Annotated in this window: 50 protein-coding genes and 11 pseudogenes (1 of these 61 running past the window's edge); 8 read left to right on the top strand and 53 right to left on the bottom strand. The window is 59.4% G+C overall.

Annotation, left to right across the window (positions count from 1 at the left end; all coding sequences use genetic code 11):
- The 4 genes and pseudogenes from JCM25143_RS04870 to JCM25143_RS04855 all read left to right on the top strand — a co-directional run.
- Positions 1–903, top strand: the 3' portion of a protein-coding gene (locus tag JCM25143_RS04870) for an efflux RND transporter periplasmic adaptor subunit (RefSeq protein WP_025860225.1). 321 nt of this gene lie to the left of the window's left edge; only the last 903 of its 1,224 coding nucleotides appear in the window; its start codon lies off the left edge, out of view; it ends in the stop codon at positions 901–903.
- Positions 900–4,083, top strand: a pseudogene (locus JCM25143_RS25135) (efflux RND transporter permease subunit). The gene JCM25143_RS04870 and the pseudogene JCM25143_RS25135 overlap by 4 nt, the downstream one beginning before the upstream one ends.
- Positions 4,080–7,394 (top strand): efflux RND transporter permease subunit, encoded by a 3,315-nt coding sequence (locus tag JCM25143_RS04860; protein WP_025860224.1) that lies wholly within the window; start codon positions 4,080–4,082, stop codon positions 7,392–7,394. The pseudogene JCM25143_RS25135 and the gene JCM25143_RS04860 overlap by 4 nt, the downstream one beginning before the upstream one ends.
- Positions 7,394–8,950, top strand: coding sequence for an efflux transporter outer membrane subunit (locus JCM25143_RS04855; RefSeq protein ID WP_025860223.1), 1,557 nt, complete (start codon positions 7,394–7,396; stop codon positions 8,948–8,950). The genes JCM25143_RS04860 and JCM25143_RS04855 overlap by 1 nt, the downstream gene beginning before the upstream one ends.
- Before the next feature lie 80 nt (positions 8,951–9,030).
- Here the strand turns inward: JCM25143_RS04855 and JCM25143_RS21350 are convergent, their stop codons facing one another.
- The 44 genes and pseudogenes from JCM25143_RS21350 to JCM25143_RS04630 all read right to left on the bottom strand — a co-directional run bounded on the left by JCM25143_RS21350 (position 9,031) and on the right by JCM25143_RS04630 (position 43,613).
- Positions 9,031–9,207, bottom strand: a complete 177-nt coding sequence (locus JCM25143_RS21350) for a DUF1328 domain-containing protein (protein WP_025860222.1) — start codon at positions 9,205–9,207, stop codon at positions 9,031–9,033.
- Between the two features lie 111 nt (positions 9,208–9,318).
- Entirely contained in the window at positions 9,319–9,471 is a 153-nt protein-coding gene (locus JCM25143_RS22260; RefSeq protein ID WP_159101588.1) for a hypothetical protein, read from the bottom strand.
- A gap of 103 nt (positions 9,472–9,574) precedes the next feature.
- Positions 9,575–10,342, bottom strand: a complete 768-nt coding sequence (locus JCM25143_RS04835; RefSeq protein WP_051542923.1) for an ABC transporter ATP-binding protein — start codon at positions 10,340–10,342, stop codon at positions 9,575–9,577.
- Positions 10,339–11,103, bottom strand: coding sequence for an ABC transporter permease (locus JCM25143_RS04830; protein ID WP_025860220.1), 765 nt, complete (start codon positions 11,101–11,103; stop codon positions 10,339–10,341). Before JCM25143_RS04830 ends, JCM25143_RS04835 begins: the two co-directional genes overlap by 4 nt.
- Positions 11,100–12,134 (bottom strand): ABC transporter substrate-binding protein, encoded by a 1,035-nt coding sequence (locus tag JCM25143_RS04825; RefSeq protein ID WP_025860219.1) that lies wholly within the window; start codon positions 12,132–12,134, stop codon positions 11,100–11,102. The genes JCM25143_RS04830 and JCM25143_RS04825 overlap by 4 nt, the downstream gene beginning before the upstream one ends.
- Positions 12,135–12,338: 204 nt before the next feature.
- Positions 12,339–12,764, bottom strand: coding sequence for a 50S ribosomal protein L17 (gene rplQ, locus JCM25143_RS04820; RefSeq protein ID WP_025860218.1), 426 nt, complete (start codon positions 12,762–12,764; stop codon positions 12,339–12,341).
- A 31-nt stretch (positions 12,765–12,795) separates the two neighbouring features.
- Positions 12,796–13,815, bottom strand: a complete 1,020-nt coding sequence (locus JCM25143_RS04815; protein WP_025860217.1) for a DNA-directed RNA polymerase subunit alpha — start codon at positions 13,813–13,815, stop codon at positions 12,796–12,798.
- A gap of 110 nt (positions 13,816–13,925) precedes the next feature.
- A complete protein-coding gene (gene rpsK, locus JCM25143_RS04810; RefSeq protein WP_003622750.1) occupies positions 13,926–14,318 on the bottom strand; it encodes a 30S ribosomal protein S11 in 393 nt (130 codons plus the stop codon).
- A 62-nt stretch (positions 14,319–14,380) separates the two neighbouring features.
- A pseudogene (gene rpsM, locus JCM25143_RS16950) lies at positions 14,381–14,757 on the bottom strand (30S ribosomal protein S13).
- Positions 14,758–14,879: 122 nt separating this feature from the next.
- Positions 14,880–15,548 (bottom strand): adenylate kinase, encoded by a 669-nt coding sequence (locus tag JCM25143_RS04800; RefSeq protein WP_025860215.1) that lies wholly within the window; start codon positions 15,546–15,548, stop codon positions 14,880–14,882.
- Positions 15,545–16,897, bottom strand: a complete 1,353-nt coding sequence (secY, locus tag JCM25143_RS04795; protein WP_025860214.1) for a preprotein translocase subunit SecY — start codon at positions 16,895–16,897, stop codon at positions 15,545–15,547. The genes JCM25143_RS04800 and secY overlap by 4 nt, the downstream gene beginning before the upstream one ends.
- Before the next feature lie 141 nt (positions 16,898–17,038).
- On the bottom strand, positions 17,039–17,527 hold the full coding sequence (rplO, locus tag JCM25143_RS04790) for a 50S ribosomal protein L15 (RefSeq protein ID WP_025860213.1): 489 nt from the start codon (positions 17,525–17,527) through the stop codon (positions 17,039–17,041).
- A 1-nt stretch (position 17,528) separates the two neighbouring features.
- On the bottom strand, positions 17,529–17,714 hold the full coding sequence (gene rpmD / locus JCM25143_RS04785; protein WP_025860212.1) for a 50S ribosomal protein L30: 186 nt from the start codon (positions 17,712–17,714) through the stop codon (positions 17,529–17,531).
- Complete coding sequence (gene rpsE, locus JCM25143_RS04780; RefSeq protein ID WP_025860211.1) at positions 17,707–18,282, bottom strand: 30S ribosomal protein S5; 576 nt, start codon at positions 18,280–18,282, stop codon at positions 17,707–17,709. The genes rpmD and rpsE overlap by 8 nt, the downstream gene beginning before the upstream one ends.
- Positions 18,283–18,297: 15 nt before the next feature.
- The gene (gene rplR, locus JCM25143_RS04775; protein WP_025860210.1) at positions 18,298–18,660 is read right to left on the bottom strand and encodes a 50S ribosomal protein L18; all 363 of its coding nucleotides are present in this window, start codon (positions 18,658–18,660) and stop codon (positions 18,298–18,300) included.
- Positions 18,660–19,192 (bottom strand): annotated as a pseudogene (gene rplF, locus JCM25143_RS04770) (50S ribosomal protein L6). Before rplF ends, rplR begins: the two are co-directional and overlap by 1 nt.
- Before the next feature lie 10 nt (positions 19,193–19,202).
- A complete protein-coding gene (gene rpsH / locus JCM25143_RS04765; protein ID WP_025860208.1) occupies positions 19,203–19,601 on the bottom strand; it encodes a 30S ribosomal protein S8 in 399 nt (132 codons plus the stop codon).
- A gap of 9 nt (positions 19,602–19,610) precedes the next feature.
- On the bottom strand, positions 19,611–19,916 hold the full coding sequence (rpsN, locus tag JCM25143_RS04760) for a 30S ribosomal protein S14 (protein ID WP_025860207.1): 306 nt from the start codon (positions 19,914–19,916) through the stop codon (positions 19,611–19,613).
- Between the two features lie 73 nt (positions 19,917–19,989).
- Positions 19,990–20,559, bottom strand: a complete 570-nt coding sequence (rplE, locus tag JCM25143_RS04755) for a 50S ribosomal protein L5 (protein WP_035370484.1) — start codon at positions 20,557–20,559, stop codon at positions 19,990–19,992.
- A gap of 10 nt (positions 20,560–20,569) precedes the next feature.
- Positions 20,570–20,890 (bottom strand): 50S ribosomal protein L24, encoded by a 321-nt coding sequence (gene rplX, locus JCM25143_RS04750; RefSeq protein WP_025860205.1) that lies wholly within the window; start codon positions 20,888–20,890, stop codon positions 20,570–20,572.
- Positions 20,890–21,258 (bottom strand): 50S ribosomal protein L14, encoded by a 369-nt coding sequence (rplN, locus tag JCM25143_RS04745; protein WP_025826951.1) that lies wholly within the window; start codon positions 21,256–21,258, stop codon positions 20,890–20,892. Before rplN ends, rplX begins: the two co-directional genes overlap by 1 nt.
- Before the next feature lie 17 nt (positions 21,259–21,275).
- On the bottom strand, positions 21,276–21,545 hold the full coding sequence (gene rpsQ, locus JCM25143_RS04740; protein WP_025860204.1) for a 30S ribosomal protein S17: 270 nt from the start codon (positions 21,543–21,545) through the stop codon (positions 21,276–21,278).
- A 13-nt stretch (positions 21,546–21,558) separates the two neighbouring features.
- Complete coding sequence (rpmC, locus tag JCM25143_RS04735; protein WP_025860203.1) at positions 21,559–21,795, bottom strand: 50S ribosomal protein L29; 237 nt, start codon at positions 21,793–21,795, stop codon at positions 21,559–21,561.
- A 1-nt stretch (position 21,796) separates the two neighbouring features.
- Positions 21,797–22,213 carry a 50S ribosomal protein L16 gene (gene rplP, locus JCM25143_RS04730; protein ID WP_025860202.1) on the bottom strand — a complete coding sequence of 139 codons (417 nt, stop codon included), beginning with the start codon at positions 22,211–22,213 and terminating at the stop codon, positions 21,797–21,799.
- Positions 22,214–22,230: 17 nt separating this feature from the next.
- Positions 22,231–22,908 (bottom strand): 30S ribosomal protein S3, encoded by a 678-nt coding sequence (rpsC, locus tag JCM25143_RS04725; protein WP_025860201.1) that lies wholly within the window; start codon positions 22,906–22,908, stop codon positions 22,231–22,233.
- A gap of 2 nt (positions 22,909–22,910) precedes the next feature.
- A complete protein-coding gene (rplV, locus tag JCM25143_RS04720; protein WP_025860200.1) occupies positions 22,911–23,321 on the bottom strand; it encodes a 50S ribosomal protein L22 in 411 nt (136 codons plus the stop codon).
- Positions 23,322–23,329: 8 nt separating this feature from the next.
- The gene (gene rpsS / locus JCM25143_RS04715; protein ID WP_025860199.1) at positions 23,330–23,608 is read right to left on the bottom strand and encodes a 30S ribosomal protein S19; all 279 of its coding nucleotides are present in this window, start codon (positions 23,606–23,608) and stop codon (positions 23,330–23,332) included.
- Between the two features lie 13 nt (positions 23,609–23,621).
- Positions 23,622–24,451 (bottom strand): annotated as a pseudogene (gene rplB / locus JCM25143_RS16945) (50S ribosomal protein L2).
- A 16-nt stretch (positions 24,452–24,467) separates the two neighbouring features.
- Entirely contained in the window at positions 24,468–24,764 is a 297-nt protein-coding gene (locus JCM25143_RS04705) for a 50S ribosomal protein L23 (RefSeq protein ID WP_199897828.1), read from the bottom strand.
- Positions 24,765–24,799: 35 nt separating this feature from the next.
- Positions 24,800–25,413 (bottom strand): annotated as a pseudogene (gene rplD, locus JCM25143_RS16940) (50S ribosomal protein L4).
- A 4-nt stretch (positions 25,414–25,417) separates the two neighbouring features.
- A complete protein-coding gene (gene rplC, locus JCM25143_RS04695) occupies positions 25,418–26,101 on the bottom strand; it encodes a 50S ribosomal protein L3 (protein WP_025860197.1) in 684 nt (227 codons plus the stop codon).
- Positions 26,102–26,111: 10 nt separating this feature from the next.
- The gene (gene rpsJ / locus JCM25143_RS04690; protein WP_007282720.1) at positions 26,112–26,420 is read right to left on the bottom strand and encodes a 30S ribosomal protein S10; all 309 of its coding nucleotides are present in this window, start codon (positions 26,418–26,420) and stop codon (positions 26,112–26,114) included.
- A gap of 109 nt (positions 26,421–26,529) precedes the next feature.
- Positions 26,530–27,720, bottom strand: coding sequence for an elongation factor Tu (gene tuf / locus JCM25143_RS04685; RefSeq protein ID WP_025860196.1), 1,191 nt, complete (start codon positions 27,718–27,720; stop codon positions 26,530–26,532).
- Between the two features lie 82 nt (positions 27,721–27,802).
- Complete coding sequence (gene rpsG, locus JCM25143_RS04680) at positions 27,803–28,279, bottom strand: 30S ribosomal protein S7 (RefSeq protein ID WP_025860195.1); 477 nt, start codon at positions 28,277–28,279, stop codon at positions 27,803–27,805.
- Positions 28,280–28,293: 14 nt separating this feature from the next.
- On the bottom strand, positions 28,294–28,665 hold the full coding sequence (rpsL, locus tag JCM25143_RS04675; protein WP_003622698.1) for a 30S ribosomal protein S12: 372 nt from the start codon (positions 28,663–28,665) through the stop codon (positions 28,294–28,296).
- Between the two features lie 341 nt (positions 28,666–29,006).
- Positions 29,007–33,182 carry a DNA-directed RNA polymerase subunit beta' gene (gene rpoC, locus JCM25143_RS04670; protein ID WP_025860194.1) on the bottom strand — a complete coding sequence of 1,392 codons (4,176 nt, stop codon included), beginning with the start codon at positions 33,180–33,182 and terminating at the stop codon, positions 29,007–29,009.
- A gap of 93 nt (positions 33,183–33,275) precedes the next feature.
- A pseudogene (gene rpoB, locus JCM25143_RS16935) lies at positions 33,276–37,446 on the bottom strand (DNA-directed RNA polymerase subunit beta).
- A 189-nt stretch (positions 37,447–37,635) separates the two neighbouring features.
- Complete coding sequence (gene rplL / locus JCM25143_RS04660; RefSeq protein WP_025860193.1) at positions 37,636–38,010, bottom strand: 50S ribosomal protein L7/L12; 375 nt, start codon at positions 38,008–38,010, stop codon at positions 37,636–37,638.
- Positions 38,011–38,109: 99 nt separating this feature from the next.
- Positions 38,110–38,628 (bottom strand): 50S ribosomal protein L10, encoded by a 519-nt coding sequence (gene rplJ / locus JCM25143_RS04655; RefSeq protein ID WP_025860192.1) that lies wholly within the window; start codon positions 38,626–38,628, stop codon positions 38,110–38,112.
- A gap of 277 nt (positions 38,629–38,905) precedes the next feature.
- Positions 38,906–39,598, bottom strand: coding sequence for a 50S ribosomal protein L1 (gene rplA / locus JCM25143_RS04650; protein ID WP_025860191.1), 693 nt, complete (start codon positions 39,596–39,598; stop codon positions 38,906–38,908).
- A 4-nt stretch (positions 39,599–39,602) separates the two neighbouring features.
- Positions 39,603–40,037, bottom strand: a complete 435-nt coding sequence (rplK, locus tag JCM25143_RS04645) for a 50S ribosomal protein L11 (RefSeq protein WP_025860190.1) — start codon at positions 40,035–40,037, stop codon at positions 39,603–39,605.
- A gap of 126 nt (positions 40,038–40,163) precedes the next feature.
- A pseudogene (locus JCM25143_RS25130) lies at positions 40,164–41,552 on the bottom strand (sensor histidine kinase).
- Positions 41,539–42,318: a response regulator transcription factor gene (locus JCM25143_RS04635; RefSeq protein WP_408735024.1), complete on the bottom strand. Its 780-nt coding sequence runs from the start codon at positions 42,316–42,318 to the stop codon at positions 41,539–41,541. Before JCM25143_RS04635 ends, JCM25143_RS25130 begins: the two are co-directional and overlap by 14 nt.
- Before the next feature lie 8 nt (positions 42,319–42,326).
- Positions 42,327–43,613, bottom strand: coding sequence for a DNA recombination protein RmuC (locus tag JCM25143_RS04630; RefSeq protein ID WP_025860188.1), 1,287 nt, complete (start codon positions 43,611–43,613; stop codon positions 42,327–42,329).
- A gap of 177 nt (positions 43,614–43,790) precedes the next feature.
- On the opposite strand from JCM25143_RS04630, the pseudogene JCM25143_RS16925 reads away from it, so the two are divergent.
- Positions 43,791–45,097, top strand: a pseudogene (locus tag JCM25143_RS16925) (MFS transporter).
- Between the two features lie 92 nt (positions 45,098–45,189).
- Positions 45,190–45,570, top strand: a complete 381-nt coding sequence (locus JCM25143_RS04620; RefSeq protein ID WP_025860187.1) for a hypothetical protein — start codon at positions 45,190–45,192, stop codon at positions 45,568–45,570.
- 65 nt (positions 45,571–45,635) lie between these two features.
- Here the strand turns inward: JCM25143_RS04620 and bcp are convergent, their stop codons facing one another.
- Positions 45,636–46,124, bottom strand: coding sequence for a thioredoxin-dependent thiol peroxidase (gene bcp, locus JCM25143_RS04615; protein ID WP_025860186.1), 489 nt, complete (start codon positions 46,122–46,124; stop codon positions 45,636–45,638).
- 56 nt (positions 46,125–46,180) lie between these two features.
- Positions 46,181–49,253, bottom strand: a pseudogene (locus JCM25143_RS25380) (bifunctional [glutamine synthetase] adenylyltransferase/[glutamine synthetase]-adenylyl-L-tyrosine phosphorylase).
- A 54-nt stretch (positions 49,254–49,307) separates the two neighbouring features.
- Here JCM25143_RS25380 and JCM25143_RS16915 point away from each other — a divergent pair.
- Both JCM25143_RS16915 and JCM25143_RS23455 read left to right on the top strand, forming a co-directional pair.
- Positions 49,308–52,337: a hypothetical protein gene (locus JCM25143_RS16915; RefSeq protein ID WP_234394974.1), complete on the top strand. Its 3,030-nt coding sequence runs from the start codon at positions 49,308–49,310 to the stop codon at positions 52,335–52,337.
- Entirely contained in the window at positions 52,334–52,654 is a 321-nt protein-coding gene (locus JCM25143_RS23455; protein ID WP_234394973.1) for an AsmA-like C-terminal region-containing protein, read from the top strand. The genes JCM25143_RS16915 and JCM25143_RS23455 overlap by 4 nt, the downstream gene beginning before the upstream one ends.
- A gap of 45 nt (positions 52,655–52,699) precedes the next feature.
- Here the strand turns inward: JCM25143_RS23455 and JCM25143_RS04600 are convergent, their stop codons facing one another.
- The 7 genes and pseudogenes from JCM25143_RS04600 to JCM25143_RS21345 all read right to left on the bottom strand — a co-directional run bounded on the left by JCM25143_RS04600 (position 52,700) and on the right by JCM25143_RS21345 (position 57,631).
- Complete coding sequence (locus JCM25143_RS04600; protein WP_025860185.1) at positions 52,700–53,941, bottom strand: ATP-grasp domain-containing protein; 1,242 nt, start codon at positions 53,939–53,941, stop codon at positions 52,700–52,702.
- Between the two features lie 107 nt (positions 53,942–54,048).
- A complete protein-coding gene (locus JCM25143_RS16910) occupies positions 54,049–54,789 on the bottom strand; it encodes a hypothetical protein (protein WP_051542920.1) in 741 nt (246 codons plus the stop codon).
- Between the two features lie 40 nt (positions 54,790–54,829).
- Positions 54,830–55,537, bottom strand: coding sequence for a hypothetical protein (locus JCM25143_RS04590; protein ID WP_051542918.1), 708 nt, complete (start codon positions 55,535–55,537; stop codon positions 54,830–54,832).
- Positions 55,534–56,229 (bottom strand): hypothetical protein, encoded by a 696-nt coding sequence (locus JCM25143_RS16905; protein WP_148300012.1) that lies wholly within the window; start codon positions 56,227–56,229, stop codon positions 55,534–55,536. Before JCM25143_RS16905 ends, JCM25143_RS04590 begins: the two co-directional genes overlap by 4 nt.
- Complete coding sequence (locus JCM25143_RS22255) at positions 56,166–56,327, bottom strand: hypothetical protein (protein WP_159101587.1); 162 nt, start codon at positions 56,325–56,327, stop codon at positions 56,166–56,168. Before JCM25143_RS22255 ends, JCM25143_RS16905 begins: the two co-directional genes overlap by 64 nt.
- A 242-nt stretch (positions 56,328–56,569) precedes the next feature.
- A pseudogene (locus tag JCM25143_RS25125) lies at positions 56,570–56,985 on the bottom strand (leucyl/phenylalanyl-tRNA--protein transferase); the annotation flags it as partial.
- A 32-nt stretch (positions 56,986–57,017) separates the two neighbouring features.
- A pseudogene (locus tag JCM25143_RS21345) lies at positions 57,018–57,631 on the bottom strand (DeoR/GlpR family DNA-binding transcription regulator).
- Between the last annotated feature and the right edge of the window lie 40 nt (positions 57,632–57,671).

Genomic DNA, 57,671 nt, shown 5'->3' with positions numbered 1-57,671 from the left:
GTTCTGTTCAAGGAAGGCCAGCATGTCCACAAGGGCGACCTGCTGGCCATCATTGACCCCCGCCCCTATCAGGTCCTGCTTGAACAGTACGAGGGCCAGTTGGAGCGCGATCAGGCCCAGCTTGATCAGGCCCGCGTGGACAATGCCCGCTACCAGAAGCTGATCCGTCAGGACAGTATCGACGCCAAAACCGCGCGAGACCAGCAGTTTACGGTCAAGCAGCTTGAAGGCACGGTCAAATCCGATCAAGCGCAGGTGGATAACGAAAAACTCCAGCTCATCTACTGCCATATTACCGCGCCGGTTGACGGGCGTATCGGAATCAGGGCCGTGGACAGAGGCAACTACGTCACAGCCGGACAGTCAGGCGGGCTGGCCGTACTGGCTCAGATGCAGCCCATCTCGGTTATTTTCACCCTGCCGCAAGACCAGCTCCCGCAGGTGGCGGACGAACTGCGTGCACACAAGGAGCTGTCGGTCGAAGCCTGGAACAGCACCAACACCAGCAAGATCGCGGATGGCACGGTCAGCGCGCTGGATAGCGAGATCGACACCGCCACCGGCACGGTGCGCCTGCGTGCCATATTCCCCAATGCGGATGAGCATCTCTTCCCCAACCAGTTCGTCAATGCCCGCCTGCTGGTGCGCACGCTCGACAACGTGCTGCTGCTGCCCGCCACCGCCATACAGACCGGGCCTTCTGGCCTGTTCGTTTATGTGGTGAAAGCCGATAACACCGTAACCGTCAAACCCGTGACCACCGGCATTTCGGACGGCACCAACACGGTGGTGACAACGGGCCTGAACGCGGGTGACAAGGTTGTAACCGACGGCACCGACCATCTGCGCGAAGGCATAGGGGTTTCCATTCCCGCCGCCCCTGCCAGCGGTAACGCGCCGTGAACCCTTCGGCCCTTTTCATCCGCAGGCCTGTCGCCACCACGCTGCTGATGCTGGCCATTTTTCTGGCCGGACTGCTGGGCTACCATTTCCTGCCCATATCAGCCCTACCGCAGGTCGATTACCCCACCATAACGGTTGAGACCTTCTACCCCGGTGCCGGGCCAGATGTAATGGAAACATCCATTACTGCACCGCTGGAAACCCAGTTCGGGCAGATGCCCGGTCTCGATCAGATGACATCGCGCTCATCGGGCGGGGCCTCGGTCATTACGCTGCGTTTCGACCTGTCCATGTCCATGGATGTGGCGGAGCAGGAAGTGCAGGCCGCCATCAATCAGGCCAACTCCCTGCTGCCAACCGACCTGCCCGCCCCTCCGGTCTATGCCAAGGTCAACCCGGCGGATACGCCCGTACTCACCTTGGGTATCAGTTCCTCCACCATTCCGCTGCCCGAGGTGGAAGACTATGTGGACACCCGGCTGGCACAGAAAATCAGCCAGATTTCAGGCGTGGGGCTTGTTACCCTTTCGGGGGGTAACCGCAAGGCTATCCGGGTTCAGGTCAACATTCCCAAGCTGACCTCCTACGGCATTGATCTCGACACCCTGCGCACCACCATTGGCAATGTGAACGTAAACTCGCCCACCGGCACGTTCGATGGCGCACACCGCGCGGCAACTCTGCGTGTTGACGGGCAGATTACCAACACGGACATGCTGCTCAATCAGGTTATCGCCTATCAGAACAGCGGGCCGGTGCGCATACGCGATGTGGCGCAGGTCATTATTGGCGCGGAAAACACCCAGCTTGCGGCATGGTCCAACCTCACGCCTGCACTGATCATGAATGTTCAGCGCCAGCCGGGCGCTAACGTGATTTCGGTGGTGGACAACATCAAGGCCACCCTGCCCGCGCTGCGCCAGACCCTGCCGCCGGGTATCGATATTGTTCCGCTGACCGACCGCACCACAACCATCCGCGCCTCCGTGGCCGATGTGCAGTTCGAACTGTTTCTGGCCCTTGTGCTGGTGGTTGCGGTTATTTTCGTATTCCTGCGCAATATCCCTGCCACCATCATTCCCAGCCTGTCGGTGCCGCTATCGATCATCGGCACGCTAGCCATCATGTATCTGCTGGATTTCTCGCTCGATAATCTTTCGCTCATGGCGCTCACCATCGCGACCGGCTTTGTGGTGGATGATGCCATTGTCATGATCGAGAATATCTCGCGCTATATCGAGGCGGGAGATGACCGCATGACCGCCGCCCTAAAAGGGGCTGGCGAAATCGGCTTTACCATTATCTCGCTCACCATCTCGCTCATAGCGGTGCTGATCCCGCTGCTGTTCATGAGCGATGTTGTGGGCCGACTGTTCCATGAATTTGCCCTGACACTGGCCACCACCATCGTTATTTCCGCCATTGTCTCGCTCACCCTTGTGCCGATGATGTGCGCACGCATTTTGTCTGAGCGCGAACACGACACCGAGGCCTCGGGCATGTTCGCGCGCTGGTCCGCGCAGATGGAAGTCGCCACCGAAAAGCTGATCGCGGCCTATGACCGCATGCTGGACGTAGTGCTTGTGCACCGGGGGCTGACCCTGCTGGTGGCCGCGGGCACCTTGTGCTGACGGGCGTTCTGGGCTGGATGATCCCCAAGGGGTTCTTTCCCGTGCAGGATACCGGGGTGCTACAGGGCATTTCCGTGGCCGCGCAGAACATCTCGTTCGACAACATGAAAGCGCACCAGCAGGAACTGGCCAAGGTTCTGCTGCGCGACCCTGACGTGCTCTCGCTCTCCTCCTTCGTCGGGGTGGACGGACAGAACGCCACGCTCAATCAGGGGCGCTTTCTGATCAACCTCAAGCCACATGACAGCCGCTCCACCTCCGCCACCCTTATTGCCCAGCGGCTGGAGCAGGAAACCGCCTCTGTCACGGGCATAAAGCTGTATCTGCAACCCGTGCAGGACCTCTCGCTCGATACGACCGTTACCGCCACGCAATACCAGTTCCTGCTCGAAAACCCGGACTACAATGCCTTCAAGGTCTGGGTGCCGAAACTGCTGGAACTGCTGCGCAAGGAACCGGCTCTGGCCGATGTCACGTCCGACCTTCAGGCCGAAGGCTCGTGGCGCGTGTCACGCTCGACCGGCCAACAGGTGCGCGCTACTCCATCACGCCGCAGACCGTCGATAACGTGCTGTATGACAGCTTCGGCCAGCGGCAGATTTCGACCATCTACACCCAGTCCAACCAGTATCGCGTCATTCTGGAAGCCGACCCGCGCTTTCAGGGTAACCTCTCATCGCTCAACCAGCTTTACCTGCCGGGCATCAGCAGCAATACAGGGAGCAGCACCTCCGGCCCCACACGCCAGCCCACCGCCGGGCTAGTACCGCTGGCCAGTGTTACCTCCATGCGCGAAGAAACAGCGCCCCTACTGCTGACGCATTTTGGCCAGTTCCCTGCCACCACGATTTCGTTCAACCTGCGCCCCGGCTATGCACTGGGCGATGCCACGGCCGCTATCCGCCGGGTGGAAAAACAGATTGGCCTGCCCTCCTCCTTCCAGACATCGTTTCAGGGCACCGCCGCCGCCTTTGAAGGCTCGCTCAGCAACGAACTCTTTCTGGTCGCAGCGGCTCTGATCGCGGTCTATATCGTGCTGGGTATCCTGTACGAAAGCTTCATCCACCCCATCACCATCCTGTCCACGCTGCCTTCCGCTGCCATTGGTGCCTTGCTCACCCTCATGATCGCGGGAACAGGGCTGGATATCATGGGCATTATCGGCATCGTGCTGCTGATCGGTATCGTGAAGAAAAACGCGATCATGATGATCGACTTCGCCCTTGAAGCCGAGCGCGAACATGGCATGGACTCCCTGCAATCCATCCGCACCGCGACCACCTTGCGTTTCAGGCCTATTCTCATGACCACGCTGGCCGCCATGCTGGGGGCGGTGCCCATGGTTATTTCCCACGGCACGGGGTCTGAACTGCGCTACCCGCTGGGGCTGGCCATTATTGGCGGGCTGGCGCTCTCGCAACTGCTGACGCTGTTCACCACGCCGGTCATTTACCTCACGCTCGACACATGGGCGCAGCGGTGGAAAAAACGTAGCCACCAGCCTGTAAGCACCACACCCAACACGGCCTCCGGGCCTGCAAACCCGTGACAGTCAGCCGGTTTTTCATAGACAGGCCGGTTGCCACCATTCTTTTGGCCGTAGCCGCCATACTGGGCGGTATTCTGGGTTACAGAACCCTACCCGTGGCCGACCTGCCCAATGTGGACCTGCCTGTTATTCAGGTCATGGCGCGGCAGGCCGGTGGCTCGCCAGAAGAAATCGCAAGCTCGGTTGCCGCCCCGCTGGAGCGGCGACTGGGGCAGATTGCCGATGTCACGGAAATGACGTCGCAATCCTCGCAAAATACCACGCGCATCACGCTTCAGTTCTCTCTCAACCGCGATATCAATGGTGCCGCGCGCGATGTGGAGGCCGCCCTGCAGGCCGCACGGGCAGACATGCCCTCCACCCTGCGGCAGAACCCCAGTTACCACAAGGCAAACCCCAACGGCGCGCCTATCCTGATCCTGACCCTGACCTCCAAAACCCATAGCCGCGCCCAGCTTTACGATTACGCCACAAATGTGCTCATGCAGCACCTGTCCTCCATTCAGGGGGTCGGGCAGGTCGATATCACCGGCAGCGCCATGCCTGCCATCCGGGCTGAAATAAACCCCCTGCCCCTGTTCCATTACGGGATCGGGTTTGAAGATGTGCGCGCGGCCCTTGCCTCCGCCAACGCCCACACCCCCAAAGGCATTATCGATCAGGCAGGGCAGCGCTTTACGCTCGATACCAATGATCAGGTCACCAAGGCGCAGGACTACCGTGACCTCATCATCGCCTGGCGCAACAGCCGTCCCGTAAGGCTGGCGGATGTGGCCGATGTGCGCGACAGCGTGGAAGACCTGCGCAATGCAGGCTATTACAACGGCCAGCCCTCGGTCATTGCCGTGACCTTCGCACAGGCCGGGGCCAATATCATCAACACCGTGGATCAGATCAAAGCACAGTTGCCCATGCTCAAGGCGGCCCTGCCCGGCGGGGTTGACCTGCATATCGGGCTGGACCGCTCCCTGACCATTCGCGCCGCACTGGCGGACACACAGCTCACGCTGTTCATTTCCGTGGTGCTGGTCATTCTGGTGGTGTTGCTGTTCCTGCGCTCGCCGCGCATGACGCTGATCCCCGCCGTGGTGGTGCCCACCTCCATTATCGCCACATTCGGGTTTATGGCGCTTCTGGGCTTTTCGCTCGACAACATGTCGCTCATGGCTCTGACGGTCTCCACCGGCTTTGTGGTGGATGATGCCATTGTGGTGACGGAAAATATCGCCCGCTACATTGAACAGGGCATGCCGCCCCGCAAGGCCGCCATTCTGGGCAGTAGCGAAGTAGCCTTTACGGTTATTTCCATTTCCATATCGCTGATCGCGGTTTTCCTGCCCATCCTGCTCATGGGCGGACTGGCGGGGCGGCTGTTCCATGAGTTCGCCATGACAGTCGCCATCACCATCATGGTCTCTCTGGTGCTCTCGCTCACCCTCACACCCATGATGGCAGCCATGCTGCTCAAACCCTCCAGTGCGGCCCCGGCCCCCTCCACCGGCGGGCGCTGGCGTAATCTGCTGTCGCGGCTGCACCCCGGCAGGCTGGCTGAAACCGTGCTGAACGCCACGCAGGCCTTTTATGTCCGCACGCTCGATATAGCGCTGCGCCATCACAAGCTGGTGCTGTGCAGCCTGCCGCTGACACTGGTGCTGATAGCCGCCCTGTTCGTGCGCATGCCCAAGGGGTTCTTTCCCGTTGAAGATACGGGCATGCTCATGGGCCACCTGCAGGCGGACCAGTCCATTTCCTTTACGGCGCTGACACAAAAGCTGGCTTATATTCAGGATATCCTGCTGCATGACCGGGATGTATCGGGGGTCTCCTCGTTCATCGGCGGGCGCGGCACGGCTAATCAGGCCAATTTGTTTCTGGAACTCAAGGACAAGTCAGAGCGTAATGACACCCCAACCGACCTGATCGCGCGCATCAACCGCAAGCTGCGCCATGTTGTGGGGGTGGATTTCTTTCTGATGCAGCCCGGTGCCGTGCGCACCGGCGCACGCGAAAGCAATGCCGCCTATCAGTACACGCTGGAAAGCGACGATGCTACGGCACTCTATGAGTGGAGCAACAAGCTGCTGGCTGCCCTGCGCACCCACCCGCAACTGACCAGCCTTTCCTCCGACATGCAGGTAGGAGGTGCCGCCATTGCCACCAAAATCGACCGCGACACGGCTGCACGCGTCAGCCTCACGCCCCAGCTTATCTCCAACACATTGTTTGATGCCTTTGGCCAGCGTGCGGCTTCCGTCATTTATAACCGCCTCAACCAGTACCGCATCATCATGGAAGCCGACCCGGCCCAGTGGTCCACCCCCAATAGTCTGATGCAGGTCTGGGTCAGTGTCGCGGGGGGCTCTGCCGGTGGGGGCACGAGTTCCAACACCATCCGCGTGCGCGATACAGACAGCAGCCAGACTTCGACCAGCATGAGCGCACTGTCTTTCCGCAACCAGATTGCCAATACACTGGCGGGTGGCAACGGGGCCTCGACCGGGTCAGCCGTCAGCACCTCATCCGAAACCATGGTGCCGCTGACACTGGTAACAACCCTTGTGCCCGGCCAGACCGCACTGGCCGTCAACCATCAGGGGCTTGTGGTGGCCAGCACCCTCTCCTTCAATCTGGCCAAGGGCGTATCGCTGGGAGAAGCCACCCAGATTATCGACGCCACACGGCTGGCGCTGCATATGCCCGATACCATTCACGGGCGATTTGCGGGCAATGCCGCGCAGTTCCAGAAAGCGGTCAACAACGAACCGCTGCTGATTCTTGCCGCTCTGGTCGCGGTATATGTCACGCTTGGCATCCTGTATGAGAGCTACATCCACCCGCTGACCATTCTTTCCACCCTGCCTTCCGCCGGGGTGGGCGCGCTGCTGGCGCTGCAACTCGCAGGCGAGGAGTTTTCCCTTATCGCGCTAATCGGGGTGATCCTGCTGATTGGTATCGTCAAGAAAAACGCCATCATGCTGGTTGATTTCGCCATCATGGCCGAGCGCGAACAGGGTCTTTCTCCGCTTGAGGCCATTCGCACCGCCTGCCTGCTGCGCTTCCGCCCGATCATGATGACTTCTGCCGCCGCCGCTCTCGGGGCTGCCCCCCTTATCATCGCAAACGGCTATGGTTCCGAACTGCGCCGCCCGCTGGGGATTGCCATCGTGGGTGGGCTTATCGTCAGTCAGGCCATGACGCTGTACACTACACCCGTTATCTATCTCGCCTTCGATGGGCTGCGCCTTCGTATCCAGAATTTACAGGCCCGGCTCCATTCCCGTTTCCACCGTACCGCCAAACAGGTTCGCTGATGGTCAAGCCATTTTTCCGCCTTCCGTCCACCGCACTCACGCGCCTTGCCCCCCTGCTGATACCGCTGGTGGCCACAGGGTGCATGGTGGGCCCGGATTACAAGCGGCCCTCTGCCATCATCTCTCCTGCTTTCAAGGAGTTGCGGCCCGCATCCGGCTGGGATTACGCACAGCCACATCTTGCCGAACTGCCCAAAGGCAAGTGGTGGGAAATCTACAATGACCCCCTGCTCAACCAGCTTGAGGAGCAGGTCGCACTCAACAACCAGAATGTGCGCGAATACGAAGCCCGCTACCGCAACGCACGGGCCACCATCAACGCCGTCCGCGCCCAGTTGTACCCAACGCTGAGCGGCTCACTGTCCTTTAACCGACAAAGCTCAGGTGTTGGTTCGCGCTCATCCGGCACGATTATCAATTACGGGCAGAGCACCACCTCTGGCGATACAACCAACACAACCGAAAACACCTATGCCATGGGGCCAAGCGCCTCATGGGACCTTGATCTGTGGGGCAAGATACGCCGGCAGATTCAGGCACAGGTTACAGAAGCACAAGCATCAGCGGCGGATCTGGCCAATGCAACCCTGTCCTATCAGGCGCAGCTTGCCACCGCGTATTTCAACCTGCGCTATCAGGACAGCCTGTATGATCTGCTCCAGCGCAACGTGGCTTTTTACGAGCGTTCATACCAGATTACCAAAAACCAGTATGATGCAGGCACAGCCGACCCGACCAGCCTGATGCAGGCCAAAACCCAGCTTGAGCAGACCCGCGCGCAGGCCATTGCCACCGGTATCAACCGTGCGCAGTACGAGCATGCCATTGCTATCCTGATCGGCAAGCCTCCGGCTGACCTGTCCATCCCGCGTGGGGAACTGACACGCACCATCCCTGCCATTCCGGTCAGTGTTCCCGCCGCCCTGCTGCAAAGACGCCCTGACATTGCCGCTGCCGAACGCCGGATGGAAGAATACAATGCCCAGATAGGGGCTGCCCTTGCCGCCTTCTATCCCGATGTTAAGCTGACCGCCTCCTATTCCTATAGTGGTGACCCCGTGGGCACGCTGGTGCAGGTCGTCAATCGCATCTGGTCTCTTGGAGCTTCTGCCACGGAAACTCTGTTTGAAGGGGGCTCGCGCACCGCCGCCGTGCGTGAAGCCAATACTAATTACGACTACTACACCGCCACCTATCGCCAGACAGTGCTAACCGCCCTGCAGAATGTGGAAGACCAGCTTTCCAACCTGCGCATCCTGTCCGATCAGGCCTCCCAGCAGGACATCGCCCTGAGTGCAGCAAACAAGGCCGCCAGTATTTCCTTCAATCAGTATCTGGCGGGCACCGAGATCTATACGACCGTCATCACGGCGGAAGTCACCGCCCTGTCCAACGCCGAGACAGCGCTCCAGATACAGCAGAGCCGCATGGTGGATTCCGTCAGCCTGATCGAGGCACTGGGCGGTGGCTGGGATGCCGCTTCCCTGCCCAGCAAGAACTCTATGCAGAAAGACAATCCGTTCCTGCCCAGCTTCATACAAAAAGACCGGAACTGACATCCAAGCGTCGGTTCCGGCCCTTTTTGGTTTATCTCTCTTAAAACCCCGTCTGGAAAACCAGACGGTTTTTTTTTGCGCTATTTCATGACCGCGCGTCCGGCAAGGAGCGCCACCACCAGAAACACGACAAACAGGACAATGGCGATAAAGAACAGAATTTTGGCCATGCCTGCCGCGGCAGATGAAATGCCGCCAAAGCCGAACAGACCCGCGACAAGCGAAATAACCAGAAAAAACAAAGCCAGCTTAAGCACGTCCGCTCTCCTTATCCATTACCCAGAAAACTTATCCAAAACGCCGCAGAAAAACGCCCACAAGTGCTGCGACACCAGCCGCCAGCACAAGGGTGGTACGGGGCCGGTCAATCACCCCATCGCGCAGCCGATCCACCGCCAGACTTCGCTGTGCAGGCCCAAGCGCATCATAGCCACGGACATGACTGAAAACACCTTCAGCCCGTCACGCAGAGGGCTGATACCCTCTTCCAGCCTGTATCTGGCTCCGTCATGCCTGCTCATGCAAAACGCCTTCCTGCTTCTTGATACGATAACGCAGCAAATCGCCTCTGGATGCACAACAAGTACCATAGCCCGGCCAAGCCGAGCTTTGGCGACCTGTTTTTTAATGCGCGATCAACGCCCGCAACTGGGCGGCACATTGCGCGAAGTCCTGCGTTTCAGGGTTTCTCTGCGCCTCTGTCGGCTCGATTTCGCCTACAATATGGGCGGGTGAGCCTCCTGCCAGCACAATAATCCGTGTGGCAAGGCGCAGTGCTTCTTCAATATCATGGGTAACGAAAAGAACCGTCTTGCCTGTCTGCTGCCAGATCCGGCGCAGTTCATCCTGCAACCCCGTGCGGGTAATGGCGTCAAGCGCGCCAAATGGCTCATCCATCAGCAGCAGGTCAGGATCGACCGTCAGTGCGCGGGCCACACCCACACGTTGTCTCTGCCCGCCTGAAAGCCTGCGAGGCCAGCGCCCGCCCTCCTGCTCCAGTCCAACAAGCCGCAGGGCCTCACGCGCACGCCGGTCACGCTCAGCCCTGTTCAGGCCCAGCCCTTCCAGCCCGAACTCGACATTGCGCAAAACCGAGCGCCATGGCAGCAGCCGCGCATCCTGAAAGACCATGGCCCTGCTACGCCTACCAGGCGCTTGTGAAGCCACTGCCCCGGCAGCACAGGCCACACCGCCCACCTGCCCTTCCGTAGGCTGTACCAGCCCCATCAGCACCCGCAGCAAGGTCGATTTACCCACGCCCGAAGGCCCGAGCACGGCCACAAACTCGCCGCGCGTCAGTGTCAGGCTGACATGCCTGAAAACAAAATGCGCACCACCATCATGCGAAAAACCAGCCTGCTCAAGGCTGGCAACACACGTCGCGTCAGTCATGGCTGCCACTTGAGCAAATATCCCCGAACAAAGCCGAACAGAAAATCGGTAATGGCGTAAAGCAGCGCCATCGTCAGCATGTACACCACCACAACATCGGTGGCCAACAGGCTGGAGGCCTGCATCATACGCGCACCAATGCCCGGTACCCCGAACAGTTCAGCCGCCACAACAGACATCCAGCCCTGCCCAAGCCCTGTACGCAGTCCCGCCAGAATACCCGGCATGGAGGCGGGCAGCACCACTTTGAGCAGGCGCGCCATAAAGCCACCATGTCCAAAGGCCGCGGCAAGCTCGAAAAACTCCGGGTCAACGCCACGCACCGCCCCATAGGCCGCATAGAAATTAATCCAGAACACGGAAATAGCGATAACAAACGTTGCCCCCGCCGTGCTGAGGCCAAACCACAGAATGGCAAAAGGCACCCATGCCAACCCCGGCACGGGCCTGAGCAGACGCACCACCCCTTCGAGCAGGCTATCCAGAATACGGTTCATGCCGCAGAGCAGGCCCACCCCAGTACCCAGCGTGGAACCAATCAACAGCCCGAGGCAGTAATGCCCCAGACTGTCCTGAATAGCCTGCTGCCAGAACCCGCCCCTGACTTCCGCCAACCATGCGGGGCCAAGGTCCAGTGGTGCTGGCACCATATTGCCCGGTAGCCAGCCAAGCCGCACCGCCGCCTGCCAACTACCGAAAAAAACAGCCAGACCAAAGATGCCAAGCCCCAGACGTAAACGACTACTCAGGCGTTCTTTCACGGTGCAGTCTGCCACAAGGTCTTATTAAACAAGTCGCTCACCGGGTCAGCTTTGCGCAGCAGACCGAGTTCGACTTCGAAATCCTGCAATGCCGCAACACCTGCCTCGATACGGCTGGGGTCACTGATGAAATACGGCGCTGAATGTTCGAGAGCTTTTTTCAGCACGGCATCATCCAGCATGCCGCCACCCAAAGCTTTCTGCACATACGGCAGTGCTTCATCCGGGTGCTGGGCCAGCAGCGTGGTGGCGCGCACAAAAAGCGCTGTCAGTGTTTTGGCCCATGCCTGATGGTCGGCCGCATCGGGTTTAACCAGCGCCAGCACCGAGCCGGGCTGCTCAGGCATCATGTCATGCCCGGTTGCAAGCACGCGCAAATCAGGCACTTTGATATCAACCACCGTCAGAGCAGGTTCACGCAGCACAACGGCATCCACCGCATCAGCCAGAAAAGCCTGCTGTGCCGCATCAATACCCACACCCACGATAGAGGCCGCCTTTGCAGGGTCTGCAAAACCAAGCTGCTTTTTCAGCCAGTAGCGTAGCAGGGTGTCAGGAACAGAGCCGGGCGGTTGTGCCGCAATGCGCGGGGGGTGCCCCTGCTCGGTCGTAAAGCGTTCCAGTGCGGCCTTGACGATAGCGGAGGTCAGGGCTGTTCCGTCCTTGGGCAGTTCCGCAGCCAGCTTGCCACGCGCCACTACCGAGAGTTCCTCGATCGACGCAGCGGCCACTACCTTCACGTCCACGCCATGCGCGCGAGCTTGTAACAGCGGCAGCACCCCGGCCACATAACCGTCAATCCTGCCCGATGTCAGTGCCTGAATAGCCTGCGGCCCGGATGTAAACCGCACCAGTTCCACATCCAGCCCGGCTTCCTTCGCCCAGCCCTTGCCATCCAGAACAAACAGCGCGGATGAACCCAGCACTGGAATATAACCAATCCGGATCGTCTCCGCGGCCCGGGCCGGGCTGAATGCTGCCACCATCAGCAGCAGCGCGCCCAAAAGCACACTGAAAAACCTACGCATCATATGATCCTCTCACTCCTACCCACGCAACAAAATCGTGCAAGGATGGAACCCGACTATATGTTGCAATAATAAATCGTGGAATATCTATTCCACACAATCAAAAGCACTCTCGATGCGCTGGCTATCCGCCAAAGCAAGCATGCACACGTAAAAAAAGCTGGCTCCGTGAAGAGCCAGCTTTTCCTGTTCCGGGGCTGAGTAAAATCAGGCCGCCAGATCCTGAGAGTCTTCCACCTGCGGGCGGGGGCCGCTGTCCTGGCCCTTCGCGCTCACATCGCGGTCAACCAGTTCGATCACCGCCATGGGAGCGGCATCGCCATAACGCACGCCAGCGCGCAGAACGCGGGTGTAACCACCGTTGCGGCCCTTGTAGCGTTCCGCCACAGCAGCGAACAGCTTGCGGACAATCACATCATCACGCAGCTGAGCAAAAGCCTGACGGCGAGCATGCAGGTCGCCCCGCTTGCCGAGCGTGATCAGCTTTTCCACCACCGGGCGAAGTTCTTTCGCCTTGGGCAGGGTCGTCGTGATCTGCTCGTGCTTGATCAGGGCAACAGCCATGTTGCGGAACATGGCTGCACGATGGGAAGAAGTAACGCCGAGCTTACGGCCGGCAACACGGTGACGCATGGTTCAGTTCCTAAATCGATGAAAAGTCAGCTCAGAACGGCTCATCAAGCCGCTTGGCCAGCTCTTCGATATTTTCCGGCGGCCAGGCCGGCACGTTCATGCCAAGGGCCAGTCCCATAGAGGTCAGGACTTCCTTGATTTCATTCAGGGACTTACGGCCAAAATTCGGCGTGCGAAGCATTTCCTGCTCGCTCTTCTGAACCAGATCCCCAATGTAGATGATATTGTCGTTCTTCAGGCAGTTTGCGCTACGAACAGACAGTTCGAGCTCATCCACCTTCCGCAGCAGATTGCGGTTGAACGGCAGGTCGTCTTCAGGCTCATCAGCCTGAACCGGACGCGGCTCATCGAAGTTGATGAACAGCTGAAGCTGATCCTGCAGAATACGGGCAGCCAGAGCCACCGCATCTTCAGGCGTTACCGCACCGTTGGTTTCAACCGTCAGCAGCAGCTTGTCATAGTCAGTCACCTGACCAACACGGGTCGGGTCAACCTTGTAAGACACGCGCTTGACGGGCGAGTAGATCGCATCAACAGGGATCAGCCCGATCGGCGCGTCTTCCGGCCGGTTCGCAGCTGCAGGGACATAGCCCTTACCCATGTTGACAATGAACTCCATGCCCAGCTTGACACCGTCATCGAGCGTGCAGATCACGAGATCGGGGTTCATGATTTCAATATCATGCCCGGTCTGGATCTGGCTGGCGCGCACTTCGCCCGGACCCGTGGCCGTCAGCACCATGCGCTTGGGGCCTTCGCCATGCATCCGCAGCGCGAGCTGCTTGATGTTCAGCACAATATCCGTGACATCTTCACGCACGCCCGAAACGGACGAAAACTCGTGCAGAACGCCATCAATCTGAACCGCCGTAACCGCCGCCCCCTGAAGGGAAGACAGAAGGATACGCCGCAGTGCATTACCCAGTGTCATACCAAAGCCGCGTTCAAGCGGTTCGGCCACTACGGTTGCAATACGTGCGGGCTCCACTCCGGATTCGACTTCAAGCTTTTCGGGCTTGATCAGAGATTGCCAGTTTTTCTGAAGGACCAACGTACCGGCCTTTCAATACGAAAAACCACTGCCTGGCAGCGATTTCTCTGAAGTGGACACAACGTCCATCTGACAGCTTTCATGAGAAAGCCGTCAGATGGATCAGGCGCTTAGACGCGGCGACGCTTGCGCGGCCGGCATCCATTGTGCGGAACCGGCGTCATATCACGGATAGACGTGATCGTGAAACCAACGGCCTGCAGGGCACGCAGGGCGCTTTCACGGCCCGAACCAGGACCGGACACTTCGATTTCCAGCGTTTCCATACCGTGTTCGCGCGCTTTGCGCCCGGCATCTTCAGCCGCAACCTGTGCCGCATACGGCGTGGATTTCCGTGACCCCTTGAAACCCTGCGCACCAGCCGAAGACCAGGAAATCGCGTTCCCCTGAGCATCGGAAATGGTGATCATGGTGTTGTTGAACGTGGAGAGCACGTGCGCCACGCCGGAAATAATGTTCTTGCGTTCTTTTTTGCGAATACGCGGTGTTGCGGCTTTCGCCATGTCTTTTTACCTCAGTCCCTGCCCGAGCCAGCCTATGCAGGCCGGGCTTGTAGCATTCAGGATTAACGCGTGGCTTTCTTCTTGCCAGCGATCGCCACAGCCTTACCTTACGGGTGCGGGCGTTGGTGTGAGTGCGCTGACCGCGAACCGGCAGGCCACGACGGTGGCGCAGGCCACGGTAGCAACCCAGATCCATCAGACGCTTGATGTTCATTGCCACTTCGCGGCGGAGGTCGCCTTCCACGCGGTAATCGGTGTCGATAACTTCGCGCAGCTTCTGCACTTCATCATCGCTGAGCTCGTTCACGCGCTTCGTTTCTGCAATGCCCGTGGCCTTGCAGATTTCGGCAGCCCTGGTCGCGCCAATTCCATAAATATACTGAAGCCCGATCACAACCCGCTTGGTGGTCGGGACATTCACGCCGGCAATACGTGCCACGCTTTCTCTCCTGTTCGTCCGCCATGATAACGAACGACTCAAACATGCCCTGAGTGCAGGGCGGATTTCGTTCTGGTGGCCGCGAAATATACTGGCCACCGGCACAAGTCAACGAAAACAGATCACTTTTGCGTGATCTTGGGGATTTCTCCAAGAGCCGCTTTAATTTCCGCCGTGACTTCGGCAGCCGGCAACATCCCGTTAATGGAGTGCAGACGACCCGTTTTTTCATAAAACGGCAGAATCGGTGCGGTCAGTTTCCGGTATTCTTTCAGACGCTCCACAACCGTCTCACGCTTGTCGTCGGCACGGCGTGTAAAGTCATGGCTGCCACAGGCATCGCACTCACCGGCAACACGCGGCGGGTTAGATACCTCGTTATAGGTGCGTCCGCAGTTCGCGCAGGTAAACCGTCCGGAAATACGGTCAGCCAAAATGTCTTCATCGACATCGAGGAACAGCACCACATCAATGCTTTTCCCATCCGCTTTCAGCATCTCGTCAAGCGCTTCGGCCTGAGCCAGCGTGCGGGGGAAACCATCAAGGATAAAGCCGTTCTGGCAATCAGCCTGAGCGATCCGCCCCTTGAGCATGGCAATGATCAGCGCGTCTGGAACGAGCTTGCCAGCATCCATCAGGCTTTTGGCTTCCTGCCCTACGGTCGAACCACGCGCCACTTCGGCACGCAGCATATCGCCCGTAGAGATCTGAACCAGTCCGTGCTGATCTTCCAGCAGTTTGGACTGGGTGCCTTTCCCTGCCCCAGGAGGCCCGAGAAAAATAATATTCATCGCCTGATGATCCTCTGTTTCCGGCCACTCCGGCCCTTGCGCATCAAGCCCTGATACTGGTGCGCTACAAGATGAGACTGGATCTGTGTTACCGTATCAATCGTAACCGACACGATAATAATCAGGCTCGTCCCGCCGAAATAAAACGGCACATTGTAGTGACTGACCAGAATTTGGGGCAGCAGACACACGGCAACCATATAGGCCGCACCAATAGTCGTCAGACGCGTCAGGATACGGTCAAAATAGGTTGCTGTTGACGCACCCGGCCGCACACCGGGAATGAACCCTCCCTGCTTGCGCAGGTTATCCGCCGTTTCCGCCGGGTTGAAGGTAACCGCCGCATAGAAATACGAGAAGAACACGATCATGGCCGCATAGAACAGCATATACAGTGGCTGCCCCTGCCCCAGTTCCTGCCCCAGAAAGGACAGCCAGCCTGGCAGGTTCTTCCCACTCATGATGCCCTGCAGTGTCACCGGCAACAGCAATACCGACGAAGCAAAGATCGGCGGAATAACGCCAGCCGTGTTCACTTTCAGCGGCATATGCGTGGTATCACCACCAAACATGCGCTGACCGACCTGCCGTTTGGGATACTGGATCACAACCCGACGCTGCGCCTGCTCCATGAACACGATGAACATGATGGTTCCGATGGCCAGCACCAGAAACAGCAGCACAAAGAAAGGAGACAGGGCTCCTGTGTATCCAAGCTGGAAAAGGCTTGCCAGAGCCTGAGGCAGATTGGCGACAATGCCGGTGAAGATAATCAGCGATATGCCGTTACCCACCCCACGGGATGTTATCTGTTCCCCAAGCCACATCAGGAACATCGTGCCCCCGACAAGAGCGGTCACACAGGTGATCAGGAACAACGGACCAGGATTAACCACCGCCGTACCGTCATGGACGTTCTCCAGACCAAAAGCGATGCTGTAGGCCTGAACGATCGCAATGATCACGGTCAGATAACGCGTATATTCATTCAGCTTCTTACGCCCCTGCTCACCTTCCTTCTTGAGCGCCTCAAGAGCGGGAAGAGCGGTAGACATAAGCTGAACGATAATGGAGGCGGAAATATACGGCATGATATTCAGCGCGAATACGGTCATGCGCCCCAGCGCACCGCCCGTAAACATGTTGAACATGCCCAGAATACCACCCTGGTTCTGTGCAAGCAGTTGCCCCATGACCGTAGCATCCACTCCGGGAACCGGAATGTACGTGCCAAGGCGATAGACAATCAGTGCACCAAGCGTGAACCAGATCCGCTTTTTCAGTTCAGTCGCCTTGGCGAATGAACCAACATTGAAATTGGCAGCCAGCTGCTCAGCCGCGGAAGCCATGCATCCGTCCTTTCACACAAACAGCGCCGCCACGAAACGTGGAGACGCTGGTATGATGGTCTGAAAAATTCCAGACAGCATTTCCAGTCGTACGCGAAGAAGAGAGAACAGCTTTGATCACTGCTCTCTCCCCTGTCATACTCAGGACGCGCTGGCTTCCACCGCCACAGGCGCGAGCAGCTTGATGCTGCCCCCAACCTTTTCGATGGCAACGCGAGCAGCAGCGGAAACACCCGACACCTCGAATGCCACACCCTTGGTCAGTTCACCTTCACCAAGAATACGGACACCCGCGTATTTGCCGGAACCGACCAGACCAGCCTTCTTCAGCGCTGCTTCCGTCACGGGAGCGGCTGATTCCAGCTTGCCATCGGTCAGGGCCTGCTCAATGGCGCCCAGGTTTACCGGTGCATACACCTTGCGGAAGATGTTCTTGAAGCCGCGCTTGGGCATACGACGGTAGATAGGGAGCTGACCACCTTCAAACCCGTTGAGAGACACGCCCTCACGAGCCTTCTGGCCTTTCACACCCTTACCTGATGTCTTGCCCTTGCCGGACCCGATACCACGGCCGAGCCGCTTCTTGCGATAGCGGGAGCCTTCGTTATCACGAAGTTCGTTCAGCTTCATTTCAATCCTCCACCTTCACCAGGTGGGCCACTTTGCGGACCATACCCCGTGTGGACGGCGTATCTTCCAGAACCTTTTCGCGGCCGATCTTGTTCAGACCCAGCCCCACAAGGGTTGCCTGCTGGCCGGGTTTGCGTCCGTTTCCGGACGCCACCTGCACAACCTTGAAGGTTTTTTTCTCAGACATCAGCGGCCTCCGCTCCGGCAGCCTGATCGCGCTTGCCAAAAATCTCGGCAACTTTCTTACCGCGACGGTTGGCCACTGCACGGGGGCTAGCGCAACGCGTCAGGGCGTCAAACGTCGCCTTGACCATGTTATGCGGGTTGCGGGTCCCGAGGGACTTCGCCACCACATCGTTAATGCCCAGGCTTTCAAACACAGCGCGCATCGGACCACCAGCGATGATCCCGGTCCCGGCTTCAGCCGAACGCAGAACAACCTTACCAGCACCGAAGTGACCGGCAACATCGTGATGCAGGGTCCGGCCTTCCTTCATAGGAACGCGGATCATGCTGCGCTTGGCGCGTTCCGTTGCCTTACGGATCGCTTCCGGCACTTCACGGGCTTTACCCGCGCCGTAGCCTACGCGACCTTTCTGGTCACCAACGACAACCAGAGCGGCAAACGCAAAACGCCGACCACCTTTTACAACCTTCGCAACGCGATTGATGGTGACCAGCTTGTCAACCAGCTCATCAGCTTCGCGCTCACGCTCACGGCCGCCTCGACCGCCTTCTCTTGGTTCACGAGCCATTGCGTGATCCTTTCCTTAGAAGGAGAGACCGCCCTCACGGGCCGCCTCCGCCAGGGCCTTGACGCGCCCGTGATAAAGATAAGACCCCCTGTCGAAAACAACCTGGGATACACCTGCTGCAACGGCGCGCTGGGCAACCAGCTTACCAACTGCACCAGCGCTTTCCTGCGTAGCACCGCTCTTGAGCGCGCTCCGCAGTTCTTTATCCAGGGTGGACGCGGCGGCCAGGGTCACGCCCTGAGCATCGTCAATGACCTGCGCATAGATGTTCTTGCCAGACCGGAAGACCGACAAACGCGGACGGCCAGCAGCCTTGCGGCGAAGCTGGAAACGGAGACGCGCGCGCCGCCGGTTCCGCAATTCCTGCTGATTGCTCATTATTTCTTCTTGCCTTCCTTGCGACGAATGGTCTCCGTATCGTAGCGCACGCCCTTACCCTTATAGGTTCCGGCTTACGATAGCTACGAATGTCCAGAGCCACCTGACCAACCCGCTGCTTATCAATACCTTCAACAACAACGGCGGTCGGCCGCGGCGTTGAAATCTTGATGCCAGCCGGGATCGGGTAGATCACGTCATGGGAGAAGCCAAGGTTCATAACGAGGTTGGAACCCTGCACCGCCGCACGGTAACCGGTGCCGTTGATTTCCAGAGTCTTGGAAAAACCCTCAGAAACACCCTTAACAGCCGAAGCAATCAGCGCCCGGGTTGTGCCCCACATCATACGAGCCTGACTGGCCGTACCGATAGGCTGCACAACAACCTGACTTTCCTGCACTTCAGCCGTAACGTGCGTGGAAATCGGCAGAGAAAGCTCACCGAGCTTGCCTTTAGCCTTAAACACGCCGTCAACGACAGAAACGGTAACCCCCGCCGGCACGTCAACGGGATATTTGCCTACACGTGACATGTATCCCTCCTCAGAACACGCGGCAGAGGACTTCACCGCCAACATTGGCGGCCCGTGCCTCTACATCGGACAGAACACCACGCGGCGTGGACAGGATGGAAACACCCAGCCCTGCGCGCACACGCGGCAGTTCTTTAATTTTCGAATAAACGCGACGCCCAGGGCGAGAAACGCGCTGGATCTCGCGGATAACCGGCTCACCTTCGGCATATTTCAGCTCGATGTGCAGCTGCGCGATGCCCTTACGGACTTCTTCACGCTTGTACCCACGGATATAACCCTCGCGCTGCAGCGCCTCCAGCACGTTCACACGCAGGCTGGAAGCCGGCGCAACGCAGGAGTTGTGACGCGCACGCTGAGCGTTGCGAATACGGGTGAGCATATCACCCAACGGATCAGAAAGTGACATATCCCGCCCTTACCAGCTAGCTTTGACCACTCCCGGAATCTGGCCAGTCGATGCCAGATCACGGAAAGCGACACGACACAGCTCGAACTTGCGGTAGTTACCACGAGAACGACCGGTCAGCTTGCAGCGCAGACGCACGCGAACGCGCGAACCATTACGCGGCAGCTCAGCCAACTTCAAAGACGCTTCAAACCGGTCCTCCACGGGGAGAGCCCGATCCTTCACGATATTCTTGAGAGCTGTACGCTTCTCTTTGTCACGTGCCGCCATGCGCGCGCGCTTCGCATTACGCAGGATGGCAGATGTTTTAGCCATACTCGATTACCTCCGGAACCCTTCGAAAACCTTCGACGGTTTTCCAAGATCACACAATAAAGCCAGCCTGATATCACCCAGCGAAGGGAAGATCAAACGCCTTCAACAGAGCCTTAGCTTCAGCATCCGTTTTCGCACTGGTCACGAACACGACATCCATACCGCGGACTTCGTCCACCTTGTCGTAATCGATTTCAGGGAACACGATCTGCTCTTTCAGACCCAGAGCAAAATTACCGCGCCCGTCAAACCCCTTGCCAGCCGGCAGACCACGGAAATCGCGGATGCGGGGCATCGCGATCGTGACCAGACGGTCAAGGAATTCATACATCCGAGCGCTACGCAGCGTTACCTTGCAGCCAATCGGCAGACCTTCACGGATTTTGAAACCCGCGATAGCTTTTTTAGCCAAGGTCTTGACCGGCTTCTGGCCTGCGATCAGCGTCATTTCCGCCACAGCGGCATCAAGCTTCTTCTGATCGCCCGCAGCTTCGCCAACGCCCATATTCAGGACGATTTTTTCCAGACGCGGAACCTGCATCTCGTTGCCGTAGCCAAACTGCTCTTTCAGCTTGGCACGCAGTTCGTTCTCATAGCGCTGCTGAAAGCGCGGGATGGAACGACTTTCGTTATTCGCACTCATTCCTGGTCTCTCAGCCTTCAATCACTTCACCAGTCGCCTTAGCGACACGAACCTTACGACCATCTTCCAGCACGCGGAAACCGACTTTCGTGGGCTTCTTGGATGCAGGGTCGACCAGCTTCAGGTTGGAGAGATGGACGGGCGCTTCACGAGCGATGATACCGCCTTCCTCACCCATGCGACGAGCGCGCTGGTGGCGCTTGGCCACCGCAACACCACGAACAACCGCACGGTCTTCAGTCGGGCGAACCTCGAGAACTTCCCCCTGCGTCCCTTTGGAGGAACCGCTGATGACGAGGACCGTATCACCTTTTTTAATACGGGCAGCCATTACAGCACCTCCGGCGCCAGAGAGATGATCTTCATGAACTTCTTCGCACGCAGTTCACGCACAACCGGGCCAAAGATACGGGTACCGATCGGCTCCTGCTGCTTGTTGATGAGCACCGCCGCGTTCCGGTCGAAACGGATGGCGCTGCCATCAGGCCGGCGGACCGGATAGGAAGTCCGCACGATAACGGCCTGGTGAACGTCGCCCTTCTTGACCTTCCCACGGGGAATGGCTTCCTTGACGGAAACGACGATCACGTCGCCGACCGAGGCAGACTTCCGCTTGGAACCGCCCAGCACCTTGATGCACTGCACCTGACGCGCGCCGGAGTTATCCGCCACGTCAAGGTTGGTCTCGGGATGGATCATAACCTGATATCCTTACGTTAGGCCGACGCGCCAACTTCCGCGCCCACGGCTTCGCCGTTGCGGGAAATCACGGTCCACGTCTTACGCCGCGAAATCGGCGGGCATTCGACAATGCGCACGGCGTCACCCACCTTGCACAGATTGTCTTCATCATGCGCCGCATACTTCTTCGAGCGACGAATGAACTTCTTATACAGCGGATGCATGACGCGACGCTCGACAATAACCGTAATGGTCTTGTCCATCTTGTCGCTAGTCACACGCCCGCTCAGGACGCGCCTTGGCATCGGCTAACTCTCCTCAGGCATTGGCGGCGGATGTTTGCGCACCCGCCACTGTCTTAGCATTCTGCGCGGCAATCGTTTTGATGCGCGCAATTTCACGGCGAACCGCACGAACACGGCTCTGCGATTCGGTCTGACCCGTGGCCTGCTGGAAACGCAGGTTGAGCTGTTCACGCTTCAGTTCCACCAGACGAGCCTGCAGCTCGTCCGGGGTCTTTGTGCGCAAATCAGCAGGCTTGGTTGCCTTTACCATCTCAGGCATCTCCAATTCGGGTCACAAACTTGGTCTTGATCGGCAGTTTTGCCGCACCGAGAGCCAGCGCTTCACGCGCCAGTTCCGGGGACACACCTTCGATCTCGAACAGGATGCGACCAGGCTTCACACGGGCCACCCAGAATTCGGGAGAACCTTTACCGGAGCCCATACGCACTTCCGCAGGCTTTGTCGAGACCGGAATGTCAGGAAAAATACGAATCCAGACACGGCCGGCACGTTTCATCGCGCGGGTGATGGCCCGACGGGAGGCTTCGATCTGGCGAGCCGTGATCCGTTCGGGCTGCAGGGCCTTCAGACCAAAGGTGCCGAAGTTCAGCGTGGTGCCACTTTTGGCAAGGCCGTGAATACGGCCTTTATGAGCTTTACGGAACTTTGTCCGCTTCGGGGAAAGCATTGTCTTTTATCCTCTCCTCAGCGCTGAGGAGCCTGTTCGGCCGCCCGGCGATCCTGAGCCAACGGATCATGGGCAAGAATTTCACCCTTGAAGATCCAGACCTTCACACCGCATGTGCCATACGTGGTCATTGCGGTTGCTGTGCCGTAATCAATATCGGCACGCAGCGTGTGAAGGGGCACGCGTCCTTCGCGGTACCATTCGATACGCGCGATTTCAGCACCACCCAGACGGCCGGAGCAGTTGATACGAATACCCTGCGCACCAAGACGCATGGCGGACTGCACGGCGCGCTTCATTGCACGGCGGAACGCAACGCGGCGCTCAAGCTGCTGGGCAATGTTTTCTGCAACCAGAGTTGCGTCGATTTCCGGCTTGCGGATTTCAACAATGTTCAGCGCAACCTCGGTGCCAGCCATACGGGTCAGCTCTTTGCGCAGAGCATCGATATCCTGACCCTTCTTGCCGATCACCACGCCAGGACGAGCCGCGTAGATGGTAACGCGCGGCTTTTTAGCCGGGCGTTCGATCACCACGCGGGACACGCCCGCACCCGCCAGCTTGCGGCGCAGGAACGCACGCAGCTTCAGGTCTTCATGCAGCAGGCGAGAATAGTCGGCACCAGCGTACCAACGGCTATCCCACGTGCGGTTGATGCCGAGCCGCAGCCCGATCGGATTGACTTTATGCCCCATACTCAGGCCGCCTTCTGCTCGGAGGAAGCCGCTTCAGGCTCTACCGCCCGTTCGGCCACAACAATCTTCAGATGGCTGAAGAACTTCTCGACGCGCGCGGAACGACCACGACCGCGAGCATGAAAACGACGCATCACAATGGACTTGCCCACTTCCACGGCCTTCACCACGAGCTGGTCAACGTCCAGCTGGTGATTGTTTTCCGCGTTGGCAATAGCACTCTCAAGCGTCTTCTTGACGTCCTGGGCAATACGACGCTTGGAGAATGTCAGCGTCGCAATCGCCTGGGAAGCCGACTTGTTGCGGATAAGACCCGCCACAAGATTCAGCTTGCGGGGGCTGACCCGGATGTTACGCGTGACAGCTTGCGCTTCGGTTTCCGCGAGCGTGCGCGGATGCTTCGGCTTGCTCATCTTTGCTCTCAGCCCCGCTTAGACTTTTTGTCAGCACCATGCCCGTGGAATGTACGGGTGGGAGAAAATTCGCCAAACTTATGGCCAACCATGTTCTCCGTCACCTGCACAGGCAGGAACTTCTGACCGTTGTAAACACCAAACGTCAACCCCACGAACTGGGGGAGAATTGTCGAACGACGTGACCAGATCTTGATCACTTCGTTACGGCCCGATGCGCGGGATGCTTCAGCCTTGTTCAGCAGATACCCGTCGACGAACGGACCTTTCCAGACGGAACGTGCCATCTTCTATTGCCCCTTACTTGCCGGTCTTCCGGCGACGGATAATCAGGCTGTCCGTCCGCTTGTTGACCCGAGTTTTATAACCTTTAGTCGGCTTGCCCCACGGCGTAACCGGATGACGGCCGCCCGAAGTACGCCCTTCACCACCACCATGCGGATGATCGACCGGGTTCATGACCACGCCGCGGTTATGCGGACGACGGCCCAGCCAGCGCGTACGCCCTGCCTTACCCATGTGCTGGTTCATGTTGTCGGGGTTTGAAACCGCGCCAACAGTTGCCATGCATTCGCCGCGCACAACGCGCAGTTCACCGGACTGCAGCTTGATCTGGCATAGCCAGAATCCTTGCCGACCAGCTGGGCGTACGTTCCTGCGGAACGCGCCATCTTGCCGCCAGCACCCTGCTTCAGTTCGATGTTATGCACAATGGTGCCAACCGGAATGGCAGACAGAGGCATGGCGTTGCCCGGCTTGATATCCACGCGCGCACCGGAGATGACGGAATCGCCAACCTTCAGACGCTGCGGAGCCAGGATATAGGCCAGTTCACCATCTTCATACTTCACCAGTGCGATGAAGGCCGTACGGTTGGGGTCATATTCCAGACGCTCCACCGTGCCGACAACATCAAACTTGCGACGCTTGAAGTCAACGTAACGATAGGACTGCTTGTGACCACCCCCACGGAAGCGGGAAGTGATACGGCCGTTGTTATTACGACCGCCCGACTTGTTCTTACCTTCGGTCAGCTGCTTGACCGGCTTGCCCTTCCAAAGGTCAGCCCTGTCAATCAGAACCGTACCACGCATGCTCGGCGTGACAGGATTAAAGTGCTTCAGTGCCATTTGTTTCTACCCCTGCTCACGCCAGCTTGGCCGTAAGGTCAATGGACTGACCTTCAGCGAGCTGAATGAACGCTTTCTTCACGTCGGAACGCTGCCCCACGCGCCCCTTGAAGCGCTTGGTCTTGCCCTTCTGGACAAGGGTGTTGACGCCAACAACCTTGACGCCGAACAGCGTTTCAACCGCAACCTTGATTTCAGGCTTGCTTGCTGAGATCGCAACCTTGAAAACCACCTGGTTCTTTTCCGAAAGACCAGAAGCCTTTTCGGTAATAACAGGTGCACGAACGATATCGCACAGGGCCTCACGAGACAGACGCTCGGCCTTCCTGCGCAGCGCAAGAATGTTGGTCATGCCAGGCGCTCCTTCAGTCCTTCGAGGCCAGCCTGGGTGATCGCAAGCACCTCATGGTTCAGAATGTCATAAACATTCGCGCCGATTGTCGGCAGAACGTCGATCCGCGGCAGGTTGCGGGCTGCACGAACGAAACCTTCGTCCACGGCACCATCAACGATCAGTGCGGAAACCAGACCAAGCCCTTTGAGCTTCTTCGCCAGTTCGGTGGTCTTGTTCACGCCGGAAGCAGACTGCAGAACGATCAGCTTACCGTCCCTCGCTTTCTGCGACAGAGCGGAAATCAGCCGAGGCGACGCACCTTCTTGGGCAGGTCATAGCCGTGATCACGGACAACCGGACCATGCACCGCACCACCGGTACGATACTGCGGCGCACGGAGCGAACCCTGACGGGCGCTACCGGTGCCTTTCTGGCGGTAAGGCTTTTTGGTCGTGCCGGACACTTCGCCCATGCCCTTGACCTTGTGCGTGCCTGCGCGGCGCTTGGCCAGCTGCCAGTGCACAACACGCGCCATGATATCCGCGCGCGGAGCAACCGCAAAAAGTTCATCCGGCAGCGTAGCAGAGCCAGCCGTGCCGTTATCAAGTGTCTTGATTTCGATTTCCATGATCTCAGCCTTCCGCCGTCACAAGGCCTGCCGGATAGGGCGCGTCGCCATGGCGGGCTTTCTTGATCGCATCACGGATGAGAACGACGCTGTTCTTGGCACCGGGAATGGAGCCCCGAACCATGACCAGATTCTTTTCCGGATCGACCGCAGCAATTTCGAGGTTCAAGGTGGTCACGCGCTCATCGCCCAGATGACCAGCCATTTTCTTGTTTTTGAAGGTCTTGCCGGGATCCTGGCGGTTACCGGTCGAACCATGCGAACGGTGCGAAACAGACACACCATGCGTAGCTTCCAGACCGGCAAAATTCCAGCGCTTCATCGCGCCAGCAAATCCCTTACCCTTGCTGGTACCCGTGACGTCAACCTTCTGGCCAACGACAAAATGAGCAGCAGACAGGGAGGCCCCGATTTCCACCGTAGCGTCGTCCGCCACGCGGAATTCCCGAACCACCTTTTTGGGCTCAACCTTCACGCGGGCAAAATGGCCACGATTGGGCTTGGAAACGTTTTTAACCTTGGCGTTGCCCATACCCAACTGAACGGCCACATAGCCATCCCGCTCCTGGGTGCGAACATCAACCACCTGCACATCATCGATATGCAGAACTGTGACAGGCACATGTGTGCCGTCTTCCTTGAACAGCCGGGACATGCCCAGCTTTTTTGCGATCAATCCGGTGCGCATCGTCTGGACCTTAGAGTTTGATCTCGACATCAACGCCAGCGGCGAGGTCGAGCTTCATGAGAGCGTCCACGGTCTGCGGAGTGGGCTCAACAATATCAAGCAGGCGGCGATGGGTCCGGATTTCGAACTGCTCGCGGCTCTTCTTGTCTACGTGAGGTGAACGGTTAACCGTAAACCGTTCGATATGCGTCGGCAGCGGGATAGGACCCCGAACCCGCGCACCCGTACGCTTCGCCGTATTCACGATTTCCTTCGTGCTGTTATCGAGCACGCGATGATCGTACGCTTTCAGGCGAATGCGGATGTTCTGGTTGTCCATTTGTTTCTTAGTCCAACACTTAACTTGTCCGGGAGAAACCCGGCCGCCAAGTAAACCCCCGACCGAACAATTCGGCCGGGGGCCACTCAGTCTCAAACCCCTTTATCGATTACTCGATAATGGAAGCAACAACGCCCGCGCCAACCGTACGGCCACCTTCGCGGATAGCGAAGCGGAGACCTTCGTCCATGGCGATCGGAGCGATCAGCTCGACTTCCATAGCGCAGTTATCGCCCGGCATCACCATTTCGGTGCCTTCCGGCAGATGCACAACACCCGTCACGTCCGTCGTACGGAAGTAGAACTGGGGACGATAGTTGGTGAAGAACGGCGTATGACGGCCACCTTCTTCCTTCGTCAGGATGTAGGCTTCAGCCTTGAACTTCTTGTGCGGGGTGATGGAAGCGGGCTTGGCCAGAACCTGACCGCGCTCGACATCTTCACGCTTCGTGCCACGCAGCAGCGCGCCGATGTTGTCGCCAGCTTCACCACGATCGAGCAGCTTGCGGAACATTTCAACGCCGGTCACGATCGTCTTAACCGTGTCCTTCAGGCCAACGATTTCAACTTCGTCGCCCACGTTCACGGCGCCACGCTCAACGCGACCCGTCACCACCGTGCCACGACCAGAGATCGAGAACACGTCTTCGATCGGCATCAGGAACGGACGATCAATCGGACGCTCCGGCTGCGGGATGTAGCTGTCTACAGCTGCCATCAGGTCGAGAACGCGGTTTTCACCGATTTCCACGTCGCCGTCTTCCAGAGTAACCAGAGCGGAGCCCTTGATCACCGGAATGTCGTCGCCGGGGAACTGGTAGGAAGACAGCAGCTCGCGCACTTCCATTTCAACCAGTTCGAGCAGCTCGGGATCGTCAACCTGGTCAACCTTGTTCAGGAACACGACCAGAGCCGGCACACCGACCTGACGCGCCAGCAGGATGTGCTCGCGGGTCTGGGGCATCGGGCCGTCAGCAGCGGATACAACCAGGATAGCGCCGTCCATCTGCGCCGCACCCGTGATCATGTTCTTCACGTAGTCGGCGTGTCCGGGGCAGTCAACGTGAGCGTAGTGACGGTTGTCGGTTTCATATTCCACGTGAGCGGTGGAGATGGTGATGCCGCGAGCGCGCTCTTCAGGAGCCGCATCGATCTGGTCATACGCCTTGAAAACCGCGCCGCCCTTCTTGGCCAGCGTCTTGGTGATAGCCGCGGTCAGAGAGGTCTTGCCATGGTCAACGTGACCAATGGTGCCGATGTTGCAGTGCGGTTTATTCCGCTCAAATTTAGCCTTAGCCATTGTCTACTCCATACCCCAGAACAATCGGGATGCAGTTGTTACAAGCAGCCTCACCACACGGGAAGAGGCGAACTTTCACGAGTTACCAACGATAGTGGCTGAATGCCTTGTTGGCTTCTGCCATACGATGCGTGTCTTCGCGCTTCTTGACGGCCGCGCCGCGGTTGTTCACCGCATCGAGCAGCTCGTTAGACAGACGATCCTGCATGGTGTTCTCGCCACGCTTGCGCGCAGCGTCGATCAGCCAGCGGATAGCCAGCGCCTGACGGCGCTCAGTGCGAACTTCAACCGGCACCTGATAGGTCGCACCACCAACACGGCGGGAACGCACTTCAACGGCCGGCTTTACGTTATCCAGCGCACTATGAAACAGAGCGATCGGGTCGGGAGCGTTGCCGCTCCGACGCGCCATGGCGTCAAGCGCGCCATAGACGATCTTTTCTGCGGTGGATTTCTTGCCATCGAACATCAGCGCATTCATGAAACGCGTAATGACGATGTCTCCGAACTTCGGATCGGGAAGGATCTCACGCTTTACGGCGCGATGACGGCGACTCATACCTGGACTTCCTCTTATTTCGGACGCTTGGCGCCATAGAGCGACCGACGCTGACGCCGCTTGGCGATACCCTGCGTATCGAGAACACCACGAAGGATGTGATAACGAACACCCGGCAAGTCCTTCACTCGACCGCCGCGGATCAGCACAACGCTATGTTCCTGAAGGTTATGACCTTCACCCGGAATATAGCTGACCACCTCATAGCCGTTCGTCAGACGCACCTTGGCAACTTTACGCAGGGCGGAGTTCGGCTTTTTCGGTGTCGTCGTATAAACGCGGGTGCAGACACCGCGCTTCTGGGGGCAACCCTGCAGCGCGGGCACCTTATTGCGCTTGACTGCAGGCTTACGCCCCTTGGCAATGAGCTGGTTGATGGTCGGCATGCGCCTTTCCCGATCCTTACACAGTTCGGTCGGCCAGCCTTTTTCTGGGCTGCCGACTTCCATTAAAAATATCCCAACCGGCAGATGCCGGAATGAGGCTATATTGGCATCCGGCTCTGCTTCCACCGGAAGCCTGCCGCATGCTGGAAACTCGTACAGAGAACCTGATTGCTCGAACATCACGTATGATGCTCGAAGCTGAGGGGTGCTAACTAACCTTCCCCCTCAGGGAAGTCAAGCATTCCCTAGCGATTCTCTACGGGGCATCACCCTGCCCTCATAAAAAAAGGACCGGCACAAAGCCGATCCTTTTTCTCTGTAACCATCAGGAGCCTGAGCGCTTACTCTGCAGCGCTCCGCCCTACCCGCTGGCGGTCCTGCTCTGCCGCAATGGCACGCAGGCGCTTCATGACACTGCCTGTGCCAGCCGGGATCAGACGACCGACAATGACGTTTTCCTTCAGGCCTGTCAGCCTGTCGATCTTGCCGGCTGTCGCGGCCTCCGTCAGCACGCGCGTCGTTTCCTGGAAGGACGCGGCAGAGATGAAGGACTGCGTCTGCAGCGATGCCTTGGTGATACCCTGCAGAACCGGCATAGCCAGCGCAGGACGTTCGCCCGCATTCAGGCATTTGGCATTTTCAGCCTCATACTCAATGCGGTCAACGGTTTCACCAATAAGGTAGGTCGTGTCACCCGGCTCCAGAATTTCAACTTTCTGGAGCATCTGGCGAACAATCACCTCAATGTGCTTGTCGTTGATTTTCACGCCCTGCAGACGATAGACGTCCTGAATTTCATTGATGAGGTAGTCGGACAGCGCCTCAACCCCCATGACTTTCAGAATATCGTGCGGCACGCGGGGACCATCGACCAGCGGATCACCCTTCTCGACAAAGTCACCTTCCTGAACGGAAATATGCTTACCCTTGGGGATCAGATATTCCTGCTCATCACCTGTTTCATCGTTCTTCACGACAATACGGCGTTTGGACTTGTAGTCTTTGCCGAATTCAACGCGACCTTCCATTTCGGCGATGATCGCGTGGTCCTTCGGACGACGAGCTTCGAACAGTTCGGCAACACGCGGCAAACCACCGGTAATATCACGCGTCTTGGAACCTTCGCGCGGCAGACGTGCCAGCACGTCACCCGCATGCACCTCTGCTCCGTTCTCAACCGAAAGCAGTGTTTCGGGAGAGAGGAAGTAGCGTGCATCAGACCCGTTATCGAGCTTGATAACTTCGCCGTTGGCATCCTTGAGCTGCAGACGCGGGCGCAGATCAACGCCTTTGCCAGCCTGCTTGTAGTCAACCACCACCTTTGAGGTCAGGCCCGTCACTTCGTCCATACGCTCAACCAGCGTAATGGAATCGATCAGGTCCAGATACTCAACCTTACCGGCCTTTTCGGTGATGATCGGCAGGGTATAGGGGTCCCACTCAGCCAGCTTCTGCGTACGCGTAACCTGTGCGCCATCAGTGACCAGCAGTTTGGCACCGTAAGGCACGCGATAACGCGCCTTTTCCACACCGTTCTCGTCGGTCAGCAGGATTTCGCAGTTACGGGCCATGACAATCGGCACGTTTTGGCTGTTCTGCACGACGTTGCGGTTACGGATCATGATCCGACCATCGCGTGAGGCCTCGATCATGGACTGCTCAGCGCCACGCTGTGCCGCACCACCGATATGGAAGGTACGCATAGTCAGCTGAGTGCCGGGCTCACCGATGGACTGTGCTGCGATAACACCCACGGCTTCACCGATATTGACCGGCGTGCCGCGTGCGAGATCACGACCATAGCAGTGCCCGCAGACACCTATACGGCTGTCACAGGTTAGCACGGAACGGATATGCACCGTTTCCACGCCTGCCTTTTCAACGCGCTCGGCATCGGCCTCATCGATCAGATGATTGCGCGCCAGCAGCACCGTGCCCGTTTCCGGGTCGATCACATCGCTGGCAACAGTACGGCCCAGAATACGCTCGGCAAGGGATGAGACAACTTCGCCACCATCCAGAACCGCACGCACAGTCAGACCGCGTTCGCTGCCGCAATCATTTTCGATGATGATGCTGTCCTGTGCCACGTCAACGAGACGGCGGGTCAGATAACCGGAGTTAGCTGTCTTGAGCGCCGTATCGGCCAGACCCTTACGGGCACCGTGGGTAGAGGTAAAGTAATCGAGAACCGACAGGCCTTCTTTAAAGTTGGCAATAATCGGCTGTTCGATAATCTCACCCGACGGCTTGGCCATCAGACCACGCATACCGGCAAGCTGCTTCATCTGAGCCGGCGACCCACGGGCCCCGGAGTGGCTCATCATCCACACGGAGTTGATGGGCTTGCCGATTTCCTGACGCGAAATTTCCTTGGTCATCGCGGCCTGGACTTCGTCCGTGCAGCGTGACCAGGCGTCAACCACCTTGTTGTAGCGTTCACCAGCCGTGATCAGACCGTCCTGATACTGCTGTTCAAACTCTTTCACCTCGGTTGCGGTACGATCAACCAGTTCCTTCTTTTCCGCCGGGATGATCATGTCATCCTTGCCGAAGGAAATGCCGGCCTTGGCCGCGTGACGGAACCCGAGGGCCATCAGGCGGTCGCAGAAAATAACCGCTTCCTTCTGACCGCAATGACGGTAGACGGTGTCGATCACGTCCGAGACGGCTTTTTTGGTCAGCTGGCGATTAATCAGCGAGAACGGCACCGCGGCGTGCTTGGGCAGAATCTGCGCAATCAGCACACGACCGGGCGTTGTAACCGCCACGTCAATATGCCGGTTGCCTTCTGCATCCACGCGCTCGAAACGTGCACGGATTTTGTCATGCAGTTTCAGAGCACCCGCGCTGAGTGCGTATTCAACTTCGCTGACAGATGCGAAGGACGGCGCGCCTTCTTTGATCAAGGCACCGGTTGTGCTGTCGTATTCGCTACGATCCAGCGCAACCTTGAACTCAGGCGTTTCGAGGCTGAGGTAATACAGCCCCAGAACGATATCCTGAGACGGCACGATGATCGGCTTGCCGTTAGCCGGGCTGAGGATGTTGTTGGTGGACATCATCAGCACGCGGGCTTCAAGCTGCGCTTCGAGGCTCAGCGGCACGTGCACGGCCATCTGGTCACCATCGAAGTCAGCATTGAACGCGGTGCAGACCAGCGGGTGAAGCTGGATGGCCTTGCCTTCAATCAGCACCGGCTCGAAAGCCTGAATGCCCAGTCGGTGAAGGGTCGGTGCGCGGTTGAGCAGAACCGGATGCTCGCGGATAACCTCTTCAAGGATATCCCAGACTTCCGGACGCTCTTTTTCCACCATACGCTTCGCCGCCTTGATGGTGGTGGCGTGGCCGTATTTTTCCAGCTTGGCGTAAATGAAGGGCTTGAACAACTCCAGCGCCATCTTCTTGGGCAGACCGCACTGGTGCAGCTTCAGTTCCGGCCCCACGACGATGACCGAACGACCAGAATAGTCAACGCGCTTACCCAGAAGGTTCTGACGGAAGCGGCCCTGCTTGCCCTTGAGCATATCAGAGAGCGACTTCAGCGGACGCTTGTTCGCACCCGTAATGGCGCGGCCACGACGACCGTTGTCAAATAGGGCGTCAACCGCTTCCTGCAGCATGCGCTTTTCGTTACGCACGATAATATCGGGCGCACGCAGCTCCATCAGCCGCTTGAGACGATTGTTACGGTTGATAACACGACGATAAAGATCGTTCAGATCCGATGTCGCGAAACGGCCACCATCCAGCGGCACCAGCGGGCGCAGTTCTGGGGGAATGACCGGCACCATGTCCAGAATCATCCACTCGGGGCGTGAGCCGCTTTCCGCGAAGGCTTCAACCAGCTTCAGGCGCTTGACCAGCTTCTTGCGCTTGGCTTCCGAAGTGGTTTCTTTCAGATCCTGACGCAGTTCCACCTTTTCGGCGTCGCAGTCGATCCGCTCAAGAACCTTCTTAATGGCTTCAGCGCCAATACCGACTTCCACACCTTCGTCGCCATACTCGTCCATGGCGTCCAGATACTGTTCCTCGGTCAGCAGGGAGTACTGCTTCAGGGGAGACGTACCGGGCTCAAGAACCAGATAGCTTTCGAAATACAGAACCTTTTCCAGATCCTTGAGGGTCAGATCGACCATCAGGCCGATACGGCTCGGCAGGGATTTCAGGAACCAGATATGGGCAACGGGGCTCGCAAGCTGGATGTGACCCATACGCTCGCGGCGTACTTTTGCCAGCGTGACTTCAACACCGCATTTTTCGCAGATAATCCCGCGAAACTTCATGCGCTTGTATTTGCCGCACAGGCATTCGTAGTCCTTGATCGGGCCAAAAATACGCGCGCAGAACAGGCCATCACGCTCAGGCTTGAACGTGCGGTAGTTGATGGTTTCGGGCTTCTTGATTTCACCAAAAGACCAGGAACGGATCTGCTCAGGCGATGCGAGCTGGATCTTGATCTGGTCAAAGGTCATCGCCTGGCCGGTCTGGCCAAGAATTTTCATGAGTTCATTCATGTGTCGAAGCCCCCAGCGGGAAACGGGAAACCGGAGCACACGCCCCGGCCATCCCTTTGAAATAAGTATGGATCATGTCTGAGAAAGGCACCCTCAGTCGGCTCCCTGCTCCAGCTCAACATTCAGGCCAAGGGACTTGAGTTCCTTGATCAGCACGTTGAAGCTTTCGGGGATACCTGCCTCGAAGTCGTCCTGCTCCCGCACGATGCTTCGTACACTTTGGTACGGCCCGAAACGTCATCCGATTTGACTGTCAGCATTTCCTGCAAGGTGTAGGCCGCGCCATAGGCTTCCAGCGCCCACACTTCCATTTCACCGAAACGCTGGCCACCGAACTGCGCCTTACCACCCAGCGGCTGCTGCGTAACAAGCGAATACGGCCCGATGGAACGTGCGTGAATCTTGTCGTCGACAAGATGGTGCAGCTTGAGCATGTAGATGTAGCCAACCGTCGTGCGGCGCTCGAACGGCTCGCCCGTACGCCCGTCGATCAGCTGCGACTGCCCGCTTTTGTTGACACCAGCCTTTTCCAGCATGGCTTCAATATCGGGAATGGACGCGCCATCGAACACCGGGGTAGCAATCGGCACGCCTTTACGCAGGTTGCCTGCCAGTTCCACCAGTGCCTCATTCGTCATGGAAGCGATGGAGTCATCATAGACTTTATCGCCGTAGACTTCCTTGAGGCGGTCAAGCAGTTCCTGACGCTTTTCACCCGTTCTCTGGTATTCGTCCACCAGGTCGCCGATACCGCGACCGATATTGGCGCAGGCCCAGCCCAGATGGGTTTCCAGAATCTGCCCGACATTCATGCGCGACGGCACGCCGAGCGGGTTCAGAACCAGATCAACCGGTGTGCCATCTTCAAGGAACGGCATATCCTCAACCGGCACAACGCGCGAGACCACACCCTTGTTACCATGACGACCGGCCATCTTGTCACCGGGCTGAAGCTTACGCTTCACGGCAACAAAGACCTTGACCATTTTCATCACGCCCGGCGGCAGTTCATCACCACGCTGGAGCTTTTCCACCTTGCTTTCAAAGCGGGCCTGAATACGGGCGATCGCCGCATCAAATTCCCGACGCAGGGTTTCAAGCTCGGCCATGACCGTATCGGACGCCACAACAATGTGGCGCCACACCGCGCGGGGGTGCTCATCCAGCACTTCATCGGTCAGAACCGTGCCAGACTTGACGCCCTTGAACCCGGCACCAGCCGTCTGACCCAGCAGCTTTTCACGCAGACGCCCGAAGAAGGAGCGTTCCTGAATACCGCGCTCGTCATCGCGGTCTTTTGCCAGACGCTCGATTTCCGCACGCTCGATCGCCATTGCGCGCTCGTCCTTGTCCACGCCACGGCGGGAGAAGACGCGCACGTCAACAATGGTGCCGGTCGTGCCGGGGGGCAGACGCAGGGACGTGTCACGCACGTCAGATGCTTTTTCACCGAAGATGGCGCGCAGGAGCTTTTCTTCCGGCGTCATCGGGCTTTCGCCCTTGGGTGTCACCTTACCGATCAGGATATCGCCCGGATTCACTTCCGCGCCTACATACACGATGCCCGCTTCGTCAAGGTTGCGGAGCGCTTCCTCACCGACATTGGGAATATCGCGGGTGATTTCTTCCTGACCCAGCTTGGTGTCACGGGCCATGACTTCGAATTCCTCGATATGGATCGAGGTAAACACGTCATCCTTGGCAATCCGTTCGGAAATCAGGATGGAGTCTTCGAAGTTGTAACCGTTCCAAGCATGAACGCGACGAGCACGTTACGGCCCAGAGCCAGTTCACCCAGTTCGGTGGACGGACCATCGGCAATAATATCGCCCGCACGCACCTGATCCCCAACAAACACCAGCGGACGCTGGTTGATGCAGGTGGACTGGTTGGAACGGGAATACTTACGCAGACGATAGATATCCACGCCCTGTGTCGAACCGTTGGTGTCGGTCGCCCGCACAACGATACGAGCACCGTCGATCTGGTCAACCACGCCATCACGGCGGGCAACGATGGTCGCACCGGAATCGCGGGCCACAGCGGCTTCCATGCCGGTGCCGACCAGCGGCGCATCGGAGCGCACCAGCGGCACGGCCTGACGCTGCATGTTCGAGCCCATGAGCGCGCGGTTCGCGTCATCGTTTTCAAGGAACGGAATCAGGGCCGCAGCAACAGAAACAAGCTGCTTGGGGGAAACGTCGCTTGCCGTCACTTCAGTCGGAGGAACCAGACGGAAGTCGCCGTTACGTCGAACGGAAATCAGGTCCCCGGTCAGCGCGTTCTTGTCGTCAACCTTTGCATCGGCCTGCGCAACAACGAGCTTTTCTTCTTCCATGGCGGAAAGATATTTCCAGCCATCCTGAAGCACGCCATCCTTCACCAGACGGTAAGGCGTTTCGATAAAGCCGTATTTGTTCACCTTGGCATAGGTGGCCAGTGAGTTGATCAGACCGATGTTCGGGCCTTCCGGCGTTTCAATCGGGCAGATACGGCCATAATGCGTGGGATGAACGTCACGGACTTCAAAGCCCGCGCGCTCACGGGTCAGACCACCCGGGCCAAGCGCTGACAGGCGGCGCTTATGCGTCACTTCGGACAGCGGGTTGGTCTGGTCCATGAACTGGCTGAGCTGCGACGAACCAAAGAATTCGCGCACCGCAGCCGCAGCAGGCTTGGCGTTGATCAGGTCATGCGGCATGACCGTATCAATATCGACCGAGCCCATGCGCTCACGAATGGCACGCTCCATCCGCAGCAGCCCGATGCGATACTGATTTTCCATCAGTTCGCCAACAGAACGCACGCGACGGTTACCGAGGTTATCAATATCGTCGATCTGACCGCGACCATCCTTCAGATCGCACAGCACCTTGACCGTACGCAGGATGTCTTCCTTACGCAGAACGCGCACGGTATCCGGCACATCGATATCAAGGCGCATGTTCATCTTCACGCGACCGACCGCAGAGAGGTCATAACGGTCGGGATCGAAGAACAGGCCCTGCAGCATGGCTTCGGCTGTTTCGGCAGTCGGCGGCTCACCCGGACGCATGACACGATAGATATCGATCAGCGCCTCATCACGGCCGGCATTCTTGTCCACCGTCAGCGTGTTACGGATCCACGGACCCTTTGCACCATCGATAGCCAGAACCGGCAGTTCCTTCAGACCTGCTTCTTCAAGGGCTGCCAGACGCGCTTCGGTGATTTCCTCACCTGCTTCGCCGTAGATTTCGCCGGTATCCATATTGACGATGTCATGGGCGATGAAACGACCGATCAGGTCAGCCTCACCCACCAGAACCTCGCGGGTGGTTTCGGCAATCTTGCGCACCAGACGGGCCGTGAGCTTGGTTTCGGCATCCGCCACAACCTCACCCGTTTCGGCATCGACCAGCGGCGAAAGCAGCTTAACGCCACGGAAGGACTCCGCATCGAACGGACGTGCCCAGCCCTTCGCGGTTTTGGTGAAATTTACCGTATCGTAGAAGTAGCTGAGGATTTCATTGGCATCCATACCACGGATTTCCATGGCATCGACATCACCGCCTTCAGCCCGCTTGGCGGCGCGAGCGGCGGCAGAAGCGGCCCCTTCCAGCGCGTAAAGCAGGGTCGTGATCGGCAGCTTGCGCTTGCGATCGATACGGACATACAGCAGGTCCTTGGCGTCGAATTCGAAATCGAGCCAGGAACCACGATAGGGAATGACGCGCGCGGCAAACAGATACTTGCCCGAAGAATGCGTCTTGCCTTTGTCGTGATCGAAGAACACGCCCGGCGAACGGTGCATCTGGCTGACGATAACGCGTTCCGTGCCATTGACGATAAACGTGCCGTTATCGGTCATCAGGGGCATGTCGCCCATATAGACCGGCTGTTCCTTGATATCGCGGATGGAGCGTGAGCCCGTGTCTTCATCCACGTCCCAAACGATCAGCCGCAGGATAACCTTGAGAGGTGCCGCGAATGTCAGGCCGCGCTGAATGCATTCCTCGACATCGTATTTCGGCTCTTCGAATTCGTAGCTGACGAATTCAAGACGACCGCGCCCGGCGAAATCGTTAATGGGAAAAACAGAGCGGAAAACTTCCTGTAGGCCCGTGGCCGTACGCGCGTCAGCCGATACATTGGCCTGCAGGAACGTCTCGTAGGACGCACGCTGCACATCAATCAAATTCGGCATCGGAGCGATTTCAGGAATACGCCCAAAACTCTTGCGAATACGCTTCCGTCCTGTGAACGATTTGGTGATTGCGTTCATCGTCGCTCCTGCCCCGCCTTAGTCTTCCAGACCATCAGGCCTGCGGCAAACCGCAAGCCAGAAAGTCCGGACGCCGTAACTTCTGCCCTGCCCTGGATCATCCAGAAACAGGCAAACGGGCGGAGGTTGACACCTCCACCCGGTAACCCAGATCACACTATCCCGGCATAAACCGAGAAAGCAGCAATCTTACTTCACTTCGACGGTCGCGCCGTTTTCTTCAAGAAGCTTCTTGATCTTGTCGGCTTCTTCCTTGTTCACGCCTTCCTTGACGGGCTTCGGAGCGCCTTCGACCAGATCCTTAGCTTCCTTCAGACCCAGACCCGTGATGCCACGGATTTCCTTGATCACGTTGATCTTCTTTTCGCCAGCGGCGGCCAGAATCACGGTGAACTCGGTCTGTTCTTCAGCAGCGGCAGCAGCGCCAGCAGCCGGAGCAGCAGCAACGGCAACCGGAGCAGCAGCGGAAACGCCCCACTTTTCTTCAAGGAGCTTGGAGAGTTCAGCAGCTTCAAGAACGGTCAGAGCGGACAGTTCGTCAACGATCTTAGCAAGATCAGCCATGGTTAGTCTTCCTAATATAAATACTGGTTAGCGGAACGCAACCCCCTGAACGAAGGCTGCGCGTGTATCGTAAACACCCGCCCCGAAAGGCGGATGCAATCAGGCGGCTTCGCCCGTCTTGGCATAGGCCCCAAAAACGCGAGCAAGCTGCGCGGCGGGTGCCTGCGTGACGGCCGCAATACGCGTTGCAGGCGTGGAGATAAGCCCCACGAGCTGCGCGCGCAGCGTGTCAAGCGACGGCAGCTCGGCCAGAGCCTTGATCCCGCTGGCATCAAGCACCTGCGAACCAAGAGAACCACCAAGCACCACAAGCTTGTCATCGGTTTTGGCGAACTCAGCGATCACCTTCGCCACTGCCACAGGATCATCCGACCACGCGAGCGCGGTCGGGCCCTTCAGCATCGGCGCAATGCCGCTGAACTGGGTCCCATCCAGGGCGAGAGTTGCCAGCCGGTTTTTAACGACTTTGTAGTTCGCACCCGCTGCACGCACCTTGCGCCGCAGATCGGTCACGCTGGCCACGGTCAACCCAGTATTCTGGGTTACCACAACCATGGACGTCTGGGCGAAAACGGTGGCCAGAGAGGCAACTAAAGCCTTCTTTTCCGTACGGTCCAAATCCCGTCTCCTTCTTGTCCCTTCCAGCTTACGCCGGACGGAACGGGTTGCCCTTTGGGTGCCACGCATGCGCAACACCCGCTCGCCTGTCCTTGAAACGGAATCTGGGGCCGCCGAAAAAATCAGCCTGCAACCAGCATCCCCGTCATACCACCCGCCAGCTTGCGCTGTTTAAGACCGCGATGGGCCGCGTGTAGTCTCGGACAGGTAACGGAAGACACCGAAATGCCTTCCATGCGCGCTACCGACCAAAGATCAGCAGCACGACATTCTTATCTCAGACCGTAAAGACCGAGACGTCAACCTGAACGCCAGGCCCCATGGTGGAGGAAAGAGCAGCCTTCTTCATGTAGGTGCCCTTTGCGCCAGCGGGACGCGCCTTCTGCACGGCGTCAACAAACGCACGCACGTTTTCAGCCAGCTTGTCGGTGCCGAAGGAGGCCTTACCAACACCAGCGTGGATGATACCGGTCTTTTCAGCGCGGTATTCAACCTGACCGGACTTGGCGGCTTCAACAGCGCCCTTCACGTCCATGGTGACGGTGCCGAGCTTGGGGTTCGGCATCAGACCACGCGGACCGAGGATCTTACCCAGACGACCAACCAGAGCCATCATGTCAGGCGTAGCAATGCAGCGGTCGAAAGCGATTTCGCCAGCCTGCACTTTTTCCATCAGGTCTTCCGCGCCAACGACGTCAGCACCGGCGGCGGTAGCTTCTTCAGCCTTCGCACCGCGGGCAAACACGCCAACGCGCAGGGTCTTGCCCGTGCCATTCGGCAGGGACACGAAACCACGGACCATCTGGTCAGCATGACGGGGGTCAATACCGAGGTTGAGGGCGATTTCAACCGTTTCGTCGAACTTGGCGGTCGCGTTTTCCTTCACCAGGGTGATCGCTTCATCCAGGCCGTAGGCCTTACCAGCGACAACCTTGGCCACAGCAGCGGCCAGACGCTTGTTCTTAGCCATATTCTCAGCCCTCCACCACATCAAGACCCATGGAACGGGCGGAACCAGCGAGCATGCGCACTGCGCCGTCGAGGTCGTTCGCGTTCATGTCCTGCTGCTTCTGCTCAGCGATTTCACGCAGCTGAGCCATGGTCACCTTACCAACGGACGCACTCTTACCAACCGTCTGGCTGCCCTTGGAAATCTTGGCGGCCTTCAGCAGGAAGTAGGTGTTCGGCGGGGTTTTGGTGATGAAGCTGAACGTGCGATCCGCATAAGCGGTGATCACGACAGGAATCGGCATACCCGGCTCGAGGCCCTGGGTCTTGGCGTTGAACGCCTTGCAGAATTCCATGATATTCAGACCGCGCTGACCCAGCGCCGGACCAACCGGCGGAGAAGGGTTGGCTTTACCAGCGGGAATCTGAAGCTTGATGTAGCCAACAACTTTTTTGGCCATATCCGGGACTCCTCTCTATTGAACCCGGACCGCGGTTCATACGATTCCACCAAGCGTTACAGCGCCCGGCAAAACCTCCCGCGTTCCGATCAGGAAAGGGGCGCTTACCGGTGGATGCGCCGCCTGTCAAGAGGCCACACCCTCCGGTCGCTCCCGCAGGGGCGGAAAACAGATACGAAAACACGTGCCCCGCCCGTCTGGCCCGCTCTGCACATGCACCTCCGCCTCATGCAGATGCGCGATGGCGCAGACAAGACTCAGCCCCAGCCCGCTACCCGGCACGTGGCGGCTTTTATCGGAACGGTAGAAGCGCGACAGCACCGCCTGCCGCTCCTCTGGCGCGATCCCGGTACCCGTATCGGTTACACTCAGTTCCGCCTTACCGCCCTGCTCTGTCACGCCCAGCATGATGCTGCCCCCTTCGGGCGTGAATTTGATGCCGTTATCCACCAGATTGGCCAGCAGTTCGACCAGCAGGTGCCTGTCGCCGAACACCTGCACGGGGGCAAGCGGCTTGACCGCCATCAGCCGCTTGTTTTCCATTTCCGCAATGGGTTCGTACAGGTCAGACACATCCGCCACGAGATCGCGCAGGGCCACCTGCCCGAACCCGGCTTTGCGCCGGCTGTTTTCAAGCTCTGCAATACGCAGCAGCGCCGTAATGGTACCCAGACACTGATCCAGATCATCCACAGCGCGGCTCATGGCGGCCTCAAGCTCATCCGGCCCCAACCCTGCGGAAACAGCCCGCTCAAGCCGCGCACGTACCCGCGAGAGCGGGGTGCGCAGGTCGTGGGCAATGTCATTCCCCACCTCACGCATGCCGTCCATCAGCCGCTCCAGCCGGTCGAGCATGCGGTTCACGCTCCCGGCCAGCCGCTCCAGATCATCGCGCTCACGCGCGGCAGGCAGGCGCTCGTGAATATCGCCCCCCATGATCCGGTCTATGGCCTCGTGCATTTCCTTCACACGCGACAAGGCCCGGTGGCTGAGAATAATGCTAGAAAAAGCGCAAACAGGAAGGTCGGCACTGCTGCCACCAGCATGGCGTGCCGGAGCATGAGCTTTTGCTCAGCCAGCAGGTGAAAGCTGCGCCCCAGCACCAGAATGGTGCCATTGGGCAGCGACACCGCCAGCAGGCGCAGGGGATAGGGCGCGCCTTCCTCGGGGTAGATTTCGATATTATGGGGCTTGCCATCGGCTATCAGCGTGCGGCCAACTATGCAGGTCACCCGCGATCAGGGCATGCCCGGCGTCGAACAAACCAGCACTGCTGATGATAAGCCGCAGATCGCCCGTTGCGCGTCGCCTGATGACATATTCCAGATGCTCGGGCGACATCTGGGCCAGAAGCTCTGCCTCCCCCTCAAGCAGTTCGGTGGAGCGGCGGGATTCCACCGCCTCCATCTGGGCGTAAACAAGCCCGAACTGCATGACCATGACACCCGCCATGGCTGCCAGAGCCATGAGCGTGATGCGGAAGGTAGCGGTGCGGAAAAGCTCAGTCAGAAACACGCAGTTGGAACCCCGTGCCGCGAATACTCTGGATCAGCGGTTCTTCGCCGGGGGCGTCAATCTTGCGCCGCAGCTTGCCGATATGCACATCCACCAGATTGGTACGGGGAATAAAGCGATACTGCCAGACATCCTCCAGCAGCATGGAGCGGGTCAGCACCTGACCGGGGCGGCGCATTAGATATTCCAGCAGCCGGAACTCACGCGGGAGCAGTTCGATCTCGCGCCCATCGCGCCATACACGGCGTTCGATCAGATCCATTTCCAGCGGGCCTGTCCGCAGACGGGTGGCGCGCACGTCATCCGGCCTGCGCAGCAGCGCTTCCAGCCGAGCAACAAGCTCCTCCATAGCGAAAGGCTTGGTCAGATAATCATCGCCTCCCGCCTTCAGGCCGGACACCCGATCATCGACCGCTGACAGGGCAGACAGAACCAGAACCGGCGTACGCACACCCTGCTGGCGCATGGTCTCGATAACCGACAGGCCATCGGTGCCGGGCAGCAGCCTGTCCACCACCATAACATCGGCCTCGCCCAGCAGGGCGGCTTCCAGCCCGGCATCACCCGTGGCCTCGCACCGCACCCGAAAGCCGCGCGCGCGCAGTTCCGCCGTTATTTCCTCGGCTATGGTCGTGTCGTCTTCGATCAGAAGCACCATCCTGTCTTCATTGGGGCTCTCGGTGGAGGCTCCCTGTTCAGGCAGTCCTTCATCACGGACATCATCCTCGTGCGGGAGAAATGTGGCGTCCTCTTTCGTCATGTCCATATCCCTGCTCATACCAACCGTGATGCAGCCCCGTCCTGCACCGTTCCAGTAAAATCGCTTTCAGAGTCCTCATCCACCGCCCCGTCCGTTTCCTCAGGGGAGACCTCAAGGTCTTTCAACCGTTTACCCACGGCCCGTGTCCGCCTGCGTGCCTCCTCGATGGAGAAGGACATGGCCTGAGCGTTTCTGGCCAGTTTTTCCAGCACGCCATCCATCCGCAGCATCTCCTGACGTGTAGCCCCCAAAAGCCGGGCAATACTTTCGGTTCGTTCCTCCAGAGCCAGAGTGACATATCCCAGATGGATCGTCCGCAACATTGCGGGCATAAGAGCCGGCCCCATGATCATGACACGATACTGCCGCCCCACTTCATCCATCAGCCCCGGAATACGGGCCACCTCCGTGTAAAGTCCGTCCGTGGGCAAATAAAGCACGGCGAACTCGACAGTTCTCGGGGGCGCTATATATTTTGTTGCAATTTTACGTGCTTCAAGCCTGACCGTGGCTTCCAGCGACTTACGCGCGGCTTTTTCCGCCACGGCATCACCGACCTCCGTGGCGTTCAGCAGTCTTTCATACGCCTCGGTGGGAAACTTACTATCCAGCGGCAGCAGAGGCGGTGCGTCCGAGCGGACGGGCATTTTGAGGGCGAACTCAACCACATCCGCTCCGCTGCCGATCCTGACATTGCTCTCATAAGCACCGGGCGGCAGCACATCATCCAGAATGGCGCGCAGTTGCGCCTCGCCCCAGCCGCCACGGGTTTTGACATTGCTGAACAGGCGCTTGAGATCACTTATCTGTGCTGTCATGGCGCGCACCTCGCCCATGGCTTTCTGCATGGCGGCAAACTGTTCCAGCACACGCTGGAACGAACTCTGCATCTGCTTTTCCACCGCACTATGGAGCTGCTCTGTAACCGCCTGCCGAATGGCGGCAAGCTGCTGGGCCGATGTTTCCGCCATAGCCTGCAAGGCCTGTGCCTGCGCAGCACGCGCCTCGGCCTGTTCACGCCCCATGCCGCCCGACAAAGTGCCAAGCTGCTCGGCCAGAGCCGCACGCATACGCTCGGTTCTCTCCCCCATGCCGCGCTCGGCCTCGGCCAGAGCGCTCCGCAGTCCCGCCGTTTCCGAACGGACCATGGCCACTTCGCGTTCAACCATGACATAGAGGCGCGCCAGCAGATCACCATCCGCGCTGCCCCTCTGGTGGCCACGCCCCACCAGCCAGCCCAGCACGCCCCCCACAACCAGCGCGCCGCACGCAACACATAAAAGAACAATTATGGAACTCATGCCGCTGTTTTGTCGTATGTTCGGCTTTGGAGCAAGGGCCAGCCGCACCGACACATCACAGAGGACACACTGTTTCGTGATGGCATCATCGTACCGCGAATGTTATGGCCGTTCGTTACCAACAACAGAACCGCGCAACGTAAGCTGCGGCATGCCAGATACCGGAGGAACAACCCCTTGAACACGGCACAGCGTATTCGTGGCATACTGGCGGGATCGGCGGGTAATCTGCTCGAATATTTCGACTGGTATGTTTATTCCTCTTTCACCATCTATTTCGCGCATGCCTTTTTCCCGCGCGGCAACGCCACGGCCGAACTGCTTAATGCAGCCGCGGTTTTCGCTGTCGGCTTTTTCATGCGGCCTGTGGGTGGGTGGATTTTGGGCATGGCGGCCGACCGCTACGGCCGCCGCAGCGCGCTGACCATTTCCGTATTGGCCATGTGCCTTGCTCACTCGCCATCGCCATCTGCCCGAGCTACGAGCAGATAGGCCTGCTGGCCCCCACCATTCTGGTTTGCGCCCGCCTTGTACAGGGGCTGAGCCTTGGGGGCGAATACGGGGCCTCCGCCACCTATCTGGCGGAAGTGGCAACACCGGAGCATCGCGGGTTCTGGTCGGGTATCCTGTATGTCACGCTGGTCATGGGGCAGTTGCTTGCCCTCGTGCTGCTGCTGATCATGCAATACGTGCTGCTGACCCCCGCCCAGATTGAAAGCTGGGGCTGGCGCATTCCCTTCCTTGTCGGGGCGGCAGGGGCGCTGCTGGTCTTCTGGCTGCGACGCCAGATGAATGAGAGCGAAAGCTTTGAAAAAAACCGGGCCAAGGACGACAAGGGCGGCGTGCGCGTGCTGCTTCAGCACTGGCGGGCTGTCATAACCGTTTGCGGGCTGACACTCGGCGGCACCGTGGCTTTTTACACCTACACCATCTACATGCAGAAATACCTTGCCAATACGCTGGGTTTTTCCAAGGAAAGTGCAACCCTTATCTCCGCACTGAGTCTTATGGCCTTTGCCGCCATGCAGCCACTATTCGGCGCGGTGTCAGACAGGCTGGGCCGTAAGCCACTGCTGCTCTTTTTCGGGTTTGGGGCCACATTCGGCACGGTGCCGCTGCTGAATGCTCTCTCGCACGCCACCTCTGCGTGGATGGCTTTTGGGCTGATTGTCGCGGGGTTGTTCGTGGCTTCGGGCTATACGTCCATCAATGCCATTGTCAAAGCTGAGCTTTTTCCCACACGCATTCGCGCACTGGGCGTGGCCCTGCCCTACGCACTGACCGTATCGATTTTTGGCGGCACCACGGAGTATATCGCCCTGTGGTGCAAGCAGGCCGGGCATGAGAGCTGGTTTGCCTATTATGTGTCGGCCGCCGCCGCCATTACCCTGCTGACAGTCCTGCGCCTGAACATGACCGACAGCATTACCGCCGAAATAACGGCCAACGCCCAACCGGACGGGCACGCCACAAAAGACCTTTGATAAGCCCTGAATTTGCCACATGCGGGTTCATACTGGTTTTTATGACAGGAACGATGGAGCAGCCCCGCGCTGCTCCGGGGAGATAAAATCAGATGCGCCGTTTGAAACAGATTCTGAAAGTGCTGCCCCTTGTTGCAGGGCTTGGCGCTGTCACGCTTTCCGCTGCACAGGCTCATCCGGGTGGACCGGGCGGCTGGGGCGGTGGGCCCGGTTGGCATGACCGTGGCGGCTGGGGTGGCGGCCCATACCGCCACCACGGCAATGGTGGCGCCATTGCTGGGGCAATCATTGGCGGGCTGGCGGTCGGTGCCCTTGCAGGAGCCGCTTTCGGGAGTGGGCCTGTCTATGCCGCACCACCTCCGCCGCCCCCTCCGCCACCGCCCATGTATATGGTGCCAGCGGTACCGGTAGCCCCGCCGCCCCCAGCCTATTACTACTACCCTCAGGGTGGAGGCTATTACGGCGGTTGGTAAGGACTGTAGCCTTAGCCCCCGCGTTCTCCCCCGCTCCTGCGGGGCCTGAACGCGGGGTTTTGTTTTTACAGGCTGCGGGCTTTTTCCATCACCGCATCCACATGGCCATCCACTTTGACCTTGCGCCACACAGCGGCAACCTTGCCCTGTGTATCGATCAGGTAAGTGCTGCGCTCGATCCCCATATGGGTTTTGCCATACAGCGTTTTTTCCACCCACACGCCGTATGCCTCGGTTACGCTGCCATCAGCATCGGAAGCCAGAGGGAAGGTAAGGCCGTATTTCTCGGCAAACGCATCGAGCTTTTTAACCGGATCGCGCGAGACACCGATAATCGTTATCCCTGCCGCCTCAAATGCCGCCAGCGTCTCGTTAAAGCCGCAGGCTTCCTTGGTGCAGCCGGGGGTGTCCGCCTTGGGGTAGAAATACAGAACAAAGGCTTTGCCCTTCATATCCGCCAGAGCGACCGTGCGGCCACCACTGGCCTCCATGCTGAAAGCGGGTGCCTGATCGCCCACACCGGGGCCTGCCCCTGCTGCTGTTGTCGTGCTCATAACCTGCTCTCCCGTTATTGTGGTTTTTCGTTCAGGCATTGTCTGGCCCTAAGGGGTCATTCCGCCTCGGACGGGCCAACAAGCCGCCCGAAACTCTGCTGCACCGCCCGCGCCAACAGGCTGGATTTTTCAATCAGGGCGGCAAGGTCTGGCTTGCCCATTCCCCTGAGCAATACAGCCAGTGCGGTAGGGGCAAGGTCTTTTTCCAGATCCTGAGGCGGCACAGGCCCGCAAAGCAGGCGCAGCAAAGCCTGTAGCCGCCGCCAGAAACTTTCTGCCTCAATCAGCACCGCGCCATCCTGCGCACTCAGTTCCCCCACCTTACCAGACGCCCCAGCGCCAGACGGGTTTCCGTGCTGCGTGCTGCCGTTCGGCCTGCGCAAAGCTGCAGGATTTGGGCAATGAACTCCACTTCCATCAGCCACCAGCGACGCTTGACATCCCACACCGATGTTGGCGGCAACTCCCGCGCCAGACGGGCGCGCATGGTATTGGCATCGGCCAGCAGGGTGGCGCGTGCGACCCGCTCGGGGCGGATGGAGCCATCGAGAATACGCGCAAGGTCCGCCCGCAACACACGCCCCAGCGCCACAGGGGCCGAGACAATGCGCGCCCGGGTTAGCGCCATGCTTTCCCATGTCCATGCGGTTTCGGCATGGTAGCGCAAGAACGCATCCCGCGAGACCGCCACCGGCCCCGCAGCGCCGGACGGACGCAGCCGCATATCCACCGCGTAAAGCGGGCCTTCCGGGCCGGGGGCGGTCAGCGCTGCGATAAAGGTATGGGCCAGTCGCGTATAATACGCACCCACAGCCAGAGACCGCGCCCCGCCCGGCGCACGGGCAGGCACCACGCTGGCCTGACTGTCTGGCGGGTGGTTATAGACCATCAGCAGGTCAAGGTCGGAACCGGGCATCATTTCGCGCGACCCGGCCTTGCCCAGCGCCACTACCGCCATGCCTCCGCCGGGCACGCGCCCATAACGCCGGATATGTTCACGCTCCACCGCCTTGCGCAGCACGATCATGATCGTATCGGCTAGCAGGGTTCTGGCGTGTTCAGCGGCATCCTCGCTCAGCCGCCCTTCCAGCAGGGCTACGGACAGGCGAAACTCTTCGCCCCGCAGCAATGGCCGCAGGACGGACAGAAGCCCTTCCACATCTTCGGCCTCTTCTGCCAAATGCAGCAGCCTGTCCACGACACCGCGATTTTCCTCCGGGTCTGAATCCAGCAAGCCTTCCAGCGCGGAGGGCGTATCTGCCAGATGATCCGCCAGAAAAGCCGAAGCATCGAAAATACTGGCAATCCGGTCGATCAGTTCGGGGTTACGCTCGAACAGGCTAAGCAACTGCACACCGGCATGCTGGCGGGTCAGTAGGGCATCGAACCGCCGCAGACAGGCCAGCGGCTGCTACGCTTGCCAAAACTGGCCAGAAAGGATGAAAGCTGTGCGCGCAGGAGCGCATGCGCCCGCTCTGAGCGCAAGGCCCGCAGGCGATTGCCGCTCCAGCGCGCCAGCACCTGAGAGGCATCGGCAATTTCGGATTCAGGAAAACCATGCCGCGCCAGCAGTTCGGCCATCTGGCTGCTCTCGGCAGCTCCTTCCTCCGGCACGGGCACCAGCACACTCCCGGCCTCGCCACCCTGCTCGGGCGGCTGGATGACAAAATGCCGCTCAAAAATCCGCCGTGCCTCACGCATGCGCGGCAGCATGTCCAGCGCCAGCGCCTGACCATCGGGGTAGTTCATGAATACGGCAAACGCCTCGAACCCTTCCTCCGTATCGGGCAGGCTATGGGTTTGCTGGTCGGCACGCATTTGCAGGCGATGTTCGGCATCGCGCAGGAAGCGATAGGTGCGCGCGAGAATTTCAGCCTCCTCACGCGGGAGCCTGCCTGAGCCGACGAGTTTTTTCAGCGCGCCGAAAGTTGTGCGCTCGCGCAGCGCAGGCTCGCGCCCGCCCCACACAAGCTGGATAGCCTGTGCAATAAACTCGATCTCGCGGATACCACCCTGCCCAAGCTTGACATTATGACCCAGCAGCCATGCACGGCTGGCATCCGGGTCTGCCAGAACCGCATCAGGGAGTTGCGCCAGATCGGTGCGGCCCGCCTTGCGGTAGCGGTCAATACGGGCCTTCATGTCATGGATGTCGTCTATCAGCGTGAAATCGAGATGCCGACGCCAGATAAAGGGGCGGATAGCCGCCATAAACCGCCGCCCCGCCGTCATGTCGCCCGCTACGGGGCGGGCCTTTATCATGGCGGCCCGCTCCCATGTCTGGCCCAGACTTTCGTAATATAGAATGGCCGACTGAACCGTAACCGCCGGAGGGGTGGAAGACGGGTCCGGCCTCAGGCGCAAGTCCGTACGGAAAACGTAGCCATTCGCATCGCGCGCTTCCATCAGGCTAACAAGATCGCTAGTCATACGCACAAAGACACGCCGTGCCGTGTCGGGCTGACTGTACACTGCGGGATCATAAAGGACCACAAGGTCGATGTCGGATGAGAAATTGAGTTCCCGCGCGCCCAGCTTGCCCATGGCCAGCACCACCAGCCCGCAGCCCTGTGTTGGCCGCTCGGGATGAGGCAGCACGATCTGCCCGGCCTGATGCACGCTCCACAGCAGGTGCCTGATTGCCAGATCGAGCGTGGTCTCGGCCAGACGGCTCAGGGTGGCAGTAACCTCCTCAAGCGACCAGAACCCGCCCAGATCAGCCACGGCGCACAGAAACGCCACGTGTTTTTTGGCCTTTCGCAGAAAAGCCGCGACATCTTCCCGCCCCAATGTGGTGTCAAACATTTCGCAGGCGGCAAAGGCCTCTTCCGCGCAGCGTTCAGGCCCCTGCTCCAGCAGGGCAATGAACGCACCCACATCCTCGCGCGCGAGGTCAGACAGATACGGGCTGTTCCCTCCCAGACAGGCCAGCAGCGCCACAGCGCCCGGTTGCTCAAGACTGTGCACCGGCAGGCCCGCCTGTATGGCGAGAGCGTGCATGTCCTCGGAAAAAGCCTGTGCCGCTGCCGGGTTAGCCGGGCGCGGCCAGTCCGCACCGGGCCATGTCCGCAGGCTCTGCCCACGCAGTTGCCTGACATCGCGAAAAAGAAACTGTTCTGCCTGTGTCATGAAAAGGCCTGTTGTGAACCCTACCCGTACCGTAACCCGTAAAGGCTTGCTGCGTTGATTACCCCCGGTCAAGAGACAGCCACGCCAAAACGCTCCAAAACCGTACGCCGTATTGTGGCCGTGGCCTGTATATGCGTGCTGCTGCCCCCCTTGTGCGTGGCGGCTCTACTGGCGCGGGTTGCCTTCGCACCGCTTGATATCGCCCCACTGGCCCGGCATTTCCTGCCGTTTACACTCATCCGTGATCCGCTCAGCCACAAACCTGTTGCCCGGCTGGATATGGGAGCCGCCATCCTGTCATGGCCGGTTTTGACGCAGGGCAGCGCCACCCCGATTACCCTGAGCCTGAACGATGCGCGCCTACTTGCGGCAGACGGGCATGAAGTAGCCCATATCAACACGGCAAGCGCGACACTGGACCCGCTGGTGCTGGTTCATGGCGGTATCGGGTTGCGCACCGCCAGCCTCAAGGGCGGGAAACTAGCACTCCGCCGTGCGCATGATGGCGCAATCGGGCTGGATATCGACATGTCACAGGCTCATGGCAAGCCGAACGGCGTGGACTCTGACCTGCGCATGCTCGACCATGTGCAGGTAGATGACCTCGCCATCACCATGAACGACATGCAGGCGAACACGCTGTGGACGCTCTCTCCCCTGCATCTGGACCTGAACGCACAGCGCGTGGGGCATTATGCCGGACTGACCGGCGCGCTGACCTTCAGCCTTGCCGCAACAAACAACACGCCCGACAACCACACGCCCCCGACCCGGCTGACCTTCAACGCCCGCAGTGAGGTCGTTGGCGCACCATCTCCCGGCGATACCGCCCCCACCGTGATCTGGAATGCCCGGCTTGAAGGGATCAACCCCGCTACACTGGCCCCTGCTCTGTTCGCCACCCCTGACCCGACCCTCAGCGCTATCAACATTCCCGTAACGCTGGACGGGCACCTGCGGCTTGCCCCCGGCATTTCTGACTGGCTGGTGCCGGCCTCGCTCGACATTCAGGCCAACCTTGGCGCGGGCCATGCCATGGCCGCGGGATCGCCCTTCGTGCTGGATCACGGTTCGCTAGATCTCGGGCTGGCACTACAAACCGCGCCACCGAAAACACACGGCCTGTCAGGCGCACCCACGCTCATTCATGAGATACCGGCCCGCCTGACCCTGCGCGATGCCAGCCTGTTCCTGAACAACCCTCAGGCCCCACAAGACCCCACCCGCGCAATCGAGGCCCATGCCAGCGGCTGGCTGAGCGCTTCGGACCTGACAAACCCGAAACAGATTACCGGGCAGGTCGATACCAGCATTCCCCACGTAGCGTTTGCTGATCTGGGCCAGTACTGGCCCACACAGGCCGCACCTGGGGGCAAGAAATGGGTCAGCACCAATATTCCCGTGGGTACTGCCACCAACCTGAAAACCAGCCTGACCCTCAAGGGGGATGCAGGCTGGAACAGTCTGGACGTATCGGGCATTGATGGCAGTCTGGATGGCACAGGGCTGGATGTGCACTGGTTGCGCCCAATTTCCCCTCTGCACGCCATGAATGCCCGGCTTGAAATCCATGACCTGAACAGCCTGACCATCAGCTTTGATGGCGGCTATCAGCTTGTGGACAGGGCAGACAAACACGTAGGGCTTGGCGGCACGGGCCGGATCAAGGCCGGGCCGGGCAGCATGGTTATCAGCGGGCTGAGCGACCCGATCCAGACTGGTGTCATCCGCTCCAAACTGGAAGGCAGGCTGGAAGATGTTCTGGCTCTTCTGGCCGAGCCACGCCTGCACCTGCTCTCCAAACATCCGATGGATATCACCAACCCGCGCGGCGCAGCCACGCTCGACCTGAGCCTGACCCTGCCCCTGATCGATCAGGTTACGATTGATGAAATGGCCATTTCCACCCATGCTGAGCTGAGTTCTGTCTCCCTTGGCAACGCTGTGGCCGGGCGCTCCATCACGCAGGGTCGTTTCGGGCTGGATGCCACGGCGGATGGCCTGAACCTGTTGGGCGAGGGCGTAGTAGGCGGCCTGCCCTCCACCCTCTCGTTCTTTACCGACTTCCGGCGTGTAGCACCCAATGACCTGCTTGAAAGCGCGCATCTGACCTCGCGCCTGACCCCCGCAACCATTACCGCCGCCGGATACGACCCGGCGGATCATTTTGCGGGCAGTGCGGATCTGGATGTCACCTATAAACAGACTGGCGACCGGCATGGCACGGTCGATGTCGCGCTGGACATGGAGCGCGCGCGGGTGCGTATTCCGCTCTGGCACAAGGCCGCCGGGCGACCCGCACAGGTGAAAGCCAGCCTGAGCCTGCAGGCAGGCCGGATTACCGGTGTGGATCAGATTATGGCTACCGGCCCTGACCTTGACCTGAAAGGTCAGGCCGTGATCCGCCAGCAACTTCCCCCCGAACTGGTGATTTCCTCCTTCAAAATCGCGCGGTCGAGCGGTCGGGCACGGCTCTCGCTGCCCGGTCCCAAAGACCCGATGATTCATGTGGGTGTCGATGCCAATACGCTCGACCTTGCCCCTCTGGTCAGCGGAGATCCGGCCGAGGTCAAAAAACAGGCCCCAGCCACCAAAGAAACGGGCTACCATGTTCCCGAGGCCGCCACGGGCCGCCTGCATGGCAGCCCCGGACGGGCATGGGCCATCAACCTCAAGGCGCGCACCCTGTGGTATTCCACCACACGTGCCCCCCTGCATGATGTCGATGCCTATTTCGAGGATAACGGCAGCAGGCTGGAAGCCATGCGCTTTGCCGTGCAGGGCCCAACCCCCATCACCATGAAGCTAACCCCACAGGCCAGCAAACGCGCGCTCCATGTCAGTATTCCCGATATGGGGGCTTTCATGGCGGCGTTCGGCATCCTGCCCGATATCAAAGGCGGGCATGCCACCCTGACCGGCACATTTGACGACAGCCACCCCAGCGCGCCGTTTTCAGGCCAGATTGATGTCACCCCCTTTACCCTGACCAAGGCACCAACAGCCTGCGGGTTGCGCGCAATATCTCGCTCTATGGCTGGCTGGCCGCACAGGATACGGCCAATTTCCAGATCAACCACATGACCATGCCCGTCACGTTTCAGGATGGCGTGCTGACCATCCATGACGGCAGCACCGGCAATACGGCGCTGGGCGCCACACTCGAAGGCACGGTGGACCTTGATAATAACAGCATCGACCTGCATGGCACCGTGGTGCCTATTTTTGCGGTCAACACCATGCCGGGCAAGCTACCGGGTATAGGCAAGCTGTTCAGCCCGGAAAAAGACGGCGGGCTGCTGGCCGTAACCTTTGGCGTAGCAGGCAAGCTGGATGACCCCAGCCTGCACTTCAACCCCTATTCGCTACTACTGCCCGGCCTGTTCCGCCGCATGTTCTGACACGGTACAGGCGGGCCTTACACACCCGCCTGCACTGGCACGCTCTTAGCGTGCTGCTAGGTTTGCCTTGCGGTAAAGCATGTCGCGGAACGCTGCAAAAATATGGCGCATCTGCGGGCTTTTGTAGGGGAACAGGGCCTGATCATCCGCATCATGAATGACCAGCGCATTGGACAGTTCAAACACCAGCAGTTCGCCCTGCTGGGTTTCCGCGCAGTCAAAACCCACATAATCCAGCCCAAAACGCTCATGAATAGCCGACAGGGCGGCGGCATGACGGCGGGCAAAACCTTCATCAAACCCCGCCATGGCGGCGGCTTCTTCTGCCCGGCGCTCGGGGTATTCCTTCATTTCAGGATAGGGGTAATGCACCATCCAGTGCTGTGAGATCCCCATATGGGCGAGGAAGGGTTTTCCGTCGATCTGCACCACGCGGTATTTACGGAACAGCCCGTCCGGCGAAGCATAGTTGATGAAATTGGCAGCGAAGAACTCATTCCCCTCCACCTTTTCCAGATAGGCCGCGATATCCGCAACCCCTTCGATTTTGCTCAGATTAATGCCCCCATGCCCACCCTGCGGCCGCAGAATAATGGGAAAGGCAATATCGCCGGGACGGGTCTGCTCCAGAGTTGCGCGGTCCGCCCGCCATGTGGTGGCCATGCACAGCCCCGGCGCGCCGCGCAGCACCTCAAATGCCTCCGCGCGGGACAGGGCGGGAATACGCCCGGGCGGGTTAAGAACCAAGCGGGGCCAGTTTTCCAGATAGCGACCAAGCTGCGCCAGTGTTTCACGGTGCGTATCGGCCTCACCAATCGCCACAAACAGCAGGTCATGGTCTGGCAGGCGCGCGGGCCATGACAGACCCGGCCCGACATACAGCACATCAATCGTAATGCCCGCATGTTCGAGAATACATTCGAACGGCACATTGGCGGTAAAATCGCCCGGTGTCTTAACCACCAGAAGGCGGACAGAGCCCGGCTCCCCCTGTGCAACGCGGAACACCTGCTGGCGGGCCAGAGCCACGCCCAGCGTTTCCAGCCCTTCGGCCCGCTGGAAGCAGAGCTGCTGGATCAAGGCAAGGTCCAGCAGGGCATAGACATCATCATCGCGCTCATACCGGGCAATCAGCTCAGGGGCAAAGCCGGTAATATCCTCACGGGCCAGAGCGGCACGGAACAGCGGGGCAAGCCCCATGACAGGCGGCGGTGACGCCAGTTCGTCGCTGTCGAACAGCACGGGAGCGCTGCCAGCAGAACGGAAGATCGTGTCAGGCTCGAACATAGCGAAAAGCCACCATCATTTTAAAAAACCAAGGAAAAAACTAGCACGGAACAACAGGGCCTGACCACAGGCACACCCTGCCCTGCGCAAAAGACCCCTGCGGGCTTTCAGTGGCCGTGGCGCTGGCTGGGCAAATCATCCGCCGCGATCGCCCCTTCCGACATATCAGGCAAAAGACCGGCTACGGGATTACCCGCATCTCCAGCCTGCCCCGTGTCAGACGGGGGCCCACTTTCACCCGGTTGGACAGACAGGCGGGCCTGTGCCTCCTTGTCGGCCGCATCCTGATCGGCCGCACTTTCCAGCAAGCGCACATCCTGCGGCAACCGACCACGCACCGTGGCGGACAGACCGCCAGCCCGCACGAGCGCCCTCAGGGGGGCATCCGCGTCAAGCCAGCCTGCGTCCAGACCGTTGCCGCTGATACGGCCTGCGGGATGGAAGACCTGCCCCCGCCCGCCAGAGAGCGCTACCGGCCCATGCCACCCCCGCGTGGCGGAAACCACGCCAGCAGCATCCGCCCCCGAACACGGTTGGGTCGCCATAAGGGTAACGGTTTCGGTCGTGACCAGCGCCTGCGTTACGGCCACAACAGCGCCATGGGGCTTTTTGCTTCGTACCGGGGCCTGTGCCGCGAACACCGTGCCGGAGGGCACCACCACGATAGCTCGCATATCCGCCAAAGCTGTCACGGCAAGGCAGAGCGTCACACCCGGGCCTTCAGCGCCTCCAATCTCGGCACTGCCTCTATTTTGCGCGTACCCCTGCACGCTCACGCCAAACAGGAAAAACGGCATGGACAGCAGCAGTGCCGCGCCACGGTGGCGCAATGATTTGCCTCTGCTCATGCCTTGCCCCCTTGCTGCCTCCGGCCGTGCACCACCCTTTTCAGGGATGTGCTGGAGCCTGCACCGCAAACCCTGCCGGAACCTCGAAAATACGATCCGGCTGGGCTGCGCGGCTGACACTGATGGCCCGCACGGTGATATGCCCCTGCTGCACGACCTGCAGCAATATGCCATCAGGGGTATAGCAGGCATCACCTTCATGCCCTTCCGTATCGACAGTGCGCCAGACCTCACAGGTCTCGCCCGCCACAACGGACTGGCCAAGCCGCGTATACGCACCCGAGACCGGGTGCTGTCCCGGCAGCGTCAGATCCTGCTGGCCGGGCATCGGCATGGTGCTGACACGCTTGCGGCTTTCATCCACCACGCTCAGGGTGCGGTTTTTCCACGTGGTGACCATGTAAACGCTGTCCCCTTCGGGATCGAGGCGCTGCTGTAGCCCGGCAACCTGCCAGCGCATCCGCTGGCGGGCCGGAGCCACTCCATCCTGCGGAGGTGTCAGCACATAGGTCACATCCGTATCCACCGCAGGGGTCACATACGGTGCCTCTGACGGCGCGGCAGGTGCGCCCGGCTGGGTTGCAGGCTGGGTTCCGGGGGTAGTCGGCACCACTCCCTGCGCCCGTGCCGTTCCCGCACCGATCAGCCCCCCACAGGCCATGGCCGCCAGCACGAAAGCAGGACCTGCACACATGCGGCGAACCTGCCCGACTGGCTGTATCAATCCTTTAACCCGGCGCAGGATCATGGGTGATCTCCCGCACTGCCATGCTCGGAACTGGCGGGGGCACCGCTAAGCGGCCCCCGGCCAGAACCATCGGCTCCCCCTTCGTGCCGGGCCTGCACTTCCTGAAAACCCGCAGGGGGCTGGAACGCGCTGGACGGTACGGGCGCGTAGGAAACACGCACGGCCTGCAAGCTGCCGTTCAGCCCATCGACATCCACCCCTTCCTGACTGAGGATCAGCCCCTCATCCGTCACGCAGGCGCGCGCACCACCCTGAGCGGAATAGGCCTGCCAGAGCGTGCAGGGCTGCCCGGCCACACTGGATGTTCCCGCACGGGTAAACTGCATGGACAGATCAAGCAGAAACGGGTTGCGAACACTCTCGCGCTCGGTCAGCCGGGTATAGACACGCCCGGCATCGAGCACCACCAGCACCTCCTGTGCTGCCCGGTTGATGATAACCGCGCCACGCGGCGTGCTATCGGCATCGCCTGTCAGATAATTGATCCGCAGCAACCCGCCATCTCCGGCATAGAGCACCTGCACATAGCGCTCCTGCACGGGCTGCCGGGGCTGGCCGCTTTCACGCAGGTCCTGCTCCGTGGGGCGGGGTTCGAAACGATAGGTAATCGCGGCATCACGCTGGGGGGTCAGGGGGGATGGTCGGCTGTCTCCTGCCCGGCGGCAAGCGCAGGCCCGGCCATAGGCAGCCATGCCGCCAGCGTGGCGGCCAGCAGTATCATGCCTGACAGGCCAATGTGGCGCACACGGCCCTCCACCTGCCCTGCCGGGCGTGCAAAAATCCTGTTCATGATGGTGGCTTTACTCCCCTGTCCGCGCCGTAGCCCGGTCTTGCGCCTTCACTCACACCGCCTGTCATGCAAGCGGGTCAGAAATGGCGTATCTCGTTCTCAATCATGTCCGTATCAAGGTCATCGCGCCAGCGGGGCTGCATGTCCACCGCACGGGCCAGAATAGCCTTGTAATCCGAGGCCGGAATTTCCTCTCCCCCAAAACGGGTGAGATGGCTGGTGCCAAACTGGGTATCCAGCAGAATAAAACCGCAAAGCCGCAGCCGGGCGACAAGATGCACCAGCGCCACCTTGGAGCGTCGGTGGCGGTGCTGAACATGCTCTCGCCAAAAAATGCCCCGCCAAGGGCCACACCATACAACCCGCCCACCAGAACGCCATCAAGCCGGCACTCCACGCTATGGGCAAACCCCATATCGTGCAGAGCACAGAAAATACGGGTGATAGGCGTGTTGATCCACGTAGTTTCCCGCCCCGGCGCAGGAGCCGCACAGCCACGCATGACAGCAGGAAAATCCGTATTCACAGTCACCGCAAACCGCTCGGACAGAACCGTGCGGCGCAGGCGCCGGGGCAGATGAAAACCGTTGAGCGGCAGAATACCGCGCGGGTCCGGGTCGTACCAGTTCAGGCTTTCGGGGTCATCCTCATCCGCCATGGGGAAATACCCGGCGGCATAAGCCCCCAGCATCAGCTCGGGCGTGAGTTCTGCGGACATGGGCCGCCTGTTCCTTTCCGCCTTGATCCGCCCTGTTCAGGCTGGTCTATCATGACCTCGGCCCCTGCCCTGTCCAGCGCAGCCGCCACATCCGGCGGGGGCGGACGATCCGTAACAAGCCGATCAACCCGGCTCAAGGGCGCCACATCAAAAATACCCCGCCTGGCCAGTTTGGAGGAATCGGCCAGAACCGTCACCAATTCGGCCCGCTCTATCATGGCCTGAGCGACTTCGGCCTCCTGCGCATCAAAATCCATGATGGTACGCGTATCCATGGCCCCGATGGTCAAAAAAACATGCCGCGCATGAAAACGCCTGATCTGCTCAAGCACCAGCGGCCGAGTGTCTCTCCCGCATCCGGGTTGCAGGCCCCGCCCAGCAAAAACACCCTATGCTCGGCATTGGTCGAGACAATGGAGGCAATGCGCCACGAATTGGTGATAATAACCAGAGAGGGGGCTTCCGCCAGCGCATGGGCGAGGGCAAGCGTTGTGGTGCCCGTATCGATAAAAACGGAATCTCCCGCTTCAAACAGCGTTGCCGCCCGTGCCGCGATACGGCGCTTGGCCTCGGCATGGTCCGCCATACGCAAGGCAAAGGGGCCTTCTGTCTGGGGCACAAGCTGG

The organism is Acetobacter papayae JCM 25143 (genome assembly GCF_000613285.1).
Classification (GTDB): Bacteria; Pseudomonadota; Alphaproteobacteria; order Acetobacterales; family Acetobacteraceae; genus Acetobacter; species Acetobacter papayae.
Note: the sequence above shows the minus strand (reverse complement) of the source record. Positions and strands in the feature narration are given on the sequence as shown.

What these genes read in the sequence shown, in the direction of transcription:
- JCM25143_RS04855 (WP_025860223.1), top strand. Translation starts at nt 7,394, where the DNA reads ATGGTCAAGCCATTTTTCCGCCTTCCGTCCACCGCACTCACGCGCCTT.
- JCM25143_RS22260 (WP_159101588.1), bottom strand. Translation starts at nt 9,471, where the DNA reads ATGAGCAGGCATGACGGAGCCAGATACAGGCTGGAAGAGGGTATCAGC.
- JCM25143_RS04835 (WP_051542923.1), bottom strand. Translation starts at nt 10,342, where the DNA reads ATGACTGACGCGACGTGTGTTGCCAGCCTTGAGCAGGCTGGTTTTTCG.
- JCM25143_RS04825 (WP_025860219.1), bottom strand. Translation starts at nt 12,134, where the DNA reads ATGATGCGTAGGTTTTTCAGTGTGCTTTTGGGCGCGCTGCTGCTGATG.
- rplQ (WP_025860218.1), bottom strand. Translation starts at nt 12,764, where the DNA reads ATGCGTCACCGTGTTGCCGGCCGTAAGCTCGGCGTTACTTCTTCCCAT.
- rpsK (WP_003622750.1), bottom strand. Translation starts at nt 14,318, where the DNA reads ATGGCGAAAGCCGCAACACCGCGTATTCGCAAAAAAGAACGCAAGAAC.
- JCM25143_RS04800 (WP_025860215.1), bottom strand. Translation starts at nt 15,548, where the DNA reads ATGAATATTATTTTTCTCGGGCCTCCTGGGGCAGGGAAAGGCACCCAG.
- secY (WP_025860214.1), bottom strand. Translation starts at nt 16,897, where the DNA reads ATGGCTTCCGCGGCTGAGCAGCTGGCTGCCAATTTCAATGTTGGTTCA.
- rplO (WP_025860213.1), bottom strand. Translation starts at nt 17,527, where the DNA reads ATGAAGCTGAACGAACTTCGTGATAACGAAGGCTCCCGCTATCGCAAG.
- rpmD (WP_025860212.1), bottom strand. Translation starts at nt 17,714, where the DNA reads ATGTCTGAGAAAAAAACCTTCAAGGTTGTGCAGGTGGCGTCCGGAAAC.
- rpsE (WP_025860211.1), bottom strand. Translation starts at nt 18,282, where the DNA reads ATGGCTCGTGAACCAAGAGAAGGCGGTCGAGGCGGCCGTGAGCGTGAG.
- rplR (WP_025860210.1), bottom strand. Translation starts at nt 18,660, where the DNA reads ATGAGCAATCAGCAGGAATTGCGGAACCGGCGGCGCGCGCGTCTCCGT.
- rpsH (WP_025860208.1), bottom strand. Translation starts at nt 19,601, where the DNA reads ATGTCACTTTCTGATCCGTTGGGTGATATGCTCACCCGTATTCGCAAC.
- rpsN (WP_025860207.1), bottom strand. Translation starts at nt 19,916, where the DNA reads ATGGCTAAAACATCTGCCATCCTGCGTAATGCGAAGCGCGCGCGCATG.
- rplE (WP_035370484.1), bottom strand. Translation starts at nt 20,559, where the DNA reads ATGAGTGCGAATAACGAAAGTCGTTCCATCCCGCGCTTTCAGCAGCGC.
- rplX (WP_025860205.1), bottom strand. Translation starts at nt 20,890, where the DNA reads ATGGCTGCCCGTATTAAAAAAGGTGATACGGTCCTCGTCATCAGCGGT.
- rplN (WP_025826951.1), bottom strand. Translation starts at nt 21,258, where the DNA reads ATGATCCATCCCGAGACCAACCTTGACGTGGCGGATAACTCCGGCGCG.
- rpsQ (WP_025860204.1), bottom strand. Translation starts at nt 21,545, where the DNA reads ATGCCAAGGCGCGTCCTGAGCGGGCGTGTGACTAGCGACAAGATGGAC.
- rpmC (WP_025860203.1), bottom strand. Translation starts at nt 21,795, where the DNA reads ATGGTAAAGGCAACCAAGCCTGCTGATTTGCGCACAAAGACCCCGGAC.
- rplP (WP_025860202.1), bottom strand. Translation starts at nt 22,213, where the DNA reads ATGCTTTCCCCGAAGCGGACAAAGTTCCGTAAAGCTCATAAAGGCCGT.
- rpsC (WP_025860201.1), bottom strand. Translation starts at nt 22,908, where the DNA reads ATGGGGCATAAAGTCAATCCGATCGGGCTGCGGCTCGGCATCAACCGC.
- rplV (WP_025860200.1), bottom strand. Translation starts at nt 23,321, where the DNA reads ATGAGCAAGCCGAAGCATCCGCGCACGCTCGCGGAAACCGAAGCGCAA.
- rpsS (WP_025860199.1), bottom strand. Translation starts at nt 23,608, where the DNA reads ATGGCACGTTCCGTCTGGAAAGGTCCGTTCGTCGACGGGTATCTGCTG.
- rplC (WP_025860197.1), bottom strand. Translation starts at nt 26,101, where the DNA reads ATGCGCACCGGATTGATCGCAAAAAAGCTGGGCATGTCCCGGCTGTTC.
- rpsJ (WP_007282720.1), bottom strand. Translation starts at nt 26,420, where the DNA reads ATGGACAACCAGAACATCCGCATTCGCCTGAAAGCGTACGATCATCGC.
- tuf (WP_025860196.1), bottom strand. Translation starts at nt 27,720, where the DNA reads ATGGCTAAGGCTAAATTTGAGCGGAATAAACCGCACTGCAACATCGGC.
- rpsG (WP_025860195.1), bottom strand. Translation starts at nt 28,279, where the DNA reads ATGAGTCGCCGTCATCGCGCCGTAAAGCGTGAGATCCTTCCCGATCCG.
- rpsL (WP_003622698.1), bottom strand. Translation starts at nt 28,665, where the DNA reads ATGCCGACCATCAACCAGCTCATTGCCAAGGGGCGTAAGCCTGCAGTC.
- rpoC (WP_025860194.1), bottom strand. Translation starts at nt 33,182, where the DNA reads ATGAATGAACTCATGAAAATTCTTGGCCAGACCGGCCAGGCGATGACC.
- rplL (WP_025860193.1), bottom strand. Translation starts at nt 38,010, where the DNA reads ATGGCTGATCTTGCTAAGATCGTTGACGAACTGTCCGCTCTGACCGTT.
- rplA (WP_025860191.1), bottom strand. Translation starts at nt 39,598, where the DNA reads ATGGCTAAGAACAAGCGTCTGGCCGCTGCTGTGGCCAAGGTTGTCGCT.
- rplK (WP_025860190.1), bottom strand. Translation starts at nt 40,037, where the DNA reads ATGGCCAAAAAAGTTGTTGGCTACATCAAGCTTCAGATTCCCGCTGGT.
- JCM25143_RS04635 (WP_408735024.1), bottom strand. Translation starts at nt 42,318, where the DNA reads ATGGACATGACGAAAGAGGACGCCACATTTCTCCCGCACGAGGATGAT.
- JCM25143_RS04630 (WP_025860188.1), bottom strand. Translation starts at nt 43,613, where the DNA reads ATGAGTTCCATAATTGTTCTTTTATGTGTTGCGTGCGGCGCGCTGGTT.
- JCM25143_RS04620 (WP_025860187.1), top strand. Translation starts at nt 45,190, where the DNA reads ATGCGCCGTTTGAAACAGATTCTGAAAGTGCTGCCCCTTGTTGCAGGG.
- bcp (WP_025860186.1), bottom strand. Translation starts at nt 46,124, where the DNA reads ATGAGCACGACAACAGCAGCAGGGGCAGGCCCCGGTGTGGGCGATCAG.
- JCM25143_RS23455 (WP_234394973.1), top strand. Translation starts at nt 52,334, where the DNA reads ATGACCATGCCCGTCACGTTTCAGGATGGCGTGCTGACCATCCATGAC.
- JCM25143_RS04600 (WP_025860185.1), bottom strand. Translation starts at nt 53,941, where the DNA reads ATGTTCGAGCCTGACACGATCTTCCGTTCTGCTGGCAGCGCTCCCGTG.
- JCM25143_RS16910 (WP_051542920.1), bottom strand. Translation starts at nt 54,789, where the DNA reads ATGAGCAGAGGCAAATCATTGCGCCACCGTGGCGCGGCACTGCTGCTG.
- JCM25143_RS04590 (WP_051542918.1), bottom strand. Translation starts at nt 55,537, where the DNA reads ATGATCCTGCGCCGGGTTAAAGGATTGATACAGCCAGTCGGGCAGGTT.
- JCM25143_RS16905 (WP_148300012.1), bottom strand. Translation starts at nt 56,229, where the DNA reads ATGGCTGCCTATGGCCGGGCCTGCGCTTGCCGCCGGGCAGGAGACAGC.
- JCM25143_RS22255 (WP_159101587.1), bottom strand. Translation starts at nt 56,327, where the DNA reads ATGAACAGGATTTTTGCACGCCCGGCAGGGCAGGTGGAGGGCCGTGTG.